The sequence below is a fragment of the Cohnella baijiui genome (assembly GCF_020731285.1).
Taxonomy (GTDB): Bacteria; Bacillota; Bacilli; order Paenibacillales; family Paenibacillaceae; genus Cohnella.
Genome location: NZ_JAJFOW010000001.1, coordinates 288,358 through 346,028, shown reverse-complemented (window position 1 = coordinate 346,028; position 57,671 = coordinate 288,358). Strand labels below are relative to the sequence as shown.

The 57,671-nt window shown below is 61.6% G+C and carries 50 protein-coding genes and 2 pseudogenes; 35 read left to right on the top strand and 17 right to left on the bottom strand.

The window, feature by feature from the left end:
• Positions 1-123: 123 nt before the first annotated feature.
• On the top strand, positions 124-654 hold the full coding sequence (locus tag LKX83_RS01475) for a GNAT family N-acetyltransferase (RefSeq protein WP_227880152.1): 531 nt from the start codon (positions 124-126) through the stop codon (positions 652-654).
• Here LKX83_RS01475 and LKX83_RS01470 read toward each other — a convergent pair.
• Both LKX83_RS01470 and LKX83_RS01465 read right to left on the bottom strand, forming a co-directional pair.
• Positions 618-1,676, bottom strand: coding sequence for a HoxN/HupN/NixA family nickel/cobalt transporter (locus tag LKX83_RS01470; protein WP_227880151.1), 1,059 nt, complete (start codon positions 1,674-1,676; stop codon positions 618-620). The genes LKX83_RS01475 and LKX83_RS01470 overlap by 37 nt on opposite strands.
• Before the next feature lie 97 nt (positions 1,677-1,773).
• Entirely contained in the window at positions 1,774-2,640 is an 867-nt protein-coding gene (locus LKX83_RS01465) for a helix-turn-helix domain-containing protein (protein ID WP_227880146.1), read from the bottom strand.
• Positions 2,641-2,763: 123 nt separating this feature from the next.
• Here LKX83_RS01465 and pyk point away from each other — a divergent pair, with 123 nt between their 5' ends.
• Entirely contained in the window at positions 2,764-4,182 is a 1,419-nt protein-coding gene (pyk, locus tag LKX83_RS01460; protein WP_227880144.1) for a pyruvate kinase, read from the top strand.
• 187 nt (positions 4,183-4,369) lie between these two features.
• Entirely contained in the window at positions 4,370-5,797 is a 1,428-nt protein-coding gene (aspA, locus tag LKX83_RS01455; protein WP_227880142.1) for an aspartate ammonia-lyase, read from the top strand.
• On the opposite strand, the gene LKX83_RS01450 is transcribed toward aspA, so the two are convergent.
• Positions 5,734-6,174, bottom strand: coding sequence for an MFS transporter (locus tag LKX83_RS01450; RefSeq protein WP_227880140.1), 441 nt, complete (start codon positions 6,172-6,174; stop codon positions 5,734-5,736). The genes aspA and LKX83_RS01450 overlap by 64 nt on opposite strands.
• A gap of 66 nt (positions 6,175-6,240) precedes the next feature.
• Positions 6,241-7,251 carry a type I glyceraldehyde-3-phosphate dehydrogenase gene (gene gap, locus LKX83_RS01445; RefSeq protein ID WP_227880138.1) on the bottom strand — a complete coding sequence of 337 codons (1,011 nt, stop codon included), beginning with the start codon at positions 7,249-7,251 and terminating at the stop codon, positions 6,241-6,243.
• A 107-nt stretch (positions 7,252-7,358) separates the two neighbouring features.
• Between gap and LKX83_RS34660 the strand changes: the two genes are divergently transcribed.
• The 6 genes from LKX83_RS34660 (at position 7,359) to LKX83_RS01420 (ending at position 12,872) form a co-directional block, all read left to right on the top strand.
• Positions 7,359-7,694, top strand: coding sequence for a TetR family transcriptional regulator C-terminal domain-containing protein (locus LKX83_RS34660; protein ID WP_373238404.1), 336 nt, complete (start codon positions 7,359-7,361; stop codon positions 7,692-7,694).
• A 62-nt stretch (positions 7,695-7,756) separates the two neighbouring features.
• Positions 7,757-8,695, top strand: coding sequence for an aldo/keto reductase (locus LKX83_RS01440; RefSeq protein WP_227880136.1), 939 nt, complete (start codon positions 7,757-7,759; stop codon positions 8,693-8,695).
• A gap of 61 nt (positions 8,696-8,756) precedes the next feature.
• Positions 8,757-9,677, top strand: a complete 921-nt coding sequence (locus LKX83_RS01435; protein WP_227880131.1) for a Gfo/Idh/MocA family protein — start codon at positions 8,757-8,759, stop codon at positions 9,675-9,677.
• 79 nt (positions 9,678-9,756) lie between these two features.
• A complete protein-coding gene (locus tag LKX83_RS01430) occupies positions 9,757-10,479 on the top strand; it encodes a type 1 glutamine amidotransferase domain-containing protein (protein ID WP_227880129.1) in 723 nt (240 codons plus the stop codon).
• Positions 10,463-11,032 carry a TraR/DksA C4-type zinc finger protein gene (locus LKX83_RS01425; RefSeq protein ID WP_227880127.1) on the top strand — a complete coding sequence of 190 codons (570 nt, stop codon included), beginning with the start codon at positions 10,463-10,465 and terminating at the stop codon, positions 11,030-11,032. The genes LKX83_RS01430 and LKX83_RS01425 overlap by 17 nt, the downstream gene beginning before the upstream one ends.
• Before the next feature lie 121 nt (positions 11,033-11,153).
• Entirely contained in the window at positions 11,154-12,872 is a 1,719-nt protein-coding gene (locus tag LKX83_RS01420; RefSeq protein WP_227880125.1) for a family 10 glycosylhydrolase, read from the top strand.
• Positions 12,873-13,456: 584 nt separating this feature from the next.
• Here the strand turns inward: LKX83_RS01420 and LKX83_RS01415 are convergent.
• Positions 13,457-14,371: pseudogene (locus tag LKX83_RS01415) on the bottom strand (MFS transporter); the annotation flags it as partial.
• A gap of 76 nt (positions 14,372-14,447) precedes the next feature.
• On the opposite strand from LKX83_RS01415, the pseudogene LKX83_RS01410 reads away from it, so the two are divergent.
• The 4 genes and pseudogenes from LKX83_RS01410 to LKX83_RS01395 all read left to right on the top strand — a co-directional run.
• Positions 14,448-14,826 (top strand): annotated as a pseudogene (locus tag LKX83_RS01410) (molybdopterin oxidoreductase family protein); the annotation flags it as partial.
• A gap of 113 nt (positions 14,827-14,939) precedes the next feature.
• Positions 14,940-16,442: a glucose-6-phosphate dehydrogenase gene (gene zwf / locus LKX83_RS01405; RefSeq protein ID WP_227880123.1), complete on the top strand. Its 1,503-nt coding sequence runs from the start codon at positions 14,940-14,942 to the stop codon at positions 16,440-16,442.
• Entirely contained in the window at positions 16,439-17,866 is a 1,428-nt protein-coding gene (gene gndA, locus LKX83_RS01400; RefSeq protein WP_227880121.1) for an NADP-dependent phosphogluconate dehydrogenase, read from the top strand. The genes zwf and gndA overlap by 4 nt, the downstream gene beginning before the upstream one ends.
• Positions 17,867-17,992: 126 nt before the next feature.
• Positions 17,993-18,925, top strand: a complete 933-nt coding sequence (locus tag LKX83_RS01395; protein ID WP_227880119.1) for a manganese-dependent inorganic pyrophosphatase — start codon at positions 17,993-17,995, stop codon at positions 18,923-18,925.
• Between the two features lie 101 nt (positions 18,926-19,026).
• Here the strand turns inward: LKX83_RS01395 and LKX83_RS01390 are convergent, their stop codons facing one another.
• Entirely contained in the window at positions 19,027-20,031 is a 1,005-nt protein-coding gene (locus LKX83_RS01390; RefSeq protein ID WP_227880117.1) for an LLM class flavin-dependent oxidoreductase, read from the bottom strand.
• A 302-nt stretch (positions 20,032-20,333) separates the two neighbouring features.
• Between LKX83_RS01390 and LKX83_RS01385 the strand changes: the two genes are divergently transcribed.
• The 7 genes from LKX83_RS01385 (at position 20,334) to LKX83_RS01355 (ending at position 30,024) form a co-directional block, all read left to right on the top strand.
• Complete coding sequence (locus tag LKX83_RS01385; protein WP_227880115.1) at positions 20,334-20,876, top strand: GNAT family N-acetyltransferase; 543 nt, start codon at positions 20,334-20,336, stop codon at positions 20,874-20,876.
• Positions 20,877-20,915: 39 nt separating this feature from the next.
• Positions 20,916-21,983, top strand: a complete 1,068-nt coding sequence (locus tag LKX83_RS01380; RefSeq protein WP_227880113.1) for a M42 family metallopeptidase — start codon at positions 20,916-20,918, stop codon at positions 21,981-21,983.
• A gap of 251 nt (positions 21,984-22,234) precedes the next feature.
• Entirely contained in the window at positions 22,235-24,175 is a 1,941-nt protein-coding gene (locus LKX83_RS01375; RefSeq protein WP_370638996.1) for an LTA synthase family protein, read from the top strand.
• A 600-nt stretch (positions 24,176-24,775) separates the two neighbouring features.
• Positions 24,776-25,936, top strand: coding sequence for a type III polyketide synthase (locus LKX83_RS01370; protein WP_227880111.1), 1,161 nt, complete (start codon positions 24,776-24,778; stop codon positions 25,934-25,936).
• Positions 25,929-26,711 (top strand): methyltransferase domain-containing protein, encoded by a 783-nt coding sequence (locus LKX83_RS01365; RefSeq protein WP_227880109.1) that lies wholly within the window; start codon positions 25,929-25,931, stop codon positions 26,709-26,711. The genes LKX83_RS01370 and LKX83_RS01365 overlap by 8 nt, the downstream gene beginning before the upstream one ends.
• A complete protein-coding gene (locus LKX83_RS01360; protein ID WP_227880105.1) occupies positions 26,708-27,898 on the top strand; it encodes an FAD-dependent monooxygenase in 1,191 nt (396 codons plus the stop codon). The genes LKX83_RS01365 and LKX83_RS01360 overlap by 4 nt, the downstream gene beginning before the upstream one ends.
• Positions 27,895-30,024, top strand: a complete 2,130-nt coding sequence (locus LKX83_RS01355) for an MMPL family transporter (protein WP_227880102.1) — start codon at positions 27,895-27,897, stop codon at positions 30,022-30,024. The genes LKX83_RS01360 and LKX83_RS01355 overlap by 4 nt, the downstream gene beginning before the upstream one ends.
• 4 nt (positions 30,025-30,028) lie before the next feature.
• Here LKX83_RS01355 and LKX83_RS01350 read toward each other — a convergent pair whose 3' ends face one another.
• Entirely contained in the window at positions 30,029-30,676 is a 648-nt protein-coding gene (locus LKX83_RS01350; RefSeq protein WP_227880100.1) for a metal-dependent hydrolase, read from the bottom strand.
• Between the two features lie 133 nt (positions 30,677-30,809).
• Between LKX83_RS01350 and LKX83_RS01345 the strand changes: the two genes are divergently transcribed.
• The 10 genes from LKX83_RS01345 to LKX83_RS01300 all read left to right on the top strand — a co-directional run bounded on the left by LKX83_RS01345 (position 30,810) and on the right by LKX83_RS01300 (position 41,867).
• Positions 30,810-31,073 (top strand): YqkE family protein, encoded by a 264-nt coding sequence (locus tag LKX83_RS01345; RefSeq protein WP_227880098.1) that lies wholly within the window; start codon positions 30,810-30,812, stop codon positions 31,071-31,073.
• A gap of 12 nt (positions 31,074-31,085) precedes the next feature.
• A complete protein-coding gene (locus LKX83_RS01340) occupies positions 31,086-31,592 on the top strand; it encodes a metallophosphoesterase family protein (RefSeq protein ID WP_227880097.1) in 507 nt (168 codons plus the stop codon).
• Between the two features lie 103 nt (positions 31,593-31,695).
• Positions 31,696-32,310, top strand: coding sequence for a VTT domain-containing protein (locus tag LKX83_RS01335; protein WP_227880095.1), 615 nt, complete (start codon positions 31,696-31,698; stop codon positions 32,308-32,310).
• A 49-nt stretch (positions 32,311-32,359) separates the two neighbouring features.
• Complete coding sequence (locus tag LKX83_RS01330; protein WP_227880093.1) at positions 32,360-33,244, top strand: radical SAM/SPASM domain-containing protein; 885 nt, start codon at positions 32,360-32,362, stop codon at positions 33,242-33,244.
• A gap of 126 nt (positions 33,245-33,370) precedes the next feature.
• Positions 33,371-34,060, top strand: coding sequence for a GntR family transcriptional regulator (locus LKX83_RS01325; RefSeq protein WP_227880356.1), 690 nt, complete (start codon positions 33,371-33,373; stop codon positions 34,058-34,060).
• A gap of 163 nt (positions 34,061-34,223) precedes the next feature.
• The gene (locus LKX83_RS01320; protein WP_227880091.1) at positions 34,224-35,585 is read left to right on the top strand and encodes a GntP family permease; all 1,362 of its coding nucleotides are present in this window, start codon (positions 34,224-34,226) and stop codon (positions 35,583-35,585) included.
• Between the two features lie 23 nt (positions 35,586-35,608).
• Positions 35,609-37,147 carry a gluconokinase gene (gene gntK / locus LKX83_RS01315; RefSeq protein ID WP_227880090.1) on the top strand — a complete coding sequence of 513 codons (1,539 nt, stop codon included), beginning with the start codon at positions 35,609-35,611 and terminating at the stop codon, positions 37,145-37,147.
• Positions 37,148-37,174: 27 nt separating this feature from the next.
• Entirely contained in the window at positions 37,175-37,618 is a 444-nt protein-coding gene (locus LKX83_RS01310; protein ID WP_227880089.1) for an antibiotic biosynthesis monooxygenase, read from the top strand.
• Between the two features lie 469 nt (positions 37,619-38,087).
• A complete protein-coding gene (locus LKX83_RS01305) occupies positions 38,088-39,086 on the top strand; it encodes a transposase (RefSeq protein WP_227880088.1) in 999 nt (332 codons plus the stop codon).
• A 789-nt stretch (positions 39,087-39,875) separates the two neighbouring features.
• The gene (locus tag LKX83_RS01300; protein WP_227880087.1) at positions 39,876-41,867 is read left to right on the top strand and encodes an acyltransferase family protein; all 1,992 of its coding nucleotides are present in this window, start codon (positions 39,876-39,878) and stop codon (positions 41,865-41,867) included.
• A 44-nt stretch (positions 41,868-41,911) separates the two neighbouring features.
• Here the strand turns inward: LKX83_RS01300 and LKX83_RS01295 are convergent, their stop codons facing one another.
• From LKX83_RS01295 to LKX83_RS01255, 9 genes are all read right to left on the bottom strand, one after another.
• Positions 41,912-42,226 carry a winged helix-turn-helix domain-containing protein gene (locus LKX83_RS01295; RefSeq protein WP_227880086.1) on the bottom strand — a complete coding sequence of 105 codons (315 nt, stop codon included), beginning with the start codon at positions 42,224-42,226 and terminating at the stop codon, positions 41,912-41,914.
• On the bottom strand, positions 42,219-42,854 hold the full coding sequence (locus LKX83_RS01290) for a hypothetical protein (RefSeq protein WP_227880085.1): 636 nt from the start codon (positions 42,852-42,854) through the stop codon (positions 42,219-42,221). The genes LKX83_RS01295 and LKX83_RS01290 overlap by 8 nt, the downstream gene beginning before the upstream one ends.
• 36 nt (positions 42,855-42,890) lie before the next feature.
• Complete coding sequence (locus LKX83_RS01285; protein WP_227880084.1) at positions 42,891-43,643, bottom strand: ABC transporter permease; 753 nt, start codon at positions 43,641-43,643, stop codon at positions 42,891-42,893.
• A complete protein-coding gene (locus LKX83_RS01280; RefSeq protein ID WP_227880083.1) occupies positions 43,640-44,578 on the bottom strand; it encodes an ABC transporter ATP-binding protein in 939 nt (312 codons plus the stop codon). The genes LKX83_RS01285 and LKX83_RS01280 overlap by 4 nt, the downstream gene beginning before the upstream one ends.
• Positions 44,579-44,729: 151 nt before the next feature.
• Complete coding sequence (locus LKX83_RS01275) at positions 44,730-45,164, bottom strand: Dps family protein (RefSeq protein ID WP_227880081.1); 435 nt, start codon at positions 45,162-45,164, stop codon at positions 44,730-44,732.
• 149 nt (positions 45,165-45,313) lie between these two features.
• Positions 45,314-46,450, bottom strand: coding sequence for an ROK family protein (locus tag LKX83_RS01270; protein WP_227880080.1), 1,137 nt, complete (start codon positions 46,448-46,450; stop codon positions 45,314-45,316).
• Positions 46,447-47,649, bottom strand: a complete 1,203-nt coding sequence (locus LKX83_RS01265) for an MFS transporter (protein WP_227880079.1) — start codon at positions 47,647-47,649, stop codon at positions 46,447-46,449. The genes LKX83_RS01270 and LKX83_RS01265 overlap by 4 nt, the downstream gene beginning before the upstream one ends.
• A gap of 40 nt (positions 47,650-47,689) precedes the next feature.
• Positions 47,690-48,817: a Gfo/Idh/MocA family protein gene (locus LKX83_RS01260; protein ID WP_227880078.1), complete on the bottom strand. Its 1,128-nt coding sequence runs from the start codon at positions 48,815-48,817 to the stop codon at positions 47,690-47,692.
• Positions 48,818-48,820: 3 nt separating this feature from the next.
• Positions 48,821-49,645 (bottom strand): sugar phosphate isomerase/epimerase family protein, encoded by an 825-nt coding sequence (locus LKX83_RS01255; protein ID WP_227880077.1) that lies wholly within the window; start codon positions 49,643-49,645, stop codon positions 48,821-48,823.
• Positions 49,646-49,822: 177 nt separating this feature from the next.
• Here LKX83_RS01255 and LKX83_RS01250 point away from each other — a divergent pair, with 177 nt between their 5' ends.
• The 5 genes from LKX83_RS01250 to LKX83_RS01230 all read left to right on the top strand — a co-directional run bounded on the left by LKX83_RS01250 (position 49,823) and on the right by LKX83_RS01230 (position 55,758).
• Positions 49,823-51,253, top strand: a complete 1,431-nt coding sequence (locus LKX83_RS01250; protein ID WP_227880076.1) for an aldehyde dehydrogenase family protein — start codon at positions 49,823-49,825, stop codon at positions 51,251-51,253.
• Between the two features lie 58 nt (positions 51,254-51,311).
• The gene (locus tag LKX83_RS01245; protein WP_227880075.1) at positions 51,312-53,078 is read left to right on the top strand and encodes an ABC transporter ATP-binding protein; all 1,767 of its coding nucleotides are present in this window, start codon (positions 51,312-51,314) and stop codon (positions 53,076-53,078) included.
• Positions 53,062-54,924 (top strand): ABC transporter ATP-binding protein, encoded by a 1,863-nt coding sequence (locus tag LKX83_RS01240; protein WP_227880073.1) that lies wholly within the window; start codon positions 53,062-53,064, stop codon positions 54,922-54,924. The genes LKX83_RS01245 and LKX83_RS01240 overlap by 17 nt, the downstream gene beginning before the upstream one ends.
• 71 nt (positions 54,925-54,995) lie before the next feature.
• On the top strand, positions 54,996-55,193 hold the full coding sequence (locus LKX83_RS01235) for a cold-inducible protein YdjO-related protein (RefSeq protein WP_227880072.1): 198 nt from the start codon (positions 54,996-54,998) through the stop codon (positions 55,191-55,193).
• A 112-nt stretch (positions 55,194-55,305) separates the two neighbouring features.
• Positions 55,306-55,758 (top strand): divergent PAP2 family protein, encoded by a 453-nt coding sequence (locus LKX83_RS01230; protein WP_227880071.1) that lies wholly within the window; start codon positions 55,306-55,308, stop codon positions 55,756-55,758.
• A gap of 126 nt (positions 55,759-55,884) precedes the next feature.
• Here LKX83_RS01230 and LKX83_RS01225 read toward each other — a convergent pair whose 3' ends face one another.
• Positions 55,885-57,492, bottom strand: coding sequence for an S-layer homology domain-containing protein (locus tag LKX83_RS01225; protein ID WP_227880070.1), 1,608 nt, complete (start codon positions 57,490-57,492; stop codon positions 55,885-55,887).
• Positions 57,493-57,671 lie beyond the last annotated feature (179 nt).

Here is a 57,671-nt window from a genome sequence, read left to right as displayed (position 1 = left end):
GATCTCTATCGCCCGGCGCATTGACGCCGATTCGCGCGCGGTGGTACATTGAGACTAAATGTTAATCCGATTAAAATAGTCAACATATCGGATCAAGATGACGGTGAAAAGGGGGACTCGAGGTTGGAGACTTTACCGGACATTCGCATCCGCGACGCCGTTCCGGCGGACGCGACGGCCATTCGAGACCTCTTGCTCGAAGCGTACGGGCAGTACGAGACGCAGTTTCCGGAGGGGCGCTGGGCGCCGTACCGCGACGAACTGATCGAATCCGTCACGCGCGAAGGACCGCTTGCCCGGATCGTGGCCGAGTCGGACGGCCGAATTGTAGGAAGCATATTGCTGTTCGATTCGGGGGACAGCGCCTACGGCATGCCGAGCCTCGCAATCGACACGCCGGTCATCCGGCTGCTCGCGGTGGCGCGGGAGGCGAGGGGAAGGGGCATCGCGGCCGCCCTCATAGAAGAGAGCGCCCGCCGCTCTCGCGAACTGGGCGCTCTCACGATGTACCTGCATACGTCCGATCTCATGGCCGCCGCGATCAAATTATACGAGCGGCTCGGCTTCGAGCGGGCGGTCGACAAAGACATGTTCAACGGCGTCACGCATATCAAAAGCTACGTGCTCCGGCTGCGCGAAGCCGCACGGCGTTGAGCGTCAGCCGCTACGGCATCCGGCTGCTGCCGGCGTCGCCAGACGATCCTCGACACGAGCCAGGCGAGGACGAAGACGGCGACGAGCGCATAGCCGACCCGCTCGAATTCGATGCCGGCGATCCAGGCGAGCAGCGGCCCCTTGCCATCGGCTTGCTCGCTAAGCACTTGAATGAGCTCGACGATCCCGATGACGAGCGCGGCGGCGACGGACACCGAGGTGACGATCGCGTTGTAGACCAGCTTGCGCTTCGGCGTGGCGAACGCCCAGCGATAGGCGCTCGTCATGAACATGCCGTCCGCCGTGTCCATGAGGCTCATCCCTGCGGCGAAGAGCAGCGGCAGCGAGAGGATGCCGAAGATCGGCATCGTCCCTTGGGCGGCGGTGGCGGAGATGGCCAGCAGTCCGATCTCTGTCGCCGTATCGAAGCCGAGACCGAACAGGAAGCCGAGCGGGTACACGTGCCAGCTTCGGCTGACGAAGCGGTAGAGCGGCTTCAGGAGGCGGGAGAACAGACCGCGCGCGTTCAGCAGCGCCTCGAGCTGGTCCTCCTGCAGGCGGCCTTCGCGCAGCCGGCGGAACAGCGGGAGCAGCTGCAGCAGCACGATCAGATTCAGAACGCCGATCACGACAAGGAAAAGGCCGGAGACGGACGCGCCGATGACGCCGCCGATCTCGCCCATCTCGGGTAACCGGTCCTGGACCCAATGCATCGAGAACGCGATGGCAAGCACCATGATAAAGACGACGGACGAATGTCCGAGCGAAAAGTAGAAGCCCACGCCAAGCGGGCTTCTTTGTTGTTCGACCAGCTTGCGGACCGTGTTGTCGATCGCGGCGATATGATCCGCATCGAAGGCGTGGCGAAGGCCGAGCGTGTAAGCGAGCAGGCCGACGCTCCAGAACGCGGCGTCTTGCCGGGCGGCGGTCAGCAGGCCGAACATGCCGGCCAAGTGGAGGCTGAAGACGACGAAGAAATAGCCGGACCAAGATTTGCGGATTTGCCAGAGAGAACGGAACATCGGCGGCCTCCTGCCAGAACGGGACAAGAAATTGGTAAAAATGTAACATGATGATGACGAGGTGGTCAATAAAGATGCTAGATTCAATGACATATCATCAAGGCTTGCGGCTCATGTAATCGGTTGGCGTTCGCCCGGTCGTCCGTTTGAAGATCCGTTGAAAGTAGGAGACGTCCCGGTAACCCAAGTATTCGGCGATCTCCGCCACCGTGAGCAGGGAATCGGACAACAGATAGACGGCGGTCTTGATCCGCGCCGCGTGGACGTAGGCGCTGATCGTCTGGCCGGTCACGCGCTTGAAAAGCGCGGCCGCATGGTTGGGCGTCCGCCCGATGCAGGCGCCGAGCTCGTCCTTGGTCACCCGCTCCCGGTAGTGGCTGGCGACATAGTCCTTCATCCGCTCGGCCATTCGGGTCGACGAAGGCGCCGCAGGCTCCCGAAGCCGGTCGCGGCTCCACAGCACCGCCAGCTCGCAGAGGATCGCTTCCGCCCGCAGCGCGGCGAACGGCGTCTGCTCGGACCATTCCTCCTGCATCGTGCGGAGACGCTCGATCATCCACTCGTACATCCCCTGCCTGGCATGCGCCGGTTCCGCGTCGCCGAACAGCGGAATGCGGCGGGCATCCTCCGAAAGCGCGAACGTGACGACGTATTTTTCGTGGAACACGGAAGGGATGCTTTTGGCATAGTAGGCCGTATGCGGCGGGAGATAGAGGAAGTCGCCTTTCTCGAGAATGATCTTCCGTTCTCCGATCCAGTAGACGAGGCGTCCGTAAGTGACGGCTACGAGAGTCGCCAGCGCTGCCGGGCACTTATCCGCCCTTTCGTCTAACGGGTTTTCCAGCCGTTCTACCGGATTCTCGTCACCGCGTTCGTCCCAATCGTTTGGAGGGGCGTCCGCTACTTTCGTTTGCTCGAACCAGTCCGTGCCCCGGTCTTGCCTGACGTTCTCGATCCGAATCATGCTACCCCTCCAATGATCGTACTATGATCTGTTTATCATACTATAATTCATATTCATCCGACAAAATTCGATCTACAATAGAGGGCGAGAGGTTGGACAACGGCAGAGGAAAGGGAGAGAAGCATGCGGAAAACGAAGATCGTATGTACGATGGGCCCGGCTTGCGAGTCGGTCGAGGTGCTGAAGCGGATGATCGGCGCGGGGATGAACGTTGCCCGCCTCAACATGGCGCACGGCGAACTGGAGGATCACAGCGGACGCATGGCGCGCATCCGGCAGGCGGCGCAGGAGACGAACGCGTTCGTCCCGATTCTGATGGATATCAAAGGACCGGAGGTCCGCATCGGCAAGCTGGCCGAACCGGGCGAGTTGAAAGCCGGGGATCGGCTGACGCTGACGACCGAGACGATCGTCGGCAACGTTGAGCGCATCTCCGTCAACTACGCGGAGTTGCCGCTCGTCGTGAAGCCCGGCAATCGGATCCTGATCGACGACGGCCTGATCGAGCTGACCGTCGAGTCCGTCGGTGCGACGGACATCGTCTGCCAAGTCGTCAACGGCGGTACGATCAAGTCGAACAAAGGCGTGAACCTCCCGGGCATCCGCACGACGCTTCCGGGCGTCACGGAGCGGGACATCATGCACATCCGGTTCGGCGTGCGGGAAAAGGTCGACATTATCGCGCCATCCTTCGTTCGCCGCGCGGAAGACATTTGGCAAATACGGGCCATGCTGGAGGAACTCGGCGCGGGGCACATCCAGATCATTTCCAAGATCGAGAACGAGGAGGGCGTCGACAATCTGGACGCCATCATCGAGGCGTCCGACGGCATCATGGTCGCGCGCGGCGACCTAGGGGTCGAGATTCCGGTCGAAGAGGTGCCGATGATCCAGCGCGAGATGATCGAGAAGTGCAACCTCGCCGGCAAGCCGGTCATCGTTGCGACGCACATGCTCGACTCCATGCAGGTAAATCCGCGTCCGACGCGCGCCGAGGTGAGCGACGTCGCGAATGCGGTGCTGCAGGGCACGGACGCGATCATGCTGTCTGGCGAGACGGCGGCCGGCAAATACCCGGTCGAATCGATCGAGACGATGGCGAGCATCGCCGTCAAAGCCGAGTCGATGCTCGACTATGGCGAGTTATTCCGCAAGCGGAGCCAGCTGCAGCCGTCTACCGTCACCGAGGTAATTAGCCAATCGGTCGTCAGCGCTTCGCTCGAGCTCGGCGCCGCCGCGATCCTGACGCCGACCGAGAGCGGGTTCACCGCGCGGATGGTCTCGAAGTATCGGCCGAAGGCGCCGGTCGTCGCCATCGCGTCCGACGCCAACGTGCTGCAGCGGCTGTGTCTGCTGTGGGGCGTCGTCCCGGTGAAGGGCGAGAAAGCGGAATCGACGGACGACGTGTTCGCCTCCGCCGTGCGCAACGGCCGCAAGACCGGCTTGCTCGCCGCTGGCGACCACGTCGTCATCTCCGCCGGCACGCCGATCGGCAAAGCCGGCGCAACCAATCTGATCAAAATCGAGCAGCTGGCGGAATAGCCGTCGCTGCAGGAATCAAAGGACGAGAACGGAGTCGCCTCCGGACTCGTCTTTTTTCGTATTGCGTCCGGAATTGTCCCGCTTGTTGACCGGCAGATGGCTCGTAAGGCGGACGACCGATATGCTACAATGGGGTGAGGCTGCAAAAGGTAGATATTGCAAGCGGCCGACCGAAGGGGGCGTACGGATGTCTTACCGGATCGAGAGAGACTTTCTGGGCGAGAAGCAAGTGCCAGCCGAAGCGTATTACGGCATTCAGACGCTGCGGGCGGTTGAGAACTTCCCGATCACCGGCGTGCCGGTGCATTTTGAATTGATTGCCGCACTGGCGCACGTGAAGAAAGCGGCCGCCAAAGCGAATGCCGCGACGCATATGCTGCACGCGCCAATCATGGAAGCGATTGTCCAAGCGGCGGACGAGGTAGCCGAAGGCCAGTTGGCGGATCAGTTCATCGTGGATTCGATCCAGGGCGGCGCCGGCACGTCCATCAATATGAATATGAACGAAGTGCTCGCCAATCGCGCGCTGGAGATCCTGGGCCGCGCCAAGGGCGACTATTTCCATTGCAGCCCGAACAACCACGTCAATATGTCCCAATCGACCAACGACGCCATCCCGACGGCGCTCAAGATCGCCGCCCATCAGCTCTCGCATCGGCTGCTCGAGACGCTCGACGAACTGCAGCAAGCCTTCGCCGCCAAGCAGGCGGAGTTCGACGACGTCCTCAAGATGGGCCGAACCCACTTGCAGGATGCGGTGCCGATCCGAATGGGACAAGAGTTCGGCGCCTATGCGGCGGTCATCGGCCGCGACATCAAGCGCATTTCGAGCGCGACGAGCCATCTGCTGCCGGTCAACATGGGGGCGACGGCCGTCGGGACGGGGTTGAACGCGAAGCCCGAATACATACGCGAAGTTGTCCGGCTGCTGGCCGAAGAGCTCGGCATTCCGCTCGAATCGGCGGGCGATCTGGTGGATGCAACGCAGAATACGGACGCCTACACCGAGCTTTCCGCCTCGCTGAAGGTGTGCGCCGTGAACCTGTCCAAAATCTGCAACGACATCCGGCTCATGGCTTCCGGGCCGCGGACCGGCCTCGGCGAGCTGCTGCTCCCCGCGCGGCAGCCGGGCTCCTCGATCATGCCGGGCAAAGTGAATCCGGTCATGGCCGAGGTCGTGAACCAGACCGCCTTCCAGGTCATGGGCAACGATCACACGATCTGCCTGGCCTCGGAGGCCGGCCAATTCGAACTGAACGTCATGGGTCCTGTCATCGCCTTTAACCTGCTTCAATCGCTCAAAATCTTGCGCAATGCCGTCGACGTCTTTATCCGATACGCGCTGGAAGGGTTGGAGGCGAACCGCGAGCGTTGCCAGACGTATGTTCGCAACAGCTTCGGCATCGTAACGGCGCTCAATCCGCACTTGGGCTACGAGGTGGCGGCGGGCCTGGTCAAGGAAGCGCTGAGGACAGGCATGACCGTTCAGGATCTCATCCTGGAGCGGAACCTGATCACGAAGGAAGAAATGGACGTCATCCTCGATCCCGTTCAAATGACGACGCCGGGCATTTCCGGCGAATGGCTCCTTGGACGCAACGGCGAATCCGAATAAGGCCGAACCGGGTAACTAGAGCATAAAAAGAAGCGTGAGAGCGCGGCGATCGCGCTCTTTTTTATGCGCAAGACACAAAATCGAGCGGGGAGCATAGATTTGTTCATCGATGAAGCCTTATGGTTTGAAAACAACTGGCCGGACGTAATGGCACAGAGATATCTCCAACCTACATATTGCACCACCAAGCCGCCAATCACAGGACCGAGCCCAAACCCCAGGGATACGGAGGACATGATGAACGTCATCGATTTTCCCCGACGTGCCAGCGGTACATAACGGGTGAGCAGCACGATGGACAGGGAGAACGCTGCGCCGGCACCGACAGCTTGAACAATGCGGGCCGCAAGCAGCACCCAGAAATGGTTGCTGAGCATCGCCCCAACCGATGAGCGCTTCGTTTTTCTCGGTCATCGTATTGTGGATTGGGTTTGGGAAGTTACTTACCTTGCGATCTTTGCGAAGTGTTCCAGCGTGCGAACCAATTGAGCCGTGTAAGACATTTCATTATCGTACCAGGCTGCGGTTTTTACCAGTTGCTGGTCCCCGACCGTCAGCACTTTTGTTTGGGTGGCATCAAAAAGCGAACCGAATGTCATCCCCTTAACATCGGAAGATACAATCTCGTCTTCCGTGTATCCGTAAGTTTCCGGATCGGACGCTTCTTTCATGGCGGCGTTAATTTCCTCGGCCGTAACCGTAGTGTTCAATACGGCAACGAGCTCGGTTACGGAACCTGTCGCTACAGGTACACGTTGAGAAGCGCCATCAAGTTTACCCTTCAATTCGGGAAGAACGAGGCCTATGGCTTTTGCGGCACCGGTGGAATAGGGGACAATGTTCTCTGCAGCGGCGCGTGCTGCTCGAAAGTCTCCTTTTGGATTCGGAGCGTCAAGCGTGTTCTGGTTGCCTGTATAGGCATGAATGGTCGTCATTAATCCGGATCGAATGCCAAACTTGTCGTGCAGAGCTTTCGCCATGGGAGCCAGACAGTTCGTCGTACAGGAAGCGCCGGAAATAACGGTTTCCGTTCCGTCCAGCGTTTCGTGATTTACGTTGTATACGATTGTTTTCATGTCGCCTGTAGCAGGAGCGGAAATGACAACTTTCTTCGCCCCACCTTTTAGGTGAAGCTCCGCCTTTTCTTTGGTGGCGAAGAAACCTGTACATTCCAGCACAATGTCTACGCCAAGCTCGCCCCAAGGGATTTCTTCAGGGTTGCGGTGAGCCAATACCTTCACTTCTTTACCATTCACGGCGAAGGCTCCGTCATGCACTTCGATGTCCCCGTGAAAAATGCCTTGCGTCGTATCATATTTGAGCAGATGATCCAACATTTTTGCATCGGTAAGGTCGTTAATGGCCACAACCTCGACATCCTTCACCTCTTGAATTCGACGAAAAGCGAGTCTTCCGATCCGTCCAAAGCCGTTAATGCCTACTTTTACGCTCATGACACAGTCCTCCTGCTATTTTTATTTATCCCGCTCCGGACGCGATTTCCTAATAGGTTTTGTCGCAAGAAAAAAAGAGACCGATCGGTATCTTTATTGTATCATGCATGGAGGGATTGACAAGGCTTCAGTCGAATATTTTGATATCATGCAAAATGAGAATAAGGTCATTCGGAGGAACCCGTGAAAAACGGAGACCGGACAAGAGAACACATTATTATGAAATCAGCGGTTCCGAGGCGGTCGGTCAAGAGCGGTCTGCGTCAGGTCGGCTGATTGCTTTTTTTCGCGTTTATGAAGATGTGGTCGACAATCCGCCATTTCTTGGCGGATGCCCCCTGCAGAATACGGCTGTAGAAAACGACGATACGCATTCGGAGCTTTACGATCGAGCACGGCAAGGGCTGCGCAATAGCATAAACGTCTCGCTTACGGTTTCGTAAACGCGCGTTTTTGCGCTACAATAGAGCTATCTGGCGCGAAAGAGCGCAGGGGAGGAGATTCGATGGAGAAGACGGTGTTGGGCCGGACCGGCCTGCAAGTGACGAAGCTGAGCTATGGCGCGATGGAAATTCGCGGCCCACGGGTATGGAGCGGCCGTCCCGTCGCGGACGAAGAGGCGGAGCGCATTCTGAACGAGGTGTTGGACGCGGGCATCAACTTTATCGACACTTCCTACGATTACGGCCGAAGCGAGGAGCTGATCGGAAAGTTCCTAAGCCACCGGCGGGAGTCGTTTTACCTCGCGACCAAGTGCGGCTGCACGCTCGTCGACCGCGGCGATCACGACGAGACGCCCCATGTATGGACGAGGGACAATCTGCTGCACAACATCGAGACCAGCCTGCGTCGTTTGAAGACGGATTACGTCGACCTGCTGCAACTGCACGGACCGACCGTTCAGCAAGCCGAGGAAGGTCAGCTGATCGACGTCCTGAAGGAAATTCAGGCTTCGGGCAAAGTCCGCTGGATCGGAATCTCCAGCTATTTGCCGCACTTGTCCGATTATATCGCTACAGGCGCCTTCGATACGTATCAGGTGCCGTATTCCGCCCTCGAGCGCGCGCACGAGCATCTGATCGACGAAGCGGCGGCGACAGGGGCAGGAACGATCATCCGGGGCGGTGTCGGCCAAGGCGAGCCTGGCGCGGGTCGCGGTCTTGCGGACCGGTGGGCGCATTGGGAGGCGGCCAAACTGGACGAGCTGCTCGAGGAAGGCGAGAGCCGCACGGGCTTTATGCTGCGGTTCACGCTGACGCATCCGAATCTCTCTACGACAATCGTCGGCACTAAAAATCCGGAGCACCTCCGCGAAAACGTGCGCTTCGCTGCAAAAGGCAAGCTGCCGGCGGACGTGTATGCCGAGGCCAAGCGCCGGCTGGGCGCGGTCGGCTGCGCGCCGCTGACGCCGCCTTTGTCCGGGACAGACGTCCCGACCGAGTGACGACCGCTCCGACGTGTGACGCAAGTGAAGAAGCCCGACAAACGGGCGGGAGGGAATTGAGATGACGATCCGGGTCGGAATGATCGGGCTGGGCGATATCGCCCACAAAGCTTATTTGCCCGTTCTGGGTGCGCATGCGGATGCGGAGCTCGTCGCAGTTCAGAGCCGGTCCGCGGAAACGGTCGACCGGATCGCCGGGCGTTACCGCATCGCGAACGCGTTTACGGAGCGGGAGGCGTTTCTGCGTACGGAGATGGATGCCGTCTTCGTACATAGTCCTACCGGGACGCACGAAGAGGTCGTGACGGCTTGCCTGGAGCGAGGGCTCCATGTCTATGTGGACAAGCCGCTCTCCTATGATATCGGGGCTTCCGAACGGATGGCCGAATTGGCGGCGAAGCGAGGGTTGCTGCTGGCCGTAGGGTTCAACCGGCGCTTCGCCCCGCTCTACGCGGAGGCGAAGGCTTGGATCGAGGAGGCGGGCGGCTTCGACTTCGTCATCGCGCAAAAGCATCGGACGCGGCAGCAGGGGGTGTCGGCCAAGCTTACGCTATACGATGATCTCATTCATATGCTCGATCTGCTGCTCTGGCTCGGCGCGGAGCCTGCCGAAGTCGCGTCCTGGCTGCAGGAGACGAGCGATGACGGCCGCTTGCTGCACGCCTCCGGCGTTCTTCGCTTCGGCCGTCGCGAAGCGGTATTCGGCATGAACCGGCGCGCGGGTGCAGATTTGGAGCGCTTGGAGCTGCACGGCGGCGGCCGTTCGGCCGAGATCGTCAATCTGGAGACGGCCGTCTGGCGCGACAAAGTTCGGGGAGAGACGCGCAGCGCGTTCGGCGGCTGGGAGCCTATCGCCTTTCGGCGCGGGTTCGCAGGGGCGGTCGACCATTTTCTCGCGTCGCTCGCGGAACCGGAACGGTGCCTCGTCAAAGCGGACCGCGTGCTCGATTCGCATCGGCTGATTGAACGCTTAGGCGGCTGAGGGGTTCATCGCCTGGCAGATTCTTCTCTTCTGCAAAGGGGTAAAAAGAAATATCTTACCCCCAAAGGAGTGAAGCCTCATGAACGCGAAAAAAGTGCTGGTGGTCGTCTCGAACGGACATCGGATGGATAACGGCCGAGTGGCGGGCGTCTGGTTCTCCGAGCTGGAGGAGCCCTTGTCGGAATTCATCTCCCAAGGCTTGGAAGTGACGGTAGCCAGTCCTCGCGGCGGGGCTTGTCATATCGATCCTGCCAGTCTCTCGGAGGAGCGGCAGGTGCATTCGGATGAGACGAGGCAGCTGCTTGCCCATACGCTCGCCCTCTCCCAAGCCAAGGCGCAAGACTACGACGGCATATTCCTGTGCGGCGGCCACGGCGCCATGTTCGATTTTCCGCAGAACGTGCATCTGCAAAATCTGCTGACGGACTTCACCACTTCGGCGAAGCCGATCGGCGCCGTATGCCACGGCGTAGCCGGCTTGGTCGGCGCCAAGCTGGACAAGGGCAACTGGCTCGTGGAAGGTCGCGCCGTCACCGGGTTTACCAACGCGGAGGAGGCGGAGGTCGGACTTGTCGACGAAATGCCGTTTCTTCTCGAGACGAAGCTGCGCGAACTAGAAGCGCGCTTCGTCGCGAAGCCGAACGGCCAGGAACATATCGAAGTGGACGGCAGTCTGGTCACCGGCCAGAATGCGCAGTCTGCCGAGGCTGCGGCGAGTGCGTTCGCCAAGCTCGTCCATGAATCGGACCGCGGCTTGCATGCCCGTCCGGCGGGAGGGATTTTGGATGAAAGATCTAAATGATGCCCGGATGGCCAAGCTGAAAGAAGCGTTGCTCGAACAAAAGCGGGAGCTGAAGAGGCATTTTGAGCTCGAGAATGAGATGGAAGGGGCTTCTTTGACCGAATCGTCGGGCGAACTTTCCGCCTACGACAATCACCCGGCCGACATTGCTACGGAAACGTACGAACGGGGGCGGGACGCGGCGATAGACGCCGCGCGCGCGCAGCTGCTGTTGGACGTGAATCGCGCGCTTGCCCGCATGGAGAAAGGCACGTACGGCAGGTGCGAAACTTGCGGAGAGTGGATCCCGTACGAGCGGCTGGAAGCGGTACCGTACACCGCCTACTGCATCGCGCATGCACCTGAAGCGGATCGTCCGCCCGCTCGGCCTGTCGAGGAGCAAGTCATGACGCCGCCTCCGAAAGGGGCCGGGGAAAACCGCCAGCGAGCCGCAGGCCGTTTCGACGACGCGGGCGCCTGGGAGGCGGTGGAGTCGTACGGCAACTCGTCCGATCCGGCGCCGTCGGCGGAGCCCGAATCCGAAGCGGCGGCAACCCGAGAAATGCGCGAGTAAGTCTTACGGTCGAATGAGGAGATTCTCATTCGACCGTTTTTGCGTTTTCCAGCAACCATCTTCCTCCAATTGCGTCTAATAGATGCACATAACGATTAATAGGCTTGGAGGATTTCGGTTGATGAAAGTTCGGAAGTGGTTCGCGTTACCGTTGGTGCTTGCCCTTATCTTTCTGTCGTTCGGTTCGCTCGCGCAAGCCGCGGCCGTCAAGGCCATCACGATTTACCTCGACGGGAGACCAATTCAGTCCGATGTCGCGCCCTACATTCTCCCGAAGGTCGACATCACGATGGTGCCCATTCGCGTCGTGAGCGAAGGCCTGGGCGCCAGCGTCGACTGGTCGGCCAAGACGAAGACGGCTACGATCACGCAGGCCGGCTCGAAAATTCAAATGACGAGCGGGCAAAAGTACGCAACCGTCAACGGAAGCCGCGTCTCTCTCGACGCTTCGGTAGAGACCAAATCCGGCCGCGTTACGGTACCGCTCCGTTTCGTCGGCGAAAGCCTCGGCCTGACCGTGAATTGGGACGGGACCGCACGCACCATTACGCTGGTGTCCGGCAGCGGCAGCGCCGACCCCGACGCCGGCTCCGGCGGGAACGCGGGCGGCGGGTCGGATAACGGCGCCGGCGGCGATCCGAGCAGCGGCTCCGGTGCGGGCGGAGACAACGGCACGGGCGGCGTCCCATCGAACCCCGGCAGCGGCTCAGGCGGCAGCAATGGGGGCAACGCGGGCGGTGGCGTCACGGGATTGCGCGGCGCGTGGATTTCCAGCGTGTACAATCTCGATTGGCCTTCTACCGCCTCCTACGGTGATCGGTCGCTGCAGCAGAACGAGTTCGCCTCCATGCTCGACCGACTGAAAGGCATGGGCATGAACGCCGTCTTTCTGCAGGTCCGGCCCGCGGGGGATGCGCTCTACAAGTCAAATCTGGTTCCTTGGTCCAAGGTGTTGACGGGCATGCAGGGCGTGGATCCGGGCTACGACCCGCTAGCCGTCCTGATCGAGGAGGCGCACAAGCGCGGCATGGAGTTCCACGCCTGGTTCAATCCGTTCCGCGCCAACGTCGACGCCAAAACGGACAAGCTCGCGTCCAATCACGTGGCGGTGCAGCACCCCGATTGGATCGTTGCTTCGGGTACGCAGCTGTACATCAACCCGGGCATTCCGGAAGCGAGACAGCACATCATCGACGTCGTGATGGAGGTCGTCAGCCAATACGACATCGACGGCGTGCATCTGGACGACTACTTTTACCCGTCGGGCGGCGTCTTCAGCGACGACGCGACCTTCGCGCTGTACAACCCCAAGTCGATTCTGCTCAAAGCGGATTGGCGGCGGGACAACATCAATACCTTCGTGCAGAAGCTCGGCGCCGCCATTCACAAGGCCAAGCCGAAAGTCTCGTTCGGCATCAGCCCCTTCGGCGTTTGGCGGAACGTCGCGAAGGATCCGACAGGCTCTGACACCAAAGCCGGCGTGACCGCCTACGACAACATGTATGCCGACGTCCGCACCTGGATTCGACAGGGCTGGGTGGATTACGTCGCGCCGCAAATTTATTGGAGCCTCTCGTTCTCCACGGCCCGCTATGACAAGTTGGTCGACTGGTGGTCGAACGAAGTGGCCGGAACTTCGGTGAAGCTCTACGTCGGCCACGCCCCCTACAAGCTCGGCACGACCGAGACGGGATGGCAGTCGTCGGACGAGATTATCAATCAGCTGCGTTACAATGCCCAAAACGGCCGCGTCCAGGGCGATTTGTTCTTCAGCGCGCGGCATCTGCTGACCAACACCCTCGGCGTTGGCCAAGCGCTCCAAAAGTATTATCAGCCCTAATCGCAAAAGGATGAAACCCGATACGAATCGGGTCTCATCCTTTTTTTGCCGCGGGTCAACCATTATCGTTACCCTTTTGCGCGACATCCCCTTCGCTCAAGGGAGGTTGCTTCGCGTCCCTCGGGACGTTATCCCCTTCGCTCAGGAGAAGAGGTTTTCGCGTCCCTCGCACGTTATCCCGTTCGCTCAGGTGGTGAATGTTTCGCGCCCCTCGCACGTTATCCCGTTCGCTCAGGAGAAGAGGTTTTCGCGTCCCTCGCACGTTATCCCCTTCGCTCAGGAGCGTTTCCCGTCTTCATTTACCTTTGCAATAATCCCTCGAAATGAATTCGCGAATTGAACGGTCCTGGCTGCGATCAAGCTGCCGGTCATGCTGGTCAGATGCCATGGTAAGCGTAGAGTGTTTCTGAGCGAAAGGGATATCGTAGAAAAGCCGGTAGGGAACAGTCAGGGGCGGAAACCGCATCGCTAAGCTGCCGGTCATGCTGGTAAGATGCCATGGTAAGCGTAGAGTGTTTCTGAGCGAAAGGGATATCGTAGCAAAGCCGGTTGGGAGCAAGAATTGGGGGTCGGGAACCGCAGCTCTAAGCTGCCGGCTCCACGCGCGCCTTACCGTCTTGGCCGAGCCAAGTCCGTTTCCAAGCGCCCTGGACGATCGACAATACGAGAAGGCAAGCGAGTGCAACGCCGCAAGCCGGGCGTATACGAGCCGGTTGCATCATACAAGCTGCCGAGCACGATAGGCAGCAAATAACCTCCCAATCCGCCTGCGGCGCCGACGATGCCGGTCATGAGGCCGATCTCGTCGCCGAACCGTTGGGGGACGAGTTGAAAGACGGCGCCGTTGCCTGCGCCAAGACACATCATGCCGACGAAAAGAAGAGCGATGACGTCGGTCAACGGGGGCAGCATGGAAATCGAGGCAAGCATCAGTCCGGCGCCTGCGTAGAGGATCATCAGCATGCGGATGCCGCCGATTTTGTCGGACAAATATCCGCCGACCGGGCGAAATAAGCTGCCCGCGATGACGCACACCGTCGTGAAATCGGCGGCGCGGACGGCGGCTAATCCGTTCTGGGCGTTGAAAAATATCGTCAGGTAGTTGGTTAATCCGACGAAACCGCCGAAGGTAACGCTGTAAAGGAGGCAAAACAGCCAGGCGTCGCGGTTTTTCAGTACGTGGGCATAGGCGATAAGTTTCTTGGAAGCAGGCTGACTCGGGCTCTCCTTGGCGATGAAGCTGAAAACCAGTAAACGACTGCGATTGGGATGAGCGCGAGCCCGAAGACCATCTCCCAGCTCCCGTAATGCTGCGCCAACCGGTTGGCGAACAAGGTCGCGAATACGGTGCCGCTATTGCCTGCGCCCGCGATGCCCATCGCCAGTCCCTGGAATTGAGGAGGATACCATCGGCTGGCGAGCGGGAGCGCCGCGGCGAAGGAGGAGCCTGCGAACCCGAGCAGCAGCGCCACGACGTACAGGTCGCTCAGCGAACTTACTGAGCCATTGTGGCGTTGGCTGGAACGAACGGGCATGACGGCTGTGCGCGAGCGCTTGTTCGACGCTGCCGAGCGGGAGTCGCTGCCGCTGACGATGACAAACGGCCGGATGCTCTCGCACTATTTGACCGGCGTACAGACCCGTCGCAGTCCGTCGCTGCTCGCGCGGGAGGTGGAGAACGTCATGGAAATCCATCCCGAGACCGCCCGGCGACATCGCGTCGAGGACGGCGAACAGGTGCGCCTGACGTCCCGGCGGGGCAGCGCGATCGTTCGGTGCCGCGTCACGCCGAACATCCGAGAAGATACCGTCTTTGTGACCGAAGCACTGGTCCGGCGTGCAAAATGTAAACAAAACGACCAATCCTTCGCTCGATCCGGACTGCAAGATGCCGGACTTCAAGACGTCCGCGGTTCGGATCTCCGCGTTGGCGGAGGAATCGCTTTTCATGTGATCTTCACGCGTTCTTCATCGAACCTTCATGAAAGCTTTCGCCAAAAGTGTTATTGTTTTGATTACAGTTAGTAGCTATCGAGAATCCAGAATCGGCGGAACGGAGGAGTCATCATGCAGGCATCCGCATTCGTACTGTTTGGCGCCACGGGCGATCTGGCGAAGCGCAAGATCTTCCCGGCTTTGTACAATCTCTATCTCGAGGGCAAGCTGCCCGATCGATTCGCGGTGTTTGCGCTCGGGCGCAAGCCGTTTAACGACGACCTGTTCCGTTTGCACATCGCCGAGTCGCTTGGCCGCTTTTCGAGGAAAGGCGGACAAAATGCATCCGCAATCGCCGATTTTACGGCCAGCATCCAATATTTGACGATGGACGCGTACGATCCGAAGAGCTATCTCCGATTGAAGATAGCGGTAGAGCGGAGAGAGGCGGAACTCGGATTGCCGGGCAACAGGCTGTTCTATCTCTCCGTCGCGCCGGAGCATTTCGGGCCGATCGCGCTGCACATCCGGGAGAGCGGCCTCGGCGATGCGGCGGGAGGGGCGCGGCTCATCATCGAAAAGCCGTTCGGCCGCGACCTTGCTTCCGCACGCAGCTTAAACGAAGCGCTCAGCCAAGCATTCCCGCCCGAGGACATTTTCTACATCGACCATTACCTCGGCAAGCCGATGGTGCAGAATTTGCAGGCGCTCATCGCGTCGAACCCCGTCTTGAAAGCCGTGCTGAACAACCATTACGTCGCCAACGTCCAAATCACCGCCAGCGAGACGGTCGGCGTCGAGGAGCGGGCCGGCTATTATGACAAAGCGGGCGCGCTGCGCGACATGTTCCAAAATCATATGCTCCAATTGCTGATGATGACGGCGCGGCATTCGGAGGTGTACGACAAGCGCAAAATCATCGACTCCGCGTACCCGGTCGCCAAAGAGGAAGCGGCGCATCACGTCGTGCTGGGCCAATATGTCTCCGGTCGGCTGGATGGCCGGGAGATGGCCGGGTATCGGGAGGAGCCGGGCGTCGATCCGCAATCGGTCACGGAAACGTATGCGGCCGCGCGTCTGACGCTCGACGATCCGATCTGGCGCGGCGTGCCGTTCTACATCCGGACGGGCAAACGGCTGAGCGAAAAGTCGACCCGCATCGTTGTCGTCTTTAAGGACCCGATGGAGCGCCATACGTCCGATCAGCCGGCGCGCAACTATTTGATCGTCCACATCCAGCCGGATCAGAGCGTGGACTTTCAGTTGAATTTGCATGGCCTTAACGGGGAGATCCAACCGGTGCAGCTGCACTTTGCGAGCGACGCCGCGGAGGTGCCGGAAGCTTACGAGCTGCTGCTCTACGACGCGCTGCGCGGAGACGCGACGTTCTTCGCCCATTGGGACGAAATCGAGCTGTCGTGGAAATGGATGCAGCCGATCCTGGACGCGATTGAGGAAGGTCTCGTACCGCTTCACGACTATCCGGCCGGTTCGCTCGGGCCGCCGGCGGCCGATCGTTTGCTGGCGGAACAGGGCTTTGCCTGGGTCGAGAATGATCATGGCCGCGCTTTAGAACCGGCAGTTGCAGGGGAGCAAGGAACAGAAAAGACGCGAAAGGAAGTTGCAATCGGATGAAGCGATCGCAAATCGGCGTGATCGGACTGGCGGTCATGGGGAAAAACTTGGCGCTCAACATCGAAAGTCGGGGGTATGACGTCGCGGTCTACAACCGGTCGCCCGAAAAAACGGAAACGATGCTGAAGGAAACGGAAGGTAGGCGGATCCGCGGCGCTTACAGCTTGCAGGAATTCGTAGACGCGCTGGAGACGCCTCGCCGAATCCTGATCATGGTTCAGGCGGGGAAGGCGACGGACGCGACGATCGAGCAGCTGCGTCCGCTTCTTACGCCTGGCGATCTGATCATCGACGGCGGCAACGCCTATTTCGAGGATACGGCGCGCCGCAGCGCGTCGCTCGAGGCGGACGGTATTCTGTTTATCGGCGCGGGCGTCTCCGGCGGCGAAGAAGGCGCGCTGAACGGACCGGCGATCATGCCGGGCGGCCAGCCGGAAGCCTATGCGCTCGTCCGGCCCGTCCTGGAAGCCATCTCGGCGAAGGTAGGAGAGGATTCCTGCTGCACCTATATCGGTCCGCAGGGGGCCGGTCACTACGTGAAGATGGTCCACAACGGGATCGAGTACGGCGATATGCAGTTGATCGGCGAAGCGTACGATTTGCTGAAGCAGGTGCTCGGGATGGACGCCGCGGAGCTGCACGAGACGTTCGCCGAGTGGAACCGCGGCGAGCTCGACAGCTATCTCATGGAGATTACGGCCGACATCTTTACAAAGGCCGATCCGGATACGGGGTTGCCGCTCGTGGATGTCATCCTCGACAAGGCCGGGCAGAAAGGAACGGGCAAGTGGACGAGCCAAAACGCCCTCGACCTCGGCATGCCGCTGTCGGTCATCACCGAGTCCGTGTTCGCCCGTTTCCTGTCCGCCATGAAGGACGAGCGGACGCGCGCGAGCCGCGTGCTGCCGGGCCCGGCCCGAACGCCGTTCGCCGGCGATCGCGCGGCGTTCGCCGAAGCGATCCGCCAGGCGCTGTACGCGAGCAAGATCATCTCGTACGCGCAGGGCTTCGCGCAGATGAAGGCCGCGTCCGACGCGTACGACTGGAATTTGAACTACGGGGGCATCGCCATGATTTTCCGCGGGGGCTGCATCATTCGGGCGCGCTTCCTGCAGAACATCAAGGACGCGTACGATCGCGACAGCGCTCTGGACAATCTGCTGCTCGACCCCTATTTTAAAGACGTGCTGGACCGCTACCAAGCGTCGCTGCGCCAAGTCGTAGCGGCCGCCGTCTCCCAAGGCGTCCCAGCCCCGGCCTTCTCCGCGGCAATCGCCTACTACGACAGCTACCGCTCGGAGCGGCTGCCGGCCAATCTGCTGCAGGCGCAGCGGGATTACTTCGGCGCGCACACATACGAGCGCACCGACAAGCCGGGCGTCTACCATACGCAATGGTTTGCGAAGGAACCAAGCATCCGTTAACCGACAACGGGCATCGAATCGAGAATAGGGAACTTCGGAAATACGACGCGACGCGGCATTTGTCTTGCTTGTCCGATTCAAGGTAAGGTATAATTTGTACGCCAATATCTAATAAGGAGTATGAAGATGGGAAAAGTATTGATCTTCGGGCATAAAAATCCCGACACCGACACGATCTGTTCCGCCATCGCCTACGCCGACCTGAAGACGAAGCTCGGCCAAGACGTCGAAGCCGTCCGCCTCGGCAACGTAAGCGCCGAAACCCAATTCGCGCTCGATACGTTCAAGACCGCCGCTCCCCGCCTCGTGGAGACGGTCACGAACGAAGTAAAGGAAGTCATTCTCGTCGACCATAACGAGCGTCAGCAAAGCGCGAGCGACATCGATCAAGTCCGCGTTGTCGAAGTCATCGACCACCATCGGATCGCGAACTTCGAGACGAGCGGCCCGCTGTATTACCGCGCAGAGCCGGTCGGCTGCACGGCGACGATTCTGAAGAAATTGTACAAAGAAAACGGCGTCGAGATCGGCAAGGACATCGCCGGCCTAATGCTGTCCGCCATCATCTCCGATTCCCTGCTGTTCAAGTCGCCGACCTGCACGCCGGAAGACGTCGCAGCCGCGCGCGAGCTGGCCGAAATCGCGGGCGTTAATGCCGATACGTACGGCCTGGACATGCTGAAAGCCGGCGCGAACCTGATCGACAAGTCAATCGACGAGCTCGTCTCGCTGGACGCGAAGGAATTTTCGATGGGCAGCGCCAAAGTCGAAATCGCCCAAGTGAACGCCGTCGACGTGAACGACGTGCTCTCCCGCCAGGCGGAGCTCGAAGACAAGCTGAACGGCATCATCGCGAGCAAAGGGCTCGACCTGTTCCTGTTCGTCGTGACGGACATTCTGAACAACGACTCCGTCGGCGTCGCCCTCGGCAAGTCCGCTGCGATCGTCGAGCAAGCATACGGCGTGAAGCTGGAAGGCAACAAAGCCGTCCTCAAAGGCGTCGTCTCCCGCAAGTCGCAAATCGTGCCGGTGTTGACGGACGCGTTCAACAAGCAATAATGACCGTTCTACACCGCAAAAAAACGCCGCCCAGCTACGTTTGTAGCCGGGCGGCGTTTTGCGTTGCGAATGGGCGCGAAAAGTTGGGAGGACTTGGGGGCTTATCCCTTCAGTCCGAAAGCTTCGGCGATCAGCTCGTAAGAGCGAAGCCGCGCCTCGAAGTCATGCGTCACGGTAACGATCATGAATTCGTCGATGCCGAGGCGCTCGGCCATTTCGCCGAGCTTGGCCTTCACCTGCTCGGGCGTTCCGACGATGCGGCGATGGCTGCCGGCTTGCAGGCGCGCCAAGTCGTAGTCGGTGTAGGGGTAGGATTCCGCCGTCTCGACCGAAGGGAAGCGATCGAGCAGACGCCCGTTTTCGAGCGATAGGAAAAACAGCTCGGTGCTTGACGCAAGCCGCTTGGCCTCGGCCTCAGTCTCGGCGCAAACGACGTAGACGGCCGCCAGCAGGTTGGGCGCGTCGTTCAGCGCGGAAGGCTGGAAGCGCTCCTTGTAGTGACGGACGGACACTTCGCTGTCGGGCACGCCGAAAAACTGCGCATAGGCGTATGAAGCGCCGATCTCGGCGGCGATGACGGCGCTGCCGAAGCTGGAGCCGAGCAGCCACAACTCGGGCACGGTCGGGATGACCGGCGAGGCCGTCAGCCCGGCAAAGCGGTGGCCGGACGGTAGCGCGTCGTTCAGATAGCCGATCAGATCGGCCACCTGCTGGGGATAGTTGTCGATATGCGAAATCTTGCCCTCCTGGAGGGCGCGCGTCGAGATCGGCATGCCGCCGGGCGCGCGACCGAGGCCGACGTCGATCCGGCCGGGGTTCAGCGCTTCGAGCACGCGAAAGTTCTCGGCGACCTTGTACGCGCTGTAGTGCGGGAGCATAATGCCGCCGGAGCCGACTCGGATGCGCTGCGTATTCGCGGCCAGATGCGCGATCAGCACTTCGGGGCTGGAGGACGCGAGTGCCATCGAAGCATGGTGCTCCGCCACCCAGAAGCGATGATAGCCCAACCGGTCGGCGGCTTGCGCGAGACGCGTCGTCTCGCTGAGCGCGTCCGCGGCGGTGCGGCCTTCGGCGATCTGGGATTGGTCCAATAGGCTAAGTCTCATGAGATCACCTCTTCGCGGGACATCGGTATCTATTCTTACCTACAATAGCAAAGGAAGCGTGACCGCTCAAATCGGCTTAGGCCGCCTGCGGACGAGAAAACGGCAGGTTCTTCGACGATAGGGCATATCTGTGCATAAATTTCGCACATTTCAAATCGGCCCGCTCATCCGCCGCCGTCTTTGCTTGGCGGGGATGCAAGTAGACTTTTGGATGCCGGTGAGCTACGATGAGGGGAGAAGCGCCCCGCGGAGCTGTTAAAGCTTCGTTTTTGTTTTTCGCGGGGCTGGCGGGAGGAAGCGGCATGCGGTTCGAAACGTACGATCGGTTGGACGAGCGCGTTTGGCCGGCGGCCCGGCGGCTCTATCGCCAGGCGTTTCCCGACGGAAAGCCGGACGGGATCGTCGAGGGGATGTTCGCCCGCGGGCTCAGCCTGCTCCAGATCGGCGAGGTCGACGGCCGGGTCGCGGCGATGGCGATCACCGGCGTCATCCGGCAAGCGAATGCCCTGTTGATCGATTATTTGGCGGTTTTGCCGGAAATGCGAGGTCGGGGGATCGGCACCGCGTTTGTCGACGCGATCCGGGACTGGGCGGAGTCGACGGGCCTGGAGGGGCTCATCCTCGAAGCGGAAAGCGAAGCATCACCCGCCAACGAGCGCCGCATCCGATTTTGGGAACGCTGCGGCTTCATCGCCACCTCCTACGTGCATCAGTATATATGGGTGCCCGAACCTTACCGGGCGATGTACCTGCCAATCGGCCAGGCGCCGAACTTGCCGCGGGACGGAGAGGCGCTGTTCCGCCACATCGGCGCGTTTCACCGCAAGTCGTTCCGCGGGTCCTGAACGATCCGACATTTTTCAACGAAGGAGCATCTGGCCAAGATGAACGAACCGATACGGCCCCAACTGAACCGAGACTACATTCTCCGCTTCCTGGAACGGTTGCTCGGCACGCCGAGCCCGAGCGGCTTTTGCATGAAGGCGTCGGAGCTCGTGCGCGAAGAAGCCGCCCGACTGGGGTACGCATGCGAGACGACGCCCAAAGGCAACGTCATCGTCACCCTTCCGGGCGTTTCCCCGGACGGCGGGACGCTGGGCTTGTCGGCGCACGTCGACACGCTGGGCGCGATGGTCCGTGCGATCAAGTCGTCCGGCACGATCCGGATGACGCCGATCGGCGGCTATGCGATGCAGACCGTCGAAGGGGAATACTGCCTCGTTCACACGCGCGACGGCCGCACGTACGAAGGGACGGTGCTGTCGACCAAGCCATCCGTTCACGTCTATCCGGACGCCCGTGAATGGAAGCGCGATGAAGAGAACATGGAGATCCGTTTGGACGAGGACGTCCGCTCGAAGGCGGATGCCGAAGCGCTCGGCATCGCAGTAGGAGACTTTATCTCGTGGGATCCGCGTACGCGCCTGTTGCCAAACGGCTGGATCAAGTCCCGCCACCTGGACGACAAGGCCAGCGTAGCGGCGCTGTTCGGCCTGCTCGAATGGCTGAAACGGGAGGGACGCACCCCGAAACGCAACGTGAAGCTGGTCATCTCGACCTACGAAGAAGTCGGTCACGGCGCCTCCTATATCCCGCCGGACATCACCGAACTCATCGCAGTCGACATGGGGGCGCTGGGCGACGATCTGTCCGCGACGGAGCGGGATGTCTCGATCTGTGCCAAGGACTCTTCCGGGCCTTATGATTACGCCATGACGACCCGGCTGATCGAGCTGGCGAAGCGCGAGGAGATCCCGCACGCGGTCGACATTTATCCGTTCTACGGGTCGGACGCCTCCGCGGCGCTGCGCGGCGGCAGCAACATCCGGGCCGCCCTCGTCGGTCCCGGCGTTCACGCCTCCCACGGCATGGAACGGACTCATGCCGACGCGGTGCTGGGCACGGCGGCGCTGCTGCTGGCCTATGTACTGGACGAACGGGAGCTCGCCTGACCCCAAGACACAGCCCTGCGAGACCGTCTTTTCGTTCGACTAGGCCGCGCGGGTATCGACGTCCGGCTGAACCGGTTTCCTAGCTATACCCGCATCAGGGCTTTCGCTGTTGGCGTCTCGGCGCCGCTGCGGAAGCCCTTTTCGGCGCGGACGCCATCCCGTGACCCGGACGGCGGCGGGGTGAACTTGTTTCAAGGATCGTGTATACTGGACAACATGTATTTAACAGACTTTACAGACGTTTTACGAAAGTGGGGATCGACATCGAACCGATACGCACCGGCGGAGGTCCGCTTTTCTATAAACCAGCGCTGCATCGCAGGGTGCCGTACCTGTACGGGTATGCGGCGCTGCTTCTGCTGAAGATGATGCTGCTCCGCCACTTCTTTTTCCAGGAGATCGCGTGGACCCGGCTCGTCGCAGATGCTGCGGCCGTGCTTGTCCTGCTCTGCCTCGTCGAGCTTGCCGCGCCGCTCCGGTGGCGCCCGGCCGTCTATTGGACGCTGAACCTGATCGTCTCGCTGATCCTGTTCTCGTCGACGCTCTACTTCGCGCACTTCAGCTCGGTGCCGACGTATACGGCGCTGCTCGAGCTCAATCAGGTGCCGAAGATCAAGTCGAGCGTGCAGTCGACCTTAGACTGGCGCTATTACGCATACTTCTTCGACCTGGCGGCGATAGCGGCGGCGGCCGTCGTCCTTCGCCTGCGCCGCGCGTTTCTCGTCAACCCCGTCGATCGTCCGGCGCGCCCGCCCGTCCGCCGATCGGTCGCGGCACTCGTCGTCGTACTCGGTCTCGGGATATCGGCCGGCTACATCCGCCACGGCATGCCAATCGACAACGAGCTCGTCGCCGCCGAGCAGGAAGGCTTTTTGAACTATCAAGTCGTGTCCGCTCTCAAAGCTCGCCAGAATGCGACCAAAGGCGGCACCCTGGCGGACGCGGAGCAAGAAGCAGCGACGCTCATGGCGGCCTACCCTTATCGCTCCCAAGCAGCCAAAAGCGATAAGCCTGCCTATTTCGGAATGGCGGCCGGCAAAAACGTCATCGTGCTGCAGCTGGAGGCGTTTCAGAATTTTCCCCTGCATCTGACGCTGGACGGGCAGGCGCTTACGCCTAACTTGAACAAGCTCGCCGACGACGGCTTTTATTTTCCGAACGTCTACCAGCAGATCGGCCAAGGCAACACCTCCGACGCGGAGTTCATGTCGAACACCTCGATCTATCCGACCGGCAAGATCGCCATGTCGACCGGCTACGGCGACCGCGCGCTGCCAAGCCTGCCGCGGCTGCTCGAAGCGCAGGGCTATCAGGCGGTTACCTTTCACGTCAACGACGTGACGTTCTGGGACCGGAGCCAGCTGTATCCGGCGATCGGTTTCGACCGCTATTACGACAAGCTTGCGTTCGAAAACGACCATTTCAACGATTTCGGCGCCTCGGACGAAGAGCTGTACCGCGTCGGCGCGGAGAAGCTGTCCGAGCTCGCCGCCGCGAAGACTCCGTTTTATGCGCAGTTCGTCACCGCCTCGAGCCACTTTCCGTTCAAGGTGCCCGAGGACCGCAAGCGCATGGAGGTGCCCGCGTCCATTCGCGATACGCAGTTCGGCGACTACTTGACCGCGATCAACTACACCGATTACGCGATCGGCACGCTGATCGACCGGCTCAAGGCGGACGGGATTTGGGACGACACGGTAATCGTCGTCTACGGAGACCATTACGGCCTCCAGCCGGATGCGATCGATCCGGCCGTCATCAAAGAAACGCTCAACATCGACTACGACCCGCGGATTACGCGGTTCAACATCCCGTTCCTCGTACATGTGCCGGGTTTGGAGAAGGGCAAGCGCATCGAACAGACCGGCGGCCAGGTCGACATGATGCCGACGCTCGCCAATCTGATCGGGGTGCCGCTGCAGGACGGCGAGCCCGCGTTTACGGCATTCGGGCACGACCTGCTCAATATCGACCGCAATGTCGTCGGCAGCCGCTACTATTTGCCGACCGGTTCGTTCTTCAACGACGACGTGCTGTTCGTGCCGGGCAAAGGGTTTGAGGACGGCACCGCCGTGTCGCTCAAGACGCACCAGCCAGTCGCCGATCTGACGCCGTACAAACAGGACTACGACTATATCATGCAGCTGATGACGTTATCGGATCGGTATGTCCGCCTTTTGCCGCGGCGTTAGCGACTAGGTTCGGGGATAAAGCCCGGCTTCGCGAGGAGTTTCCTTGCGGGGCCGGGCTTTTTGGCGTTGCGTGGGATGGTGTCGCGAGAAGCTCGGACGATATCCCTTTCGCTCAGGTGGTGGTGTTGGGAGAAGCTCGGACGACATCCCTTTCGCTCAGGAGGGGGTGGTGTTGGGGTTAGCTCGGTCGTTATCCCTTTGGCTCAGGCGGGGGTGGTTCTGGGCGATGCTCGGACGTTATCCCTTTCGCTCAGGAGGGAGTGGTGTCGGGAGAAGCTCGGACGTTATCCCTTTCGCTCAGGTGGGAGTGGTGCTGGGAGAAGCTCGGGCGATATCCCTTTCGCTCAGGTAGAAGTTGGAGTTGTAGGTGTGCGTAACGCTATCCTTTCGTTCAGGGAGATGGTGTGGTAGGTGCATGTTGCGTTATCCCGCCTGCTCAGGTAAGGCTGTTGCTGTAGGCGCATGTAACAATATCCCATTCGCTCAGACGATCAGCCGTTCTGCGCAATCCGCCCTCATATGCGGTGGCCAAGCCACATAGCTTGGATAGAAGGCCTTCGCGCGCGAAGGCCGCTGAAGAGAGCGAAAGGAGAGCCGAATATGAAATTAGCGGATGCGGAAGTGGCGATCCGGGGCATCGGCACGGCACTGCCCCCACATCGACTGGAGCAGGAGGACGTCGTCCGGCGCCTGGGCGATGCTCTGGCAGACCGTCCTGACGCGGCTCGATGGGCGCGCCGGATTTTCAAGCAGTCCGGCGTGGAGACGCGTTATACATGCGAGCCGAATCTGCTGGAAGCGGCCGGTTTGTGCCGCTATGTCGGGGGCGGAGGAGAAGAAGCGCCGGCGACCTCGGAGCGGATGGCGCACTACCGGGCGGAATCGGTGCCGCTCGCGTGGAAGGCGGCCGCCGAGGCGCTCCAGGACGCGGACGTCGCGCCGGCGGAAGTGACGCATCTGATTGCGGTCAGCTGCACCGGGATGTTTTTGCCCGGCCTCGACGTCGCGCTCGCGCAGCAGCTCGGCTTGCGCAGCGACGTGAAGCGCGTCCCGCTGACGTTTCTCGGCTGCGCCGCCGGGCTGAGCGGCATCCGGCTGGCGCGCGAACTGTCGCAGGGCGATCCAAGCGCCGTGCTCCTGGTCGTCAGCGTCGAGCTGTGCACGCTGCATATCCAGCATTCCGCCGAGCGGGAAGCGTTGTATGCGACCGCCTTCTTCGGCGACGGCGCCTCGGCTTGCGTCGTCGGCCGTGCGGGCGAGGGGACGCGGGCGCTGTTCGCGCTCGGGGAGGGGAACGCTGTGCTGCTGCCCGACAGCCATGGCGAAATGGTGTGGACGGTCGGAGACCGCGGTTTCGACCTGATTTTGTCCCCGCGAATCCCCGCCTTGATCGGGCAAGCGGTTCCCCCGATCCTTCGCGAAAACTACGGCGACGCGATGCGGGATGGCGCGCTATGGGCCATCCACCCGGGCGGCCGCGGGATCGTGGACGCGCTGCAGCAGGCATGCGGCTTGACGGACGAGCAGACGCGGGCGAGCCGCGAAGTGCTGCGCCGGTACGGCAACCTGTCGTCGGCGACGATCATGTTTGTCCTGCAGGAGCTTCGTCACCGGCTGGACGCGGATGGGGCGGGCCGCCGGGAAGGAATGGCGGTCGCCTTCGGTCCCGGCGTCTGCGCCGAGCTGATGCCGATCGCGTATGTGCCTCGAACCGCCCGCCTGGAGGACGGCGTCCTGGCCGCGCCGAGCGCGCATGCTTGACCGCCTGCGCGAGCGGGAGACGGCGCCCGAGCTGATGGACGACCGCGCGGCCGGCGGACCTGAACTTCGGGAGGCGCTGCGGCATCTCCGGCGGCTCAACCGGCTATTCGGTGCGTCAGGTCCGACCCTCTACGGCATGGAACGACTGTGGCGGGAGGCTGGAAAGCCCGCGCGTTGGACGCTGCTGGACGTCGGGGCGGGCTCGGGCGACGTGAACCGGCGGCTGCTGCGCTGGGCGCGGCGGCGCGGGGTGGAGCTGAGGATCGTGCTGCTCGACGAAACGGCGGAGGCTTGCGAGGAGGCCAGGCGCTACTTTGCGCGGGAGCCGAGCGTCGAAGTGCGGCGGGGCGACTTGTTCGCCCTGCCGGCGGGCACGGCCGACGTCGTGACTGCGACGCAGGTGCTGCACCATTTCGACGGAGGAGATACCGCTCGGGCGATCGAGGCGATGCTGCGCGCGGCGCGCGTCGGCGTCGTCGTGAACGACATCCACCGCCATTGGATCGCCTGGTTGGCGGTGTGGCTCGCGACGCGGTTGATTTCGCGCAACCGCTATATCCGGCACGACGGCCCGCTGTCCGTCGCCAAAGGCTTTCGCGGCGCGGAGTGGCAGGCGCTCGGCGCGCTGCCGACCGGCGCGGAGTGGCAGCTCCGCTATGCCTGGCGTCCGCTATTCCGGTACGCGGTGACGATCCGCCGGAGCGAGAGTCGGGACGAAAGTATTGGCAGCATCGGGGAAAGTCGCCAAGTCGACGAACGGAGAGGAAGCGCATGACGGACCGTGCGAAGGACTACGACGCGATCGTCGTCGGCGCCGGGATTGCCGGGAGCGGCATGGCGGCGGCGTTGGCCGGACAGGGCTGGCGGACGCTGCTGCTGGATCGGGGGCGGCTGCCGCAGCACAAAGCCTGCGGCGAATTCCTCTCGCCCGAGTCCGCGGACAGCCTCGCTTGGCTGGGATGCGAGGGGCTGGCCGAGCGGCTCGGCGCGGTTCCGATCACCCGGGTGCGCCTCCTCGCGTCCGGCGGCGCGGAGCTGTCGTTCTCGCTGCGTTCGCCGGCGCAAGGCATCAGCCGTTTCGCGCTGGACGAAGCGCTTCGCGAAGACGCCGCCGCGAAAGGCGCGGACATCCGGGCGGGCGTGACTGTCCGGGAGATCAGGCCGCTGCCGGAAGGCGGCTGGGCGGTTGAAACGGACGGCGAAGACGGCCCGGCGTCGCTTCTTGCGCGCGCTGCGTTCGGCGCATGGGGAAGGCAGAGAGCGCCGGGAAGGCCGGCGTCTCTCCGCCAGGACGGCAGAGAAGGGAGCGTCTCGGTCCGCGGCCGCGCACCCGGACGGATCGGGCGCAAAACGCAGCTCGAAGGCGTCCCTCTCACGGATGCGGTAGAGCTGTATCTGTTCGACGGCGGCTATGCCGGCGTCGCACCGGTCGAGGGCGGCCGGACGAACGTCGCGGCCGTTCTGGACGCGCGTCTCGGGCGGTCCGGGGCGCTGCGCGGGAGTGAGTGGCTGGAGGCGGTCGCCGCGCGCCATCCGCCCCTGGCCGACCGACTCGCGGGCGGCCGTCCGGTAACCGGCTCCGACAGCAGCGCCGCGCCGATACGGCCGTCGCGCGATCCCGTCGCCTGGGGCGCCGTCCCGCATATCGGCGATGCGGCGATCGTCGTGCCGCCGCTGTGCGGGGACGGCATGGCGATGGCGCTGCGCTCGGTGCGTCTGTGTGCGCCGCTCGCGGACGCGTACCTGCGCGGCGCCGTCTCCCTGGACGGCTGGCGCGATGCGTACGCGCGGGCGCTGCGCCGGGAGTTCCGCGCGCCCGCGCGCCGGGGCGGACTGCTTCAGGCGGCGCTCTTGCAGCCGCGCCTAGCCGCCGCTCTGCTCCGCGCGGGCGCCCTCGCCCCCGGTATCGCGGCGCAGCTGTTCCACGCGACGCGAGTCGGCGAAGCGCCGCCGCCTCGATGAGCCGGCTGCTGGCGCGCCTGGCGCTGCGCCACGCCCGGCTGGTCATCGCCGGCTGGCTCGTCTTCGTCGCCGTCTGCGGCGGCTTCGCCGTTCGGCTGCCCGGCGAAGCCCGCGAGCCCGGCCTTACGCCGCCCGGCGATCACGAGGCGGTAATGCGGGTGCTGGCGGAGCGCTTCGGCGTCCCGGAGCGGCCCGTTGCGCTCTTGTTCGAACGGGACGAGCACGTGTCGCGCGACCGGTTCGACGCCTTCATCCGCGAGGTGCTCCGCCAGGTGGAGCAAGCGGGAGGATTCGGGGCGATCGCTTCGCCGATCGGCCGGCCCGAAATGCAGCGGGACCGATACGCTTATGCGACGCTGGCGTTCGAGGATCCGAACGCGGACCGGACGTCGGACATTCGGCAGCTGCAAGCGCTGCTCTCCGACGCCGAGACCGAGGGGCTCTCGGTTCGCGCAACCGGCACGGACGCGATCCAGGCCGACGTGAATGCGGCCAGCCGATCGGATTTGCGCCAGGCGGAGCGGATCGGCCTGCCGATTGCGCTGCTGGTCCTTTGGCTCGCGCTGGGAGGTTTGGTGCCGGCGATGATCCCGATCGCCGCGGGGTTGGCGTCGGTTGTCGGCGCGATGGGAATCATGGCGCTCGCCGGACGGGCGATGACGCTGTCCGTCTTCGTCATCGACGTGTTGCCGATGGTCGGTCTCGCCCTCAGCATCGACTTCGGCCTGCTGCTTGCCAGCCGATACCGCCACGAACGGCACGGCCGCCCGATCGCGGCCGCGCTGGAGCGGACGATCGCATCGGCGGGATCGGCGATTGTCGTTTCCGGGCTCTGCATGCTCTTCGGCCTGATCGGCATCCTGAGCATCCGCATGCCGATTTTCCGCTCCGTCGCGTTAGGAGCGGCAGTCGCCGTCGCTTTGGCGGTGCTGGCAGCGTTAACGCTCGTCCCTGCGCTGCTGGGACTCCTAGGCGACCGCTATCGACCGCCCGCCATTAAGGACGCGGCTCAAGGCGGCTGGCAACGCTTCGTCGACCGCATCATGCGACGGCCGATCGCCGTCGCGCTGACGGCTTCCGCGCTGCTCGCCGCGTGCATCGTCCCGGCGTTCGGAATGAAGCTGGCGATTCCGGACGCAGCTTCTTTGCCGGCAGGGACGCCCTCCCGGCAGGCGGCCGAGGAGATGGCCGCCGAGTTCGGGATGCCGAACGCGACGCCGGTTTGGATGTTGGCGGAAAGCCGCGGAGCGGCGTTCGGTCCGGCGGACTGGGCGGATGCGGAACAAGCCGTTCGCCTGCTTGCGGCCAATCCTCGTGTTCTTCGCGTGGACGCGGAGCTGCGCGGCGTTCCGTTATCGGCTGGACGTCTGACGGAGTGGGATATCAAGCAGCCTCTCGGCAAAGCATCGCCCGGTTCGCCGACGACGGAGGGATGGGCTGAAAGAGGTAATCTATTAATGATCTCAGTTTTGATCGAAGGGGAACCGGGTTCGAGGGAAGCGCGGGAAGGCGTGCGCTCGCTGGCCGCCGAAGTCGGCGGCTTGCGGCTCTACGCGGGCGGCGAGGCACCGTACGAACGCGAGGTGCTGGAGGAGACCGGGAGAGGACTGCGCAAGGCGCTGCCGTTTATCGGGATCGCCAATTTGGCCGTCCTCGTTTGGCGTTTCCGGTCGCTCCTCGTGCCGCTCAAGGCGGTCCTGATGAATTTCGCCAGCATCGCCGCCGCTTACGGCGCGACGGCTTGGCTGTTCGATGCGGACCGCCTGGGCTCGGGCGATTCGGCGATCGCCGTCATGATCCCGGTGTTCGTTTTCGGTCTCACGTTCGGCATCAGCATGGACTACGGCGTCTTTCTGTTCGCCCGGATCCGCGAGCGTTACGTGCAAACGGGAGACAACGAACGGGCGGTGCGGGAGGGGCTGGCCCAGACGGGGCCTGTCATCACGGCCGCCGCGGCGATTCTGCTAGCCGTAACGCTGCCGTTTGCGTTCGGCGACGTGACGGGGGTGCGGCAGCTCGGCATCGGCATCGCAGCTGCGGTGTCGATCGACGCAACGATCGTCCGAATGCTGCTCGTGCCTGCCTTGATGAAGCTGTTCGGCCGATGGAACTGGTGGCTGCCCTGACGGATCAAAAGACGCGCAGCTTGATCGATCTGCCGTACAGCGGGTACAGCCACTTGACGCCGCTCGGCGTAAGCGTGTCTGCGACGAGGTGGGACAGGTAGCCGGCGATTGCCGTCAGGGCGATGCCCGGGATGTTCAGGTACTGCTCCAGCCCATAGCCGATCCACGCCCAAGCTGCGGCGGCCCAGATCGTATGCGTCAAGCCTCGATGCGCCAGCCAAGGCGCCCAGGCGACATAGACGCCGAAGCCGACGAGCCAGTCGTGCTGGTACCGGATGCCGGCGTACAACAGCCCGGCGCCGCACAGGCTGACGAGCGCGTTGCGAATCGCGCCGTTGCTCGCGACGAGCATGAGGAGAAAGACGGGGACGGCCGTCAGGATGAGCGTCGGATTCAGCTGTTTGCCCGCGAAGAGCAGGTAGGCGGAGACGGCCATGGCAAGCGCGCTCAAGCCGAGCGCCGAATGCCGCAGCAGCCGGGACAGCTTACCCAGCTTGGCGCTGAGCAGATTGGTGCCGTCGAGGTCCGGACTGAGCGCCGAAAATCCAGCGACGGTGACGTAATAAGCGGCATGCTTCCATTCGAACGGATAATAGCAGGCGGCAGCGGCGCCGATGACGGCGCCGATCGCCAGATGGGTCGATCCTTTCATGATGCGGTCCTCCGATGCGATGCGAACGTTTGTTTGACCATTATATGCCGGACCGGGATCTTGCACAATCTCTTTCTCGTCAATTGGTCGGATATGCCTACGTTCGGCTATAATGGGGTCGAGGTGAAACATCATGGCGAAGAAAAAGACGATCTCCCGCGCGCCGGCCGCCGCACCCAAGGAAGACAAGCCGGCGACGCTCAAGGATCTGCTCGACGGCGACACGCTAAGCAAGCTCAAAGCGCACGCCGAAGCGCTCAAAGAAACCGCGCATCAGGAAGCCGAAGCGCGCCGGACGCGCGAAGAAGCGGCACGCAAAGCCGAACAGAAGCGTTTGGAAAACGACTTCGAACATCTGCTCGACAACAGCGCCATGGACTGGCGCAAATTCAAGTAACGGAGGCGGGAGATGAAGCTCGTCGTCATTTCGGATACGCATATGCCCAAAATGGCGAAGGCGCTGCCGCCGCGTCTCGTCGAAGCGCTTCGTACGGCGGACGGCATCTTGCACGCGGGCGATTGGACCGATCCCGCCGTCGCCGACGAACTGTCGGCGTTCGCGCCCGTCGAAGGCGTCGCCGGCAACAATGACGGACCGGCGATCGCGCGGCGATTCGGCCATCGAAAGGTGGTGCGTTACGGCGGCATCGCCATCGGCCTCGTGCACGGTCACGGCGACGGCGGCCGAGGCCGCACGGAGACGAGAGCGGTCGAAGCGTTTCGAGGGACGAAGGTAGACGTCGTCGTGTTCGGCCATTCGCATATTCCGTTGCTGAAGAAGGTGGGGGGCATCCTGCTGTTCAATCCCGGCTCTCCGACCGACAAACGCAGGCAAGCCCGCTACTCGTTCGGCGTTCTCGCGCTAGGTCCCGAAGGGATACGCGCACGGCATGTCTTTTTTGACAGTAAATCCTAACAGCGCTTTCTCTTTGCAACGGAGGACCTCTTCGTGGTAAGGTAAGTTCACATGGATCGACGATTACCATCGTACGGTTGGCTCGGGATGGAGTGAACGCCCCGTGGGGAACTGGATTAATCACGCGATCGACTGGTTGCTCGAGACGACAAAGCTCGAAGGGTTTTATTTGCTGCTGCTCACGATTCCGCTTGCGATCATTCAGGGCTTTTTCGGCTTTTTTCCGTTTTCGACGCTGATTCTGCTGCAGGTGTCCGCCCTCGGTCTCGTGAACGGCCTCATTACAAGCTGGCTGATCGGCATCATCGCGTCGATTGTCGTTTACTATTGCTGCCGGTATCTGTTCGCCGACTGGTTCAATCGCAAAATGTCGAAGAACGCGGCGCGCTACGAGAAGTGGCAGAAGTATTTTATGAATTACGGGGTTTGGTCGATCATTTTTCTGCGCACGATCCCGATCATGCCGAACAATGTCATCACGTTTATGGCTTCCATTTCGTCGATCAAGTCTTCCGCTTATGTCGTCTCTTCGCTGGTCGGCAATCTGTCGCATATTTGGCTGTTCGGTATCATCAGTTCCTCGATCGTCCTCCCGAATACCGATATCCGCATGTTTGTCGGCAGCTACGTCGCCTTCTGCCTGGCGGTGGTCATTTTGTTCATGATCGAGCAGCAGCGCAGGCGGCGCCAGAACCGGACACCCGGATCTAGTCTCTGATTCCCGCACGGCCTTCGGCCGGAAGCGAAGAAGAAATGGAGCGTTACCGTTGAAAAGGTTCAAAAAGTTTTACGTGGAAATTACGAGCGTGTGCAACCTGGCCTGCAGCTTCTGTCCGCCGACGGAGCGGAAGGCCACGTTTATCAAGCTGGAAGACTTTCGCCATACGCTGGAACAGGTGAAGCCCTTTACCGACCATATCTATCTTCATGTCAAAGGGGAGCCCTTGCTGCATCCGAAGCTCGATCAGCTGCTGGATGTGAGCGCGGAGATGGGCTTCAAGGTCCATCTGACGACCAACGGGACGCTGCTTCACAAGGCGGGACCGAAGCTGCTCGGCAAGCCTGCGCTGCGACAGATCAATTTCTCGTTGCACAGCTTCGACGGGCATTCAGGCTCCAAGGACAAGGAAGGCTATGTCCGCAGCGTCCTCGACTTCGCGCGCGAAGCCGTCCGCCAGAGCGACGTCATCATCTCCCTGCGTCTGTGGAACCTGGACGAGGATAATTCGACGAATCTGGAGCGGAACCGCAACCGCGACATTTTGGTCCTGCTGGAAGCGGAATTCGGCCTGGAGCAGCGGATCGAGGACACGTTCGCGCGCGGCAGTGGATTGAAGCTGGCCGACCGTATCTACTTGAACCATGATCACGAATTCAAGTGGCCGGATCTGAAGGCGGACGAGGACTTGTCGAAAGGCTTTTGCCACGGGCTGCGCAATCAGGCCGGCGTGCTCTCGGACGGTACGGTCATCCCTTGTTGCCTGGACGGCGAAGGCGTCATCAATCTGGGCAATATCCACAAGCAGCCGTTCTCCGAAATCATCGAAGGGGAGCGGGCGAAGCGGATGTACGACGGATTTTCCCGCCGGGAGGTCGTCGAGGAGCTGTGCAAAAAGTGCGGTTACCGGCAGCGGTTCGGAACGACGGGCTGATCTAGTGGCCCGGCGGGCCGGACCGCTTCTTGTCGCGGTAGACAGAATGCGCTCGCAGGTGTATAGTACGAGAAGGTTGTCGACAAGTATACCGAATGAGAAGCGAAAGAGGCGAAAGCGGTGACGATGACACATTTCCCTGCCGAATGGCTCAAGGGCGAGAGTCTTGGAGAGACGATTGCGTGCGAGTTGAGGCTAGCCATTGTGGACGGCCGGCTTCAGCACGGGGACAAGCTGTCGGAAAATCGGATCGCAGCCGATTTCGGAACGAGCCGGTCTCCGGTCAGAGAAGCTTTGAAAACGCTGTCGGGCGAAGGGCTGCTCCGTCTGGAACGGATGGGCGCGGTCGTCGTCGGCCTCGGCGAGGCCGAAATTCAAGAGCTGTACGACGTACGGTTTATGATCGAGAGCTTCGTGCAGGAACGGATGGCCGGCAAGGAGACCGGTGCGCTCATCCGGGTGCTGGAGCAGACGATCGATCGGATGGAGCTGGCCGGCAAGCACCGGGACATCGTTGCCTTCTCTTTCGAAGACTTTTCGTTTCATGAAGCGATCATCGCCGCGGCCGGCCACGATCGCGTGATGCAGCTTTGGCGGCATATCCGCCAGCTCGTCATGACCGTCATGCTCCTGACGACGGGCGAGGTGTTTGCCCAAGGCGAAGCCAAAGTGGCCGCCGTCGTCGACAAGCATCGGGCGATCGCGACCGTTCTGAAATCGAACGATCCCGCGAAAATTCGCGAAGGCGTCCGCGAATATTTCGCGGATTCGTACGTGACGCTGCGCAACAGCTTGCCCGAGGGGGAACGGGGGTAGCCGATGCCGGACTGCCCGGGCGAGCAGGACAAGCGGGACATTCGGGACTTCCGTCTCTTGTTTCGGTTTTAACTTGTCGACAAGTATACAATGTTAACATCGACAGCGGTTGGCCACACTATGGCTGCCGCAGTTGAGAAGGTTTTCCAACAGGAGGAACATCATGAGCACGATTTTTGGATTAAGCCATACGGCTACCCTGTTGGTGTGGACGGTCATCGCGATCGCTTTTCTGATCGTCATGATTTCGAAATTCAAATGGAATCCGTTCGTAACGCTGCTTTTGGCAAGCATCCTGCTCGGGCTGCTGGCCGGCATGGAGCCGGCGGATACGGTAACTTCCATAACCAAAGGGCTCGGGGGGACGCTTGGTACGATCGCGATCGTCATCGGGCTCGGGACGATGCTGGGCAAAATGATGGCCGAATCCGGCGGCGCCGAGCGGATCGCCACGACGTTGATCGACCGGTTCGGCGAGAAACGCGTGCATTGGGCGATGATGGTCGTCGGCTTTTTGGTCGGCATTCCGGTCTTTTTCGAAGTCGGCGTCATCCTGCTCATCCCGATCGTCTTTATCGTGGCGCGCAAGACGAAGATGCCGCTGCTGCAAATCGGCATTCCGATCCTGGCCGGTCTGTCGACCGTGCACGGCCTCGTACCGCCGCATCCGGCGCCGATGATCGCCATCGATGCTTACCAGGCCAATCTCGGCAAGACGATCCTCTGGTCGCTCGTGATCGGGCTGCCGACCGCGATCATCGGGGGGCCGCTGTTCGGCAAGTGGATCGGCAAACGCATCGCGGTCGAACCGTCCGCCGAATTGGTGGAGCAATTCGCGGCGAAGGAGTCGCGCAAGCTGCCGGGCTTCGGCATCACGTTGTTTACGATCCTGCTGCCTGTTATCCTGATGTTGATCGGTTCGATCGCGACGATCGCGGATCCGAAGGCGACCAGCGGATTCACACATTTCGCCGAGTTTATCGGCCATGAGATTATCGCGCTGCTCATCTCCGTCGTCTTTGCGCTGTTCTCGCTCGGCTACGCCAGAGGCTTCACGAAAGATGAGCTGAGCCGGTTCACGACCGAATGTCTCGCCCCGATCGCGACCATCGTGCTCATTATCGGTGGCGGTGGCGCGTTCAAGCAAGTGCTCATCGACAGCGGCGTCGGGCATGCGATCGCCGACGTCGCGACCAGCGCCCATGTGAACATCATTCTCTTCGCCTGGTTCGTCGCAGCGCTCATCCGGGTAGCCACCGGTTCGGCGACCGTCGCGATGACGACGTCCGCAGGCATCGTCGCTCCGGTGCTCGCGCAGACGGCGGGCGCCAACGTGGAACTCGTCGTGCTTGCGACGGGCGCAGGATCGCTCGTGCTGTCTCATGTCAACGACGCCGGCTTCTGGATGGTCAAAGAGTTTTTCAACATGACCGTCCCGCAGACGCTGAAGACCTGGACGGTCATGGAAACGCTGTTGTCCGTCATCGGTCTCGTCTTTATCTTGATTGCAAGCATGTTCGTCTAAAAGAAAGGCAGGTGTCGCAGGCCATGGACTACATGGTTGCCATCGATATCGGCACGACCAGCACGAAGGCCGTTCTTTTCGAGGAGTCCGGCGCCGTCGCGGCCGTCGCCAACGTAGAGTATCCGCTATACACGCCCACGCCGTCTATCGCCGAGCAGGATCCCGAGGAGATATTCGCGGCGGTCGGCTCGGCGGTGAAGCAAGTGGTCCGTGAGCGCGAGGTGCCTGCGCAGCGCATTCTGTTCGTCTCCTGCAGCTCGGCGATGCATAGCGTCATTCCCGTGGATGCGGACGGGCGGCCGCTCATGCACAGCCTCACCTGGGCGGACAACCGAAGCGCCGACATCGCCAAACGGCTACGCAAAGGAACCGTTGGCCAATCCGTTTACTCGCGTACGGGCACGCCGATTCATCCGATGTCTCCACTGACCAAGCTCATGTGGCTGAAGGATGAAGAGCCGGAAATATGTCGCAAGGCGGCCAAGTTCGTTTCCATCAAAGAGTACGTGCTCGCCAAGCTGTTCGGGAAGTTTGTCGTCGATCATTCGATCGCTTCCTGCACCGGATTGTTGAATCTGAATACGCTCCAGTGGGACGAGGAAGCGCTGGGCCTGGCGGGTCTTACGCCGGATAAGTTATCCGAGCTCGTCCCGACGACGCACAAGCTAACCGGGTTAAACGCGGCCTACGCCGAGGAAATGGGACTTGCACCTTCCACGCCATTCGTCGTCGGCGCGAGCGATGGCGTCCTGTCGAACCTGGGCGTCGACGCCATCGATCCCGGCATCGTGGCCGTCACAATCGGCACAAGCGGGGCGATCCGGACCGTCATCGATAAGCCGGTCACCGATCCCAAAGGTCGTTATTTCTGCTACGCGCTGACGGAGCGCCACTGGGTGATTGGAGGGCCGGTGAACAATGGCGGCGTCATTTTCCGCTGGGTGAGGGACGAGTTCGCAGCGCCCGAGGTGGAGACCGCCAAGCGGCTCGGAATCAGCGCCTATGACGTGCTGACGAGGATTGCGGAGCGAGTGCGTCCCGGTTCGGAAGGGCTGCTGTTTCATCCCTATCTGACGGGCGAACGAGCGCCGCTTTGGAATCCCGATGCGAGAGGCTCCTTTTTCGGGCTCACCCTCCATCATCGTAAGGAACACATGATTCGCTCGGTTCTTGAAGGCGTCATCTACAATTTATACACGGTGCTGCTTGCCATGCAGGAGACGATCGGCATCCCCAAAACGATCAAGGCGACGGGCGGCTTTGCCCGCTCCCCTCTCTGGCGGCAAATGATGGCCGATATTTTCAATCAGAACGTGGTCGTCCCGGAGAGCATTGAAAGCTCCTGTCTTGGCGCGGCCGTTCTTGGCCTTTACGCTTTCGGCAAAGCCGATTCCCTCTCCGCGGTGTCCCGCATGGTGGGAACGACGCACGAACATGCGCCCGAGCCCGAAGCCGCCGCCGTTTATCGCGAGCTGCTTCCCATTTTCGTTCGCATCGCCCGCAAGATGGAAGATGAATACGAGAGCCTTGCGAACTTTCAGGAGAAATTGTTTAATCAGTAAGAGAAGACAATCAAGGAGGCGAAGGGCATGATTGTAGCGACGAACACGATAAAAATTCAATCGGGTCACGCGGATGCGGTGGCGGAGCGGTTCAAAAATCCGAAAGGCGTTCATCAAGCCCCCGGCTTCGTCCGAATGGAGCTGCTGAAGTCCGAGGAAGAAGGGTACGATGAGCTTAAAGTGTGCACGACCTGGGAGTCCCGCGAGGCGTTCGACGCCTGGGTGAACAGCGACGCTTTCAAGCAAGCGCACGCTCGTCCGTCCGCCGCGTCCGGCGGCCAGCACTCGGCCGGATCCTCCGCAACCGGCGGTCATTATGCAACCGGCGGCGAGCACGCCGCCAGTTCTGCCTCACCCGGTGGCCACGGCGCCCATTCCGGCGGAACCGCCCCTCAAGGCGGTCAGCCTGCGAGCGTCATGCTGGGCTCGAAGCTAAGCGTACACGAAGTGCTTTTCACTCTCTCAACCTGATAGAACGACACTCGGCTCCCCTGCCTCGGGGAGTCTTTTTTTTGTGGGATAGAAATGCTGAAGACTTCCCCCGGGTCATGATTCTAATACGTAGGGAGGGGGCATTTTTTCGGCTTTACGACGAAATCCCCTTCGTTCAGGACGCGACTTTGAACGAGATGTCTTTACGGCAATATCCCCTTTGCTCAGGACACAGGTTATTCGATATGTCTTTTCGACGTTATCCCATTCGCTCAGGGATGGCTTAATCCAGCTGCCTTTATGACGGTATCCCCTTCGATCAGGTGATGGTTTAATACAGTGCCTTTACGACGATATCCCGTTCACTCAGGAAGAAGTTGCAGTAAACCCAAAGCCTGGCCTACATCTCGAAATCGTCATGGTTCAAGGGAGGGGATTTCAAGAAGGTAATTGCTCTATCAGGAAAACCCAAATAATGAAAAAAAACTTTGGTCAGCAGTGAAAAAGGATGGAAATAGGAACAAATGTTTGCTATAATGAAATGAGAACAAATGTTCCTATTTGTGGGGTGAATGCGATGGCGGTGGAGCAATGTTTCGCTGATATCCACACGGAAGAGGACTGCCAGTATGCGCTTTTCAAGGCTAGATGGCCGGAGGGATTTCGCTGCCCGTCTTGTACGTCTGCGGATTATTATCTCATACGGACGCGCCGGCATCCTTTGTTCGAATGCCGTCTTTGCAGGCGGCAAACTTCGCTGATCGCAGGTACGATATTGGAAGGGACCCGTACGCCTCTTCGCAAATGGTTTGCGGCTATGAGATGGGTATCGGTTGGCATTTCCGCGACGGACCTCATGGAACGAATCGGGGTTACCTATAAGACGGCTTGGCTGATCAACCACAAGTTGAGGCATGCCATGATGCAAGCCAACGGAGAGCTGCTGCTGTCCGGCCTGGTCCATATTCAAGATGGCATTTATACCGGTTCTCCATATTGGAGCAGTTCGGTCTCCCACCCTAAGGATCAACCGATTCTGGCAGGCGCTTCGTTGAATGAAGCCCACGAGCCCATACAACTTATAATGCGACAGGTGGATCGCTCATTGTGCAAACGGCGGTATCCCGATCTCGCTGCGGGGGCATTGTTCGCGGTGCAGCATGTGGATTCGGATGCCGAAGAGGTATTTGTAACGCCACGTCCATCCAAGGGGCGGCACTGCGTTTCTCTCTATCGAACTTTTTACCAAGCGCTTCGCTGGCTAGGTTATACTTTTCGCGGAATTGGCCCCAAGCATCTCCAGGCGTACTTGGATGAGTTCTGCTATCGTTTCAATGCCGCCGCTTCGGATCAATCCCTGTTTACGCGATTAATGGTTCAGTGCGCGGGCACTGCCACGATCACCTATCGATCGCTGATTCTTCGTCCCCCCTTTACGCATCCAAGAGGTCTGTTCCATCGCAGCGCAGTACCGGAGCGCTTCGCGCAACGTCAGGCGGTCGCATAAGAAACTCATGGCAATGTGTACTTACCCTCATCTCTGAGCGAAGGGGATATCGCCGGAAGTCTCGCTAGTGATGCCCTGCTCTTTGGTGAAAGGAATTTCGACATTTCATGCGTTAAATGTACCTATGCTCGGATGCGGAAGATATTGACTATAGCATCCCTTTCCTGAGTGATGGGGATAACGTCGTAAAGGCGTGAGCTATAGCTTTATTAGCTTGGGCACGACGATTTCTTTCGATATGCTGAGGTCTTTGGAGATCGGAGCAGCCTCGTAAAGCATGTTTGAAAAACGGGACGATCGAATACTGCCGATGTATTGTGTGAATGATTACAGCTGTCGTCCTGAGCGAATGGGATAACGTCCTAAAGGAGCGAAAAGGGAGTCTGTAAGTGAGAAGAGTCTCCACCGAGCTTCAAGCGAATCGGCCCTATTGTCCAGCTTCAAAAAAAGTTGGAGAAAAGGGCTGTTTTTTTGCGCGGAACGTGAACATATTTTCGGGGTGCCACGTCTAATTGGATGTGAGTCGAAAATGCTCGAACGCCTGTCTATCATAACGAAAAACAAGGGGGGATGTCCGCATTAGGCGTAGATAAGTAGCGGTTCATACGCAGCGAAAGTTCTTGACACTTGTATGGAAAAGAAAAACAAGAAAGGGCAGAAGGAAAATGGATTTACGGGCACAAGCACGCCCGCTGAAGTCGGGCGAAGGAATCAAGTCATCGAGAGAAGTAACGCTGCAAAATCGTGGTTCGGAAGAAAGTGTCAAGTGCTGCAAAGGAGACCGCTGGGATGCCTAAGAATAATCAGCGTCATCTTCGCTACATGCCGGGATTGGATGGGCTCAGAACGGTGGCCGTCATGGCGGTCATCGCGTATCATCTGGGCTTCGGATGGGCTTCGGGAGGCCTCCTGGGTGTAGGGGTGTTCTTTGTGCTGTCCGGATATCTGATTACGGATTTGCTCGTTGCCGAATGGCAGCGGGAAAAAAGGATCGATCTGCGCCAATTTTGGTTGAGACGCGCGCGCAGATTGCTGCCGGCTATGCTTCTCGTGATGGTCGCAGTATTGATCGTACTGGCGGTAATCGATCGGTCCCGGCTGCCCGCCCTTCAAGGCGATGTGTGGTCGGCCGTCACTTATACAAGCAATTGGTACTTAATCTTCCATCAAGTTTCTTACTTCGAAAGTTTCGGACCCCCGTCTCCTTTCGGACATCTATGGTCGCTTGCGGTGGAGGAGCAGTTTTATCTGTTGTGGCCGCTCGCGATGATTTTGGGCTTGAAGTTCGCACCGCGCCGCGGTCGCCTTGCGCTCGCCATTCTCGGCGCTGCCGCGGTGTCCGCGATCGCGATGGCGTTGATTTACGAGCCGGGCTCAGATCCTAGCCGGGTCTACTACGGGACGGATACGCGCGCCTTCGGATTGCTCATCGGCGCCGCGCTGGCGCTGATCTGGCCGAGCGGCAAGCTGCAGGACAATCTGACGCGCAGCGGAAAGAGGCTCGTCGACTTGATCGGGCTCGCGGGTCTGGCAGCCGTGCTGATCATGATGGTTCGCATCGACGAATATGACGCGTTCCTTTATCCGGGCGGCATGGTGCTGTTGTCGATCGCGACGGCGCTCGTCGTGGCGGCGCTCGTTCACCCGGGCGGCCGCATTGGCGGGTGGCTTGGCTGGAAGCCGCTGCGCTGGCTGGGCGTCCGCTCATACGGCATCTATCTGTGGCACTACCCGGTCATCGTTCTGACGAATCCGTCGGTTGACACAAGCGGTCCGAATGTATGGCGTTCGCTGCTGCAAGTGGGACTGAGCATCGGTCTGGCTACGCTCTCCTACAAATATGTGGAGGATCCGATTCGCCGCGGCGGGCTTCGCAAGCTCTGGCAGGGCAATCAAAGCGGGCTGCGTCGTCCTTGGTCCGGGCGCGCGCGAGCCAGACTGGCGGCGATCTTCTCCGTCGTGGCGCTGATTACATTCTGCGTTTCGTGCACCGGCGATGCGGATAAGCATCAGGCTAGCGCCAATGCATCGAATGCCGCAACGCAGGTTGGAAGCAAGCAGGAGACAGGCATCGAACATGCCGTGCTCCCATCTCCGTCACCGGAGGGCGGGAGGGAAGCGGCTGTAAAGCCGGCAACTACGCCGAAGCCGACAGCGACGCCCGGAAAAGACAATACGCCTTCCGGCAAGCCGCAAGCGGGCAAAGACGGTCAAAAGGAAACCGGTAAAGAAGGCCAGGGGGACAAAGGCGCAACGAAGCCCCCGGCGAAAGACGGCGTGGGAGCTGCGGCGGCGTCCGGCAAAGGCGTCACCGCGATCGGCGACTCGGTTATGCTCGATGTCGAGCCCTATCTCGAGAAGCTGCTGCCCGGCATCGTGATCGACGGCAAGATCGGCCGCCAAATGTCAAAAGCGCTCGAAGTGCTGGACCAGCTGAAAGCGGACGGCAAGCTTGGCGACCGGGTCATCATCGAGCTCGGCACGAACGGCTCCTTTACCAAAAAGCAGCTGGTAAAGGTGCTCGACTCCTTGAAGGATAAGCAGCAAGTGGTGCTGATGAATACCCGCGTGCCCCGCAAATGGCAGGACAACGTCAACGAAATGCTGGCGGACGTCTCGAAGGATTACGCGAACGTGACGCTGGTGGATTGGTATACGTTCAGCGCCGATCATGATGAATACTTCGGCAAAGACGGCGTCCATCTCGGCAAGACGGGGTCCCAGGCATATGCGGGATTGGTTGCCGACAACTTGCAACCCGCAAAAGATTCTTCCAAATAACAGTAGCGAAAGACCCGGATCCGAAGATCCGGGTCTTTCGCCTTTCAGGAATGGGGGAATTGCGTCATGCGAATGATTTTTTCCAACTGTTCGATGTAGTCGCGAAAGGCTCGGACGCCTTGCTCCGTCGCGCTGCAAAGCGTCTTGGGACGCTTTCCCGTGAACGTCTTCGTGATCCGGATATACCCGGCTTCCTCCAGCACTTTCAGATGGTTGCCCAAGTTGCCCTCGGTCAAATGAAGCTCCTGCTTCAACGTCCCGAAGTCGCACTCGCCATGTATGGCAAGCAGGCTCATGATGCCAAGCCTCGCCTTGGCGTGAATCTTGTCGTCGATCGCGTCGAACAGATTGTCACCCATGACGCTGACTCCGCCCCAGCAGCACCCATCCCGTAACGAAAATGCTTCCGCCGCCCAGCAGCCCCAAGACAAGGTACTGCCAGTCCATCAGAAAGAGTCGGGTCAAAATGGCCAACAGGACGAACCAGAGGCCAAGCAGAACGGAACCGCGTCCGATCAGCGCGCCCAAGAAGACGTACGCCGTCCCGATCATCAGGCACCAGAACGGCGCCGCGTACGCCATCTCGACGATGCCAGACGCCATCATAAAGCCGCCGGCCAGCATCAGAACGAGAAAGGGAAGTCCGAATGCCCAGCCGGACGCCCCTTCTTGACCTTGCTGGGGGTTGCCGGGCGAATCTCGGTGCTGGCGGACGCCGATCCAGGCCGACAAAACGCCGGCGGCAAGCGCGCCGCAACCCCAATACCAGATCGGCCACGTCGCCTCGTCGAACTGCATCCCGATAAAGCCGATCATGAGATAAGCACCCCAAAGCAGCAGGTAAGGGGCGGCGCTTGGCAGCTTGCGGCGATGGCGCGCGACGAGCTGCTTAATAAAATCGATATCGCGCAGCGCTTGCTGCGCCTGCGGCGTCGAAGCGGGGGGAGTTGCGTCTCCGGAAGCGCGGCTGTGTTTAGATTCGGTCATCTAGCATCACTCCATGATGAATTTTCTCAGATTGGTTTAGGAACGGGACTCCCAGCGAAACAGCCAAAACGCAAGCGCGAGTCCCAGGACTGCAAAACCCGCCAGAACGGACCATTCGAGGCCAAAATGAAGAAGCGACTCGCCGTGCCATACCCCTTGGGCCAAAGCGACGAAATGCGTCATCGGGATCCACTGGGCGATATGCTGCAGGAACGTCGGGAATATGTCGAGCGGCATGGCGATGCCGGACAGGAACAGCATCGGAAAGAAGAAGATCATCGCCAAGCCGCTCGCCGCGCCTGGAGAGGCGGACAGGCCCGACAAGGCGAAGCCCAAGCCGAAAAAGCCGATGCAGCCGAAAACCATCGCGACGAGAAGCTGCAAGATGCCGGCGGCGGACATGTCGAGGTTCCAAACGAGCTTGGCGACGATCAGGATTTCGGCCGCCCCGGCCAACACGAGGCAAAGGCCTTGCAGCGCGTGGGAAGCCAGCACGTTCCATCGCTTGACGGGCGTCACGCGGAACCGGCGCAGGATTCCGCTCTCCCGGTATGTCACCATGTTAATCTGCAGGGTAAAGACCGATACGGACAACACGCTCATGACGCAGAGGGCGGGGACGTACGAATCGATATAGCGCGTGCCTTCGATGACGCCAGGTTGGTTGCCGAAAATTTGCCCGAAGATTAGCAGCATGACGATCGGATAGATCAATACCCAGAACAACGTTAATCCGTCTCGCAGATAGAGCCGAAAGTCGAAAGCGGCAAGCCTCAAGAAGGTGTTCATTGCGCCAGCCTCCTCTCCTGAAGAGTCAATTCGCTGAAGACGTCGTTCATCGTCGCTTCTCCGAGCCGCAGCTCGCTGACGATCCAATCTTCCGCATCCGCCATGCGGAACAGATATTTCAGCGTCAGGTCGAGCTGGTCCGAATGAAGGGCGATCTCTTCGTCGCCCCATTCGGTTTGAATGACGTGCGGGAGGGCGGACAGCCGATCGCGGGAGACCTTCCCGGGATTGCGGAAGGCGATGCGGCGGGCGCCGCCGAGCCGGGCGATAAGCTTTCGCGGCGTGTCCAGCGCGACGAGCGCGCCTTTGTCGATGACGGCAACCCGGTCGCAGAGGGCTTGCGCCTCTTCCATATAATGCGTCGTCACGACGATCGTCCGGCCTTCTCCGCGCATCCGCAGGATCATCTCCCACATTTCGTTCCGGGCATTCGGATCAAGACCCATGCTCGGCTCGTCCAGAAAGACGATCTCCGGATCGTTGATCAACGCAAGCGCGAGCGAGACGCGTTGTTTCCAGCCGCCGGACAGCGACTTGTATGACGACTGCAGCTTATCCTCGAGATGCAACGAGCGGGCGAGCTGCCCGGCGTCGGCTGTCCGCCGGTAAAACGAAGAGAACAACCGCAGCAGCTCCCCAACCTTGGCGCGTCCGGGGATCGAGGTGGACTGGAGGAGGACGCCGTAACGATGCTTCAACGCCTCCCGATGCCGGGTCGCATCCAATCCGAGCACCTCGATCCGGCCGCCGTCCGGCGTGCGCAAGCCCTCGATCATCTCGATTGTCGTCGTCTTTCCCGCCCCATTCGGTCCGACGATGCCGAATATCTCGCCGCGCCTCACGTCGAATGTCATCTCCCGGACCGCGTCGACCGCGCCGTAACGCTTGCGGACTTGGCTTAGCGAAATTGCGTTCGTTAACGTATTCGCTTCCACGGATTCGATCTCTCCCTTCAGAATCGGTCGAACAAAAAACAGATTACTCTGTAATTCAGAGTAATCTGTCTCCAAAAGGAAGTCAATGGGCGATTGCGGATGACAATCGAAAGTGGATGGCGGTAAAAGACGAGTCGCACGCTGGAGCGACTTAACCGAGGTAAGCGTTCAGCATCCAGACGTGTTTTTGGAGCTCGGCGATTTGTCCGATGAACAAGTCGGCGGTCGGCTCGTCGTGCTCGGCCTCTGCGACTGCGATGCCTTCGTTCAGCTCCACGATGAGCTGGGTGAAATCCTTTGCGATGGCGGAAACCATTTGGTCGGCACTTTCTCCGCCGCTCGCTTCCTGGACGGTCGCCAGCGCGAGGCTATCCTTCAGTGTGGACACGGGACATCCGCCTAACGCTAGCAGCCGCTCCGCGAGCACGTCGAGGCGTTCGGCCGCTTCGCTGTACAGCGTTTCGAACTGGGCGTGCAGCGTATAGAACTGAGGGCCTTTGACGTTCCAGTGGTAATGGTGGAGCTTCGTATACAGGACGGTCCAGTTGGCGATTTGACGGTTCAACGTTTGATTGCGTTCGGACATTTGGAAATCCTCCCTAAATTAAATTTAGACTTAATCTAAGTTCTAAATTTATTGTAGCAAAAAGATCGTTAGCGATCATGAAGATTGGATGAAGAATCAAAAAAAGGCCGCGATGGCCTTTTCGATTTAGCGGATGGAGCATGCCGATATCAGTCGATGGCGACAGGCCGCAAAATCTCGTGCAGGCCAAGCGTTGCGGCGCCGATGGCAGCGCCTTGCTGCGCCCATTGGGCGGCCCGGACGGGCGTAGGCTCCTTGATTGCTCGCTCGTAGTGCGCGATTAGCCGGCACAGCCGGGCGAAAACGTCCGGATGGTGCGTCAGCCAACCGTTCAAGATCATCTGCTCGGGCGCTAGCAGCTGCAGCATCGCCCCGCAGTTGCTAGCGACACCCTCGAGAACGTCCGTCAGCTCGCCGTGGAGCGGACTCGCTTCGTCGGCCGCGAGCTCGGCGAAGCGCCGCGCCGTCTCTTCGGGCGGAACGTCGGCCGGGAACGTATCGGGATACGCTGCCTTCAGGCGCGAAGCCAGGTCGAAGGCCCCGTAGCGATACAGGGCGCCCGTCCGGCCCGCCTGACCTGCCGTCCCGCGATAGATTTGGTTGTCGATGACGATGCCGGCGCCGACCGTACGATCGATCTGGACGTACAGGATCGTCCGGTACCCTTGCGCGACGCCGTTGTAGCGCTCGGCGAAGCCCGCCGCCTCGAGATCGTTGACCAGCCGGACGGGCACGCCGTAGAGTTGCTCGAGCTGATCTCCGAGCGGCATCTCCTCGAGCTGCAGCGGAATGGCGCCGACGATGCGGCGCTGGGTGTCGTCGATGCGGCCGGGCACCGATACGCCGATGCGTCGCAGAAGCGGAGGGTGCACCCGTTGCTCGTCCAGAAAGCCGTTCACGAGCATCGGCAGCCTTTCCTCGATGTCCGGCCTTCCGACGAGCCGAGGAAGGTCGCGTTTGGCCCGCACCTCGCCTCGCAGGTCGAGAAGAACGCATCGCGAATGGGCAAGGTCGATGCCGAGCACGTACCCTCCGTCCGCTTTGATGTCGAGCAGCGTCATGCGGCGTCCGACGCCGGCGCCCGCCGTGCCGGTCTCGTGAATATAGCCTTCGCCGAGCGATTCTTCGATCAAGCTCGAGACGGTCGAAGGGCTGAGCTTGGTCAGCCGCGACAGCTCGACCCGCGAGATCGGACCGTGCCGGTCGATCAAATGGAGAAGCAGCGACTTGTTGATCTGGCGCAGCATTTGCTTGCTGCCGGGTTTGGCGGTGCCGGGTATGGTCATGATGCATTCTCCTGTTCACGCGCGGGCACGCTTCTCGTCATCAGCAGGAAGCCGAAGGCGCCGAGCAGTGTCACGCAGGCGCTGATCCGATACAGCACGTGGGGGCCGAGATGCTCGAACATCCAGCCGCCGGCCACGCCCGCGATAATGCCCGATACGCCGCCCCAGCTCAGGGCGTAGACGGCCTGTCCGGTCGAGCGGAAGGCGGCGGGGACGAGCCGCACCGTGAGCTGCGTTCCGATATAGTAGTACCCGCCGAACGTGACGCAATGCAGCAGCTGGATCCAGATGATGCTCCAGGCGGAATCCGCCGTGCCCATGAGCAGCCAGCGGAGCGAATACAGCGCGCTGACGGCTGCCAGGCAGAGAACCATATGGCGCATCCGGCTCGGCATGTAGCGGTCGAGCAGAAGGTAGACGGGCGCCTCCAGGATGGCGGTGGCGAACGTCGACCAGCCGATGGCGGAGGGAGAGCCGCCAAGGTCCTGGATATAGATGCCGATGAACGTCTGGTTAAACGAGTTCGGCACGGATACCAGGACGCCGAACCCGAGCAGCAGAAGAAACGGTCGGTTCATGAGCACGCCGGACAGCTTGGCGCCCTGAAAGGCGGAAGGCTTGGCCGCCGTCGCGCTTTTGGCCCCGCCGCGCGGCAGAAAGAAGGCGCAAAGGATCGCGAGAAGGATCATGGCGTCGAAAACGATCCATAGGCGCGAGATGCCGAGCCGGCCGATCAGGGGGCCAGCCGCCGCTGCGGTGATCGCCCAGCCGAGCGAGCCCCAGAGCCGAAACGAACCGAATTTGTGCCGGGTTCCGTCGATGGCGTTCAGCACCAGGCTGCTGCTCTGCGTGAACAGCGGGCTCTGGAACAGGAAAAAGACGAGCATGCCGCCATAGATCAGCGTCTCTTGCCTAAACGAGAACACGACCTGCATGACGGCGAAGTTGCCGATCAGCGCGAGAAGGAGGATCCGGCGGTTGTCCCGCAGCCGATCGGCCCAATAGCCCCAAAAGGGGTTGGCGACGAGCGCGACGACGGGACCGCCGGCCAGCAGCGCGCCGATCTCGACGTTGGACCAGCCGAGGCTGCGCAAATAAATCGCGAAAAATGTGCCGTACACCGCCAACGCCCCGTACATGACGAAGTTGAACGTCTTCAGAATGCGAACGGTTTGCGGCGGGAGAGTCAGATCGCCCATTTCGTTTTGTCGTTCCTTTCCGGGAGGTTGGGCTGCTGCGTCAGAGCCGGACGGAGCGGGAGACGGAGCGCTCCCGCACTTCGTCCGCGGACACTTCGCGTCCGAGCTCGTGCGAGAGGTACAGGCCTTCGCTGATCAGCATCGTATTCAGCGCGATCTTCGCCGTTTCGAGCAGCGGCACCTCGCCCCGCAGCGCGGCGATCCAGTGATGCTGCGACGACTCATAAGCGTCCGGATGGGGGCTGAGGCGCTTGCGCCGCAGATCGGCGACGTCCAGGTCGATCTTGCCGTCGACGTCGAGGTCGGCGGTCGTCGTGTGGAACGTGAAGTCGTGCTTCTCGCCGTGCGAGGTGGCGCCGGGGAAGCGAATGCCGCCCTCGGAGCCGACGATGACGCTTCCTTCGAAGCCGCCTAGGCTGATTGCCCACGACTCGGCGATGTCGAGCGTGATTCCGTCCTGCAGCTTGACGAAGCCGGCGGCGAATTCCTCGACGTCGAAGCCGCTGTGCGCGCGTCTCTCCTCGTCCATGGCGATCTCCTGATAAACTTGGCCGGAGATGCGAAGCGGCTGCGGATTGCCAAGAAGGTAGAGCATTCGCGAGATATGGTAGACGCCCATATCGAACAAGGCGCCGCCGCCAGCGGTTTCCTTGCGGGTAAAGGCGGGCGTGCCGTAACCGTCGACGAAGGGACGGTTGCGCCGGCGGAAGCCGGTCGAGCGGGCGTGGTACGGCTTGCCGAGCTTGCCGGCATCGATGAGCTGCTTGGCCGTCTTCGTTTCTTTGCTGTACAACTGCGCAAGCTGGATGTGCAGCATGCGGCCGGCCGCGACAGCCGTCTGGACCATTTTCAGGCCGTCGGCGTAGGCGCCGGCGATCGGCTTTTCGCAGTAGACGTGCTTGCCGGCCAGGAGCGCCGCCGTCGTGACGGGCTCGTGGAAGTTGTTGTGAAGGCAGACGTCCACGGCTTCGAGATCCGGCTCGGCGAGCAGTTCGCGAAAGTGAGTGTAGACGCGCGGAATGCCGTATTGCCTGGAGACGCGGGCTGCCTCCTCGGCGTTCACGTCGCAGACGGCAGCAATCTCTACGCCAGGAATGGCGGCGTAGCGTTCGAGATGCAGCTTGCCGATCTGTCCGGCGCCGATCAGGCCGATTTTAATGTTGCGCATCGATCAGGCTCCTCTCGTGGCGGATTCGTCCGCGGATAGGGCTTCGGCCAGCCGAAGCTTCACTTGGGCAAGCAGATGCTCCAGCTCGGCATAGGCGTTGCGGGCGGGCGCGTTGTACTCGACGCTCCAATAGCCGCGGTAGCCGGCGTCGCGAAGGGTGCGGATAATGCTTGGCGTATCCGCGGCGGCGGCCGTCTTGGCGTCGAAGTGCGTATGCACGACCCACGGCGCCACCAGGTTGTCCCCAGTAGCGCGGTCCTCGTTCCAGCGTCCGATATGGAGGAGAATGCCGAAGGCGGGATCGTTGACGGCTTCAGCCAGACGGACCATCTCGGCGGGAACAAGGGACGGGCCCATGTGGTTTTCCGGACCGATCTTCATTCCGTGATCGCGCGCAAACCGGCAGTACGTCTGGTATTGACGCACGATCCAGTCGAACGCCTCGTCCGAGAAGACCTGATCGCCGCGGCCGCCGGTGTCGATGCGGATCGTCTCCGCGCCGAGCAGGACGGCCGCTTGGAGATGGTCTTCGGCGTTGCGCCGCAGCGCTTCGCGGACGTCCGGATCCGGATCCCACAGGTGAGCCGTGTCCACGGCGATGTTGACGAGGCGCAGCTCGCGCTCGTCCAGCGCTTCGCGCACCTTGCGCAGACGGGATTCGTCGAACAGCGTCAAGATGGGCTTGGTCCGCTCCGCGATCTGCGCGTTCCACAGATCGACGGCATCGAGCCGGTACCGGTATTTCGCGGTCTCCAAATAGCCGAACACATCCATTCGGCCGTCCAGGAACAGATTGTTGAAGGAATAGCCGCCGAGCGAGATATTCATGATCGCGCCTCCGCTTTCGTAATTATTTCGATGACAAAAATAATTCGATTCCAATCTTGAATATAGGAGCGAAGAGGGCCGAAGTCAACGCTTTTTTTTGTACGATCCGCCCGCAAGTGCTATTCTGTTTATATTCAAGAGGTTTAGCGCTCAGCAATGGGAAAGGAGAGAGGATTCATGCACCGCACATCGCTATGGATCGGCGGGAAAAAGGTGGAAACGGAGTCGTTCGAGACGCTCCGCGCGCCCTACGGCGGGGCGCCGATCGCGGAAGTGGCCTCGGCCGGCGAAGCCGAGGCGGACCAGGCCATCGCGGCGGCCGTCGACGCGAAGGCGGTCATGCGGACGATGCCCGCGCATGCGCGGGCAACGATCCTCGAGCGGCTGGCAGCGGGGTTGGAGAAGCGGCGGGAGGAAGCCGCGCGCCTTATCGCCCTCGAAGCCGGCAAGCCGCTGAAGGCTGCCTATGCGGAGGTCGACCGGACCGTGCAGACCTACAAGTTTTCCGCAGAGGAAGCCAAGCGCATCCACGGGGAAACGATTCCGCTCGACGCGGCGCCCGGTGGCGAAGGACGGCTCGCGTACACGCTGCGGGAGCCGGTTGGTGTCGTCGGCGCGATCACGCCGTTCAACTTCCCGATGAACCTAGTCGCGCACAAGGTGGGGCCCGCGCTCGCCTCCGGCAACACGGTCGTGCTGAAGCCTGCGCCCCAAACGCCGCTCACGGCGCTGCTCGTCGCCGAGCTGCTCGCGGAGGCGGGGCTGCCGGCCGGCGCGTTGAACGTATTGACCGGCGACGGCAAGCTGCTCGGGGAGAAGATCACGCGGGATCCGCGGGTGGACGCGATCTCGTTCACGGGGAGCGTCGGGGTCGGCGCCCGGATCCGCGCCCAGGCGGGGCTCAAGCGGGTCACGCTGGAGCTGGGCTCGAACAGCGCCGTCATCGTCGATCGCGACGCGGATCTGGATGCGGTCGCCGCGCGCTGCGCCGCCGGCGCCTTTTCGTACCAAGGTCAGGTCTGTATTTCCCTGCAGCGGATCTACGTCGTTTCGGACGTCCGGGACGCCTTCGTCCGCAAGCTGAAGGAGGAGGTCGGCCGTCTACGCTTGGGCGACCCGCTGGACCCGGAAACCGACGTCTCCGCGATGATCTCGCCGCGGGAATCCGAGCGCGCGCTCGCCTGGATCGCGGAGGCGCTGGATCGCGGCGCTTCGCTGGCCGCCGGCGGCACCCTGACGAACGACGGCGTCCTCGCGCCGACCATCCTGCTCGACGTGCCGCACGACGCCCGCATTTCCTGCGAGGAGGCGTTCGCGCCCGTCGTGCTCGTCAACCGCGTCGACACGATCGAGGAGGCCATTGCTCGGGTGAACGACTCGGCATTTGGCCTGCAGGCCGGCATTTACACGAATCGGCTGGACACGGCGCTGCGAGCCGCCGACGCGCTGCGCGCGGGCGGCGTCCTCGTCAACGACATCCCGACGTTCCGCGTCGACCATATGCCGTACGGCGGCATCAAGGAAAGCGGCGTCGGCCGGGAAGGCGTCCAGTATGCCATCGAGGAGCTAACCGAGCCGAAGCTCGTCATTTTCAACCGGAACGTCTAGCCTCGCCGCAAGATCACGTGCAAGGGGGAGCAAGTCATTCGAGAGAGGGGATCCCGGCTTGCGATACATGTCCAAATACATTCGGAAATACGGCGTTTCCTTCGTCGCCGCTTTCCTTCTCGTGTCCGGAGAGGCGGCGTGCGATCTGCTGCTGCCGACCCTGATGGCGCATCTGATCGACCGCGGCGTGCGCCTCGGGGAAATGGACGTCGTGCTGCGCTACGGCGGTTGGATGCTGCTCATCACCGCCTTCGGGGCGCTGTCGGCGACGGGGCGCAACATCGTTTCCAGCCATGTGTCCCAGCGGTTCGGAGCGGAGCTGCGGGGCGACTTGTTCCGCCGCATCCAGTCGCTGCCGTTCGCGAACGTGAACCGGTTCGACCGCGCCTCGCTTGTCACCCGGCTGACGAACGACATCACCCAGGTGCAGAACTTCGTCAACGGCATGATGCGCATTTTCGCCAAAGCGCCGCTGCTCGGCATCGGCGCGTTGATCTTCGCCGTCCGTCTCAATCCGCAGCTGTCGGTCGTGCTCGCGATCGTCGTGCCCGTCGTGGCCGCGCTCATCGCGCTGAATATGAAGATCGGCTTCCCGCTGTTCATGAGGGTGCAGCGCTCGCTGGACCGGCTAAACGGCATCATGCGGGAGTATCTGTCCGGCGTGCGGGTCGTCAAGGCGTTCAACCGCTTCGCCTACGAGACCGACAAGTTCGAAGGCGTCAATGAATCGTACCGGCGCCAGTCGATCGCGACGATGCGGGCGATGGCGCCGTTCAGCCCGGCGATTACGCTCGCCGTCAACCTCGGCATCGCCGGCGTCGTCTGGCTGGGCGGCATCCGTGTCCATGCCGGGAGCATGGAGGTCGGACATATCATCGCTTTCGTCAACTACATGACGCAGATTCTATTCTCCCTCATGACGATTTCGATGGTGTTCAACATGTTCGTGCGGGCGAAGGCCTCGACGGGCCGGATCGTCGAAGTGCTCGCCGAAGGGGAAGGCGCAACCGCCGTGACGCAGCAGGCTCCGGCGCGGGAGACGGTCGTACCCAGCGAAACCGAAGCGCCGCGCGTGTCGTTCGAAGACGTCGCCTTCTCTTACGACGGGCCGGACGGCGAACCGGTGTTGAAGGGCGTCAGCTTCGCCTGCCGGGCGGGCGAGACGATTGGCATCATCGGCTCGACCGGCGCCGGCAAAAGCACGCTTGTGAATCTCGTGCCGCGTTTGTACGACGCGACGCGAGGGACGGTGCGCATCGACGGCGTCGACTTGACGGCCCTGTCGCCGGAAGCGGTCCGCGAGCGGGTCGCGATCGTGCCGCAGGCGACGGTGCTGTTCTCAGGGACGATTCTGGACAATATCCGCTGGGGAAACGAGCGGGCGACCCGGGAGGAGATCGAGGCGGCAGCCCGCGCTGCTTCGGCGCACGGCTTCGTCAGCGCGCTGCCGGAAGGCTACGAAGCGAAGCTCGGACAGGGCGGGATCAACCTGTCCGGCGGGCAAAAGCAGCGGCTGTCGATCGCCCGGGCGCTCGTCCGCCGGCCCGACATTCTCATCCTTGACGACTGCACGAGCGCGCTCGACGCGGTCACCGAAGCCGCGGTCAAGGAAGCGCTCAAGGCTTACGAAGGCCGGCTCACCTGCCTGCTGATCGCGCAGCGCATCTCGTCCGTCATCGATGCGGACCAGATCGTCGTCATGGACGACGGGCAAGTCGCGGGCATCGGGACGCACGCGTCCCTGCTGCGGGAGTGCCGCGTGTACCAGGAAATCTTCCGTTCGCAAATGGGTCAGGAGGCGATGACGCATGTCACAGGACCGTGAGCGTCCAACTGCGCCGCCGGCACCCCAAGCGGGCCTCGGGCGCGGGCCTGGCGGGGGCTTCGGGCCGAGAGGCCGCGGGCCCGTCCAGAAGCCCAAGCAGTTTGGAGGCACGCTGCGCCGCCTCTGGCGTGACCTCGTCCGCGAGCGGCGCCCGCTGATCGTCGTCTTTCTCTTCATCCTGGTCAGCGCCGGACTCGGCCTGGTCGGTCCGTACCTGATCGGCACGGCGATCGACGGCATGGACGGCGGGAAGGGCGCCGTGAAGTTCGGAATGTTGTATGCCGTGCTGTTCGGCCTCGCCGCCTCTTATTTGCTGGACGCGGGCCTGTCGTTCGCCCAAGGCTGGATCATGGCCGGCGTTTCGCAGCAAGTCGTCCGGCGGATGCGGGGAGCGCTGTTCGCCAAGCTGCAGAAGCTGCCGCTTTCCTTTTTCGACACGCGCAAGCACGGCGAGCTCATGAGCCGCCTGTCCAACGACATCGACAACGTCAGCACGAGCATCTCGCAGACGACGACGCAGCTCATGTCGGGCGTCATCGCGATCGTCGGCTCGCTCGTCATGATGATCGTGCTGAGCCCGCTGCTGACGCTCGCGAGCCTCATCACCGTCCCGCTCGTGTACCTGCTTGCGCGAACGGTCACCCGGCGGACCGGCAAGCTGTTCAAGCGCCAGCAGGAAGAATTGGGCAAGCTGAACGGGCAGATCGAGGAGACGATCTCCGGCCTGCTCGTCGTCAAGGCGTTCAACCGCGAGCGGCATGCCGTGGACGCCTTCGAGGAAGTGAACGGGAAGCTGCGCGACATCGGGACGCAAGCGCAGATCTGGTCGGGCTTTCTCATGCCGCTGCTCGGCGTCATCAACAACATCGGCTTCACGACGGTCGCGGTCGCGGGCGGCGTCATGGCGGTCAAGGGCTCGATCTCGGTCGGCGTCATCGCCAGCTTCCTGAGTTATTCCCGCCAATTCGTACGCCCGCTGAACGACCTTGCGAACGTCTACAACGTGCTGCAATCCGGCGTCGCCGGGGCGGAGCGCGTGTTCGAGGTGCTGGACGAGGGAGAGGAGCCGGCGGATCCGCCCGACGCAATCCCGCTAGAGCAGCCCGTGGGACGGGTTGTCTTCGAACACGTCAGCTTCGGCTATCGGCCCGACGTGCCGATTTTGCGTGACGTCAGCTTTGTCGCGGAAGCCGGCAGCAGCGTCGCGCTCGTCGGGCCGACCGGCGCGGGCAAGACGACGATCGTCCAGCTGCTCACCCGGTTCTACGACGTGACGGGCGGCCGGATCCTGATCGACGGCAGGGACATCCGGTCGTACACGAGAGACAGCCTGCGCCGCTGCTTCGGGGTCGTGCTGCAGGACACGTACCTGTTCTCCGGCACGATCCGGGAGAACATCCTGTACGGCAGCCCCGAAGCCACGGAGGCGGAGATGCGGGCGGCGGCCGCGATGGCCAACGCCGACGGCTTCATCCGGCGGCTACCGCAGCAGTATGAGACGATGCTGACCGAAAACGGCGGCAATCTGAGCCAGGGCCAGCGGCAGCTGATCGCCATCGCCCGGGTCATGTTGGCGAAGCCGTCGATCCTCATTCTCGACGAGGCGACGAGCAGCATCGATACCCGGACGGAGCTGCATATTCAGGATGCGCTTTTGCAGGTGATGAAAGGGCGTACGAGCTTCGTCATCGCGCACCGGCTGAACACGATCCGCGATGCGGACGAGATTCTCGTCGTGGACCGGGGCGGTATCGCCGAACGCGGCACGCACCGGGAACTGCTCGAGCAGGACGGCATCTACGGCCGGATGTTCCGCAGCCAGTTCAAGAACGCGGCTTCGACTTGACGCGGCGGGGTCTTAGGGACTATATTATTCCGGTTGTCTCTAACGATCGTTCGAAAGGATGCACGGGAATTTTGAACACCAACGAAGAAGCGAAACCGAAGCTCCAACTGACGAAAATCTGGAAATGCAAGAACGAAAGCTGCAAAGCGTGGGTGCGCGAAGAGTTCGCCGTAGCGGATCAGCTGTGCCCCATGTGCAAAGGACCGATGCTGCGCACGATGAAGCATTTGCCGGCGCTGCAAAAAAAAGCGAAAGCGCGGACCAAGTAAGCCCGAACGGTGTATCGCCGCTAGGGGAACGGGGTAAAGGGGAACAAACGGTCCCGCGTCCGGCCAAAATCGGGTATAATGGGGAAACGACCAACGGAACGGAGGTGTCGCTTTGCCCATCCTGCACAACTTTCCGCTCATCGCCGCCATCGTTTCGATCTTATCCGCGCAGGCGGTCAAAGTGCCGATCCGGTATTTCGGCGGCCGGTCCTGGCAGACCGGCATGGCCTTCAGTACGGGCGGGATGCCCAGCTCGCATTCGGCAGCGATGGCCGGCCTCGCCGCGGCGATCGGCATCGAGGAAGGCGTCCAATCGACGGCCTTCGCCATCGCCGCCATCGTCGGCTCCATCATCATGTTCGACGCGGCCGGCATTCGCAGGCATGCGGGGATGCACGCCTCGATCATCAACCGGTTTCTCAAAAAGATGCCGGACCTTCACGGAGAAGTCCATCCGGTGAAGGAGCTGAAGGAGCTGCTCGGGCATCGGCCCATCGAGGTGTTCGTCGGCGCGCTGTGGGGCATCGGCATCAGCACCGCGCTTTTTTATCTGTTTTACGCCTGAAGCGGGATCTTGCCCGCCCGCGGCGCCAAAAGGCTGTCCCCCCGGATCCGGTGTCCGGGGAGACAGCCTTTTGACTTTGGGCGGCGCGGGGGCGGAGCCACCGATCAGGCGGACGTTTCATGGCCTTCAGCCAAAGCGGTACGAGCCGAACCGCAGGGCGTTGCCGAGGCTCGCCCAGACGTCGGGGCTCTCGCCGCCCATGTACCAGTACGCGTATCCGGCGATGCCGCGCTGCTCTCCAGCCTGCAGCTTCAGCGTCAGCGATCGTCCGTCTTCGAGCCAGAGGTTGTGCCGAACGCCCGATTGGAGGAAAGTCGCCGTGTATTGGCCGAGCGCGGCGTTCCAGACCGGCTTTAGCCCGCGCGCGGTAATGGCTGCATTCTGCTGGACGAGGCTCCAGGGCGTCGACCCGGTCGACCCGCCGACAGTCGTCCAATCGCGATTGTAGAACGGCAGGGCGAGAATCGTCTTGGCGGCGGGCACCTGGGCGAGCAGCCTGTCGAGACCGCCGCGCAGCCACGGCAGCGAGGACACCGAACCGGCGGGACCGCCTTCCCAATGCTCGTCGTACGCCATCAGCACGACGTAGTCGGCCTGGCGCCCGATGGCGGCGAAGTCGAACGCTTCGGTCCAGTCGGTGCCGAGATCCGGCGAGACGTTGACGGAGAGCGTTCGATTCGCCGCGTGCAGCGCCGCGGCGAGCTCGCCGACGAACCGGGTCATGTCGTCCCGGTCTTCCGGGGCGACGTTCTCGAAGTCGAGGTTCAGGCCGTCGATGCCGTAGCTGATCGCCCAAGACGCGAGCGATCGGATCGCGGCGGCGCGGTTTGCCGCGTCGGCCAGCAGCTGGTGCGTCAACGTTTGATCCGACCGGTTGCCGACCAACGCCCATACCCGCTTGCCCCGGGCATGCGCCCAATCGATCAGCGAAGCGTCCACGCTCGCGGTCATGCCCGTCTTGTCCAGGAAAAACCAGCGCGGCGACAGACGGTTGACGTCGGACGAGGCAATCTCGCGCTCGTACTCGGCGGTTGTCTGGCCGTACTGCCAGCCGATCTGAATCCGTTCCGCAGGGGTGCCGTCGATCTGCAAAGCCCAGTCGTCCCGCGTGCGCACGCGGTCGAGCAGGACGGCGGCCTCCTGGCGGGTGATCGGATCCGTCGGACGGAACCGTCCTCCATCGCCTTGCATCAGGCCGAGACGTCCGAGCTGGAGCACGGCGGGACCCGCCCATTCGGCGATGGAGGAGGCGTCTGCATAGCCGTATGTAGCCGATCCGGCGGTTGCGGGCAGCGATAGCTTCATCGTCCGGGCAAGGAGGACGGCGGCTTCCTGGCGGGAGACGGGGCGATTCGGCTCGAAGGAGGTGTCGGACGTTCCTTGGGCGATGCCAAGCTGCACGGCGGCTTGAAGCTCGGCGTAATACCAGGCGCTCTTGGGCGCATCCGCATAGGACGGGATGGCCGCGTTCACCGGACTCAGCCGCAGCAGCCGTTCCAACATCGCCACGAATTCGGCCCGGGTGACGGGGGCGGCCGGCGCGAAAAGCCGTTCGGTCTGGCCGCGGAGAACGCCCTGCTCCGTGAGGCTGACGATCGCCGCTTGGGCGTAGCTGCCCGCGATATCGTCGTAGGGCAGCGCTTGCGCGGCGCCTGTCGGCATCGGGGCTACGCCGATGGCGAGGGCGAGGACGGCGGCCGCCCATCCGCGCCGCAGCTTTGGTGTATTCAACATGATGCGGTTCAACTCGATTCGATGGAATAGATTCATAGAGTCACTATTTCTATCCTATCGAAAAGTCGCGCCGCGCCCCAGCTTCAAATATTGGCAAATCGGAGGCGGGAGGGGAGATCGGAAAGAAGCAAGGCCGCCTTCGCGCGCTGCGCGGAAGGCGGCCTTGCGAGACGGTCGGT

Coding starts and splice junctions, on each gene's coding strand:
- LKX83_RS01355 (WP_227880102.1), top strand. CDS start 27,895: ATGAGCCGGCTGCTGGCGCGCCTGGCGCTGCGCCACGCCCGGCTGGTC.
- LKX83_RS01390 (WP_227880117.1), bottom strand. CDS start 20,031: ATGAGACTTAGCCTATTGGACCAATCCCAGATCGCCGAAGGCCGCACC.
- LKX83_RS01470 (WP_227880151.1), bottom strand. CDS start 1,676: ATGTTCCGTTCTCTCTGGCAAATCCGCAAATCTTGGTCCGGCTATTTC.
- LKX83_RS01325 (WP_227880356.1), top strand. CDS start 33,371: ATGACACATTTCCCTGCCGAATGGCTCAAGGGCGAGAGTCTTGGAGAG.
- LKX83_RS01240 (WP_227880073.1), top strand. CDS start 53,062: ATGTCACAGGACCGTGAGCGTCCAACTGCGCCGCCGGCACCCCAAGCG.
- zwf (WP_227880123.1), top strand. CDS start 14,940: ATGCAGGCATCCGCATTCGTACTGTTTGGCGCCACGGGCGATCTGGCG.
- LKX83_RS01350 (WP_227880100.1), bottom strand. CDS start 30,676: ATGAAAGGATCGACCCATCTGGCGATCGGCGCCGTCATCGGCGCCGCT.
- LKX83_RS01365 (WP_227880109.1), top strand. CDS start 25,929: ATGCTTGACCGCCTGCGCGAGCGGGAGACGGCGCCCGAGCTGATGGAC.
- LKX83_RS01340 (WP_227880097.1), top strand. CDS start 31,086: ATGAAGCTCGTCGTCATTTCGGATACGCATATGCCCAAAATGGCGAAG.
- LKX83_RS01450 (WP_227880140.1), bottom strand. CDS start 6,174: ATGCTCAGCAACCATTTCTGGGTGCTGCTTGCGGCCCGCATTGTTCAA.
- LKX83_RS01310 (WP_227880089.1), top strand. CDS start 37,175: ATGATTGTAGCGACGAACACGATAAAAATTCAATCGGGTCACGCGGAT.
- gntK (WP_227880090.1), top strand. CDS start 35,609: ATGGACTACATGGTTGCCATCGATATCGGCACGACCAGCACGAAGGCC.
- gap (WP_227880138.1), bottom strand. CDS start 7,251: ATGAGCGTAAAAGTAGGCATTAACGGCTTTGGACGGATCGGAAGACTC.
- LKX83_RS01225 (WP_227880070.1), bottom strand. CDS start 57,492: ATGTTGAATACACCAAAGCTGCGGCGCGGATGGGCGGCCGCCGTCCTC.
- LKX83_RS01300 (WP_227880087.1), top strand. CDS start 39,876: ATGCCTAAGAATAATCAGCGTCATCTTCGCTACATGCCGGGATTGGAT.
- LKX83_RS01305 (WP_227880088.1), top strand. CDS start 38,088: ATGGAAATAGGAACAAATGTTTGCTATAATGAAATGAGAACAAATGTT.
- LKX83_RS01265 (WP_227880079.1), bottom strand. CDS start 47,649: ATGGGCGATCTGACTCTCCCGCCGCAAACCGTTCGCATTCTGAAGACG.
- LKX83_RS01255 (WP_227880077.1), bottom strand. CDS start 49,645: ATGAATATCTCGCTCGGCGGCTATTCCTTCAACAATCTGTTCCTGGAC.
- LKX83_RS01295 (WP_227880086.1), bottom strand. CDS start 42,226: ATGGGTGACAATCTGTTCGACGCGATCGACGACAAGATTCACGCCAAG.
- LKX83_RS01345 (WP_227880098.1), top strand. CDS start 30,810: ATGGCGAAGAAAAAGACGATCTCCCGCGCGCCGGCCGCCGCACCCAAG.
- LKX83_RS01465 (WP_227880146.1), bottom strand. CDS start 2,640: ATGATTCGGATCGAGAACGTCAGGCAAGACCGGGGCACGGACTGGTTC.
- LKX83_RS01275 (WP_227880081.1), bottom strand. CDS start 45,164: ATGTCCGAACGCAATCAAACGTTGAACCGTCAAATCGCCAACTGGACC.
- LKX83_RS01290 (WP_227880085.1), bottom strand. CDS start 42,854: ATGACCGAATCTAAACACAGCCGCGCTTCCGGAGACGCAACTCCCCCC.
- pyk (WP_227880144.1), top strand. CDS start 2,764: ATGCGGAAAACGAAGATCGTATGTACGATGGGCCCGGCTTGCGAGTCG.
- LKX83_RS34660 (WP_373238404.1), top strand. CDS start 7,359: ATGGAGGGATTGACAAGGCTTCAGTCGAATATTTTGATATCATGCAAA.
- LKX83_RS01425 (WP_227880127.1), top strand. CDS start 10,463: ATGAAAGATCTAAATGATGCCCGGATGGCCAAGCTGAAAGAAGCGTTG.
- LKX83_RS01430 (WP_227880129.1), top strand. CDS start 9,757: ATGAACGCGAAAAAAGTGCTGGTGGTCGTCTCGAACGGACATCGGATG.
- LKX83_RS01380 (WP_227880113.1), top strand. CDS start 20,916: ATGAACGAACCGATACGGCCCCAACTGAACCGAGACTACATTCTCCGC.
- LKX83_RS01270 (WP_227880080.1), bottom strand. CDS start 46,450: ATGACCATACCCGGCACCGCCAAACCCGGCAGCAAGCAAATGCTGCGC.
- LKX83_RS01370 (WP_227880111.1), top strand. CDS start 24,776: ATGAAATTAGCGGATGCGGAAGTGGCGATCCGGGGCATCGGCACGGCA.
- LKX83_RS01260 (WP_227880078.1), bottom strand. CDS start 48,817: ATGCGCAACATTAAAATCGGCCTGATCGGCGCCGGACAGATCGGCAAG.
- LKX83_RS01385 (WP_227880115.1), top strand. CDS start 20,334: ATGCGGTTCGAAACGTACGATCGGTTGGACGAGCGCGTTTGGCCGGCG.
- LKX83_RS01435 (WP_227880131.1), top strand. CDS start 8,757: ATGACGATCCGGGTCGGAATGATCGGGCTGGGCGATATCGCCCACAAA.
- LKX83_RS01320 (WP_227880091.1), top strand. CDS start 34,224: ATGAGCACGATTTTTGGATTAAGCCATACGGCTACCCTGTTGGTGTGG.
- LKX83_RS01250 (WP_227880076.1), top strand. CDS start 49,823: ATGCACCGCACATCGCTATGGATCGGCGGGAAAAAGGTGGAAACGGAG.
- LKX83_RS01440 (WP_227880136.1), top strand. CDS start 7,757: ATGGAGAAGACGGTGTTGGGCCGGACCGGCCTGCAAGTGACGAAGCTG.
- LKX83_RS01360 (WP_227880105.1), top strand. CDS start 26,708: ATGACGGACCGTGCGAAGGACTACGACGCGATCGTCGTCGGCGCCGGG.
- LKX83_RS01395 (WP_227880119.1), top strand. CDS start 17,993: ATGGGAAAAGTATTGATCTTCGGGCATAAAAATCCCGACACCGACACG.
- LKX83_RS01420 (WP_227880125.1), top strand. CDS start 11,154: ATGAAAGTTCGGAAGTGGTTCGCGTTACCGTTGGTGCTTGCCCTTATC.
- aspA (WP_227880142.1), top strand. CDS start 4,370: ATGTCTTACCGGATCGAGAGAGACTTTCTGGGCGAGAAGCAAGTGCCA.
- gndA (WP_227880121.1), top strand. CDS start 16,439: ATGAAGCGATCGCAAATCGGCGTGATCGGACTGGCGGTCATGGGGAAA.
- LKX83_RS01285 (WP_227880084.1), bottom strand. CDS start 43,643: ATGAACACCTTCTTGAGGCTTGCCGCTTTCGACTTTCGGCTCTATCTG.